Annotated in this window: 47 protein-coding genes and 1 pseudogene (1 of these 48 only partly in view); 25 read left to right on the top strand and 23 right to left on the bottom strand. The window is 67.4% G+C overall.

Annotation, left to right across the window (positions count from 1 at the left end; genetic code table 11):
- Positions 1-233, bottom strand: partial view of an ergothioneine biosynthesis protein EgtB gene (egtB, locus tag N5D45_RS09340; protein ID WP_010487520.1) — the 5' end (the start) only. 1,039 nt of this gene lie to the left of the window's left edge; 233 of the gene's 1,272 nt are visible here — the first part of the coding sequence; its start codon is at positions 231-233; its stop codon lies beyond the left edge, outside the window.
- A 150-nt stretch (positions 234-383) separates the two neighbouring features.
- On the opposite strand from egtB, the gene N5D45_RS09335 reads away from it, so the two are divergent.
- Positions 384-1,664, top strand: a complete 1,281-nt coding sequence (locus N5D45_RS09335) for a GGDEF domain-containing protein (protein ID WP_164194370.1) — start codon at positions 384-386, stop codon at positions 1,662-1,664.
- Positions 1,665-1,667: 3 nt separating this feature from the next.
- On the opposite strand, the gene N5D45_RS09330 is transcribed toward N5D45_RS09335, so the two are convergent.
- Positions 1,668-2,060, bottom strand: a complete 393-nt coding sequence (locus tag N5D45_RS09330) for a YchJ family protein (RefSeq protein ID WP_164194373.1) — start codon at positions 2,058-2,060, stop codon at positions 1,668-1,670.
- A 102-nt stretch (positions 2,061-2,162) separates the two neighbouring features.
- On the opposite strand from N5D45_RS09330, the gene N5D45_RS09325 reads away from it, so the two are divergent.
- Positions 2,163-2,942 (top strand): sulfite exporter TauE/SafE family protein, encoded by a 780-nt coding sequence (locus N5D45_RS09325; protein WP_029380158.1) that lies wholly within the window; start codon positions 2,163-2,165, stop codon positions 2,940-2,942.
- A 105-nt stretch (positions 2,943-3,047) separates the two neighbouring features.
- Here the strand turns inward: N5D45_RS09325 and N5D45_RS09320 are convergent, their stop codons facing one another.
- The 4 genes from N5D45_RS09320 to folE form a co-directional block, all read right to left on the bottom strand.
- Positions 3,048-6,428, bottom strand: coding sequence for an SbcC/MukB-like Walker B domain-containing protein (locus N5D45_RS09320; RefSeq protein WP_010487513.1), 3,381 nt, complete (start codon positions 6,426-6,428; stop codon positions 3,048-3,050).
- Positions 6,429-6,444: 16 nt separating this feature from the next.
- The gene (locus N5D45_RS09315) at positions 6,445-7,146 is read right to left on the bottom strand and encodes a DUF4194 domain-containing protein (protein WP_005421303.1); all 702 of its coding nucleotides are present in this window, start codon (positions 7,144-7,146) and stop codon (positions 6,445-6,447) included.
- Positions 7,133-8,602 carry a DUF3375 domain-containing protein gene (locus N5D45_RS09310; protein ID WP_010487509.1) on the bottom strand — a complete coding sequence of 490 codons (1,470 nt, stop codon included), beginning with the start codon at positions 8,600-8,602 and terminating at the stop codon, positions 7,133-7,135. The genes N5D45_RS09315 and N5D45_RS09310 overlap by 14 nt, the downstream gene beginning before the upstream one ends.
- A gap of 112 nt (positions 8,603-8,714) precedes the next feature.
- Positions 8,715-9,326, bottom strand: a complete 612-nt coding sequence (gene folE / locus N5D45_RS09305; RefSeq protein WP_004141296.1) for a GTP cyclohydrolase I FolE — start codon at positions 9,324-9,326, stop codon at positions 8,715-8,717.
- Between the two features lie 689 nt (positions 9,327-10,015).
- Here folE and N5D45_RS09300 point away from each other — a divergent pair.
- The 6 genes from N5D45_RS09300 to N5D45_RS09275 all read left to right on the top strand — a co-directional run bounded on the left by N5D45_RS09300 (position 10,016) and on the right by N5D45_RS09275 (position 15,652).
- Positions 10,016-10,471 (top strand): MarR family transcriptional regulator, encoded by a 456-nt coding sequence (locus N5D45_RS09300; protein ID WP_008265191.1) that lies wholly within the window; start codon positions 10,016-10,018, stop codon positions 10,469-10,471.
- 108 nt (positions 10,472-10,579) lie between these two features.
- Positions 10,580-10,789, top strand: a complete 210-nt coding sequence (locus N5D45_RS09295; protein WP_010487502.1) for a DUF1656 domain-containing protein — start codon at positions 10,580-10,582, stop codon at positions 10,787-10,789.
- Entirely contained in the window at positions 10,786-11,703 is a 918-nt protein-coding gene (locus N5D45_RS09290; protein ID WP_191850364.1) for an HlyD family secretion protein, read from the top strand. Before N5D45_RS09295 ends, N5D45_RS09290 begins: the two co-directional genes overlap by 4 nt.
- Positions 11,700-13,160, top strand: coding sequence for an efflux transporter outer membrane subunit (locus tag N5D45_RS09285; protein ID WP_010487499.1), 1,461 nt, complete (start codon positions 11,700-11,702; stop codon positions 13,158-13,160). The genes N5D45_RS09290 and N5D45_RS09285 overlap by 4 nt, the downstream gene beginning before the upstream one ends.
- A gap of 3 nt (positions 13,161-13,163) precedes the next feature.
- Positions 13,164-15,203: an FUSC family protein gene (locus N5D45_RS09280; protein ID WP_164192796.1), complete on the top strand. Its 2,040-nt coding sequence runs from the start codon at positions 13,164-13,166 to the stop codon at positions 15,201-15,203.
- Between the two features lie 50 nt (positions 15,204-15,253).
- Positions 15,254-15,652 (top strand): hypothetical protein, encoded by a 399-nt coding sequence (locus N5D45_RS09275; protein ID WP_126560700.1) that lies wholly within the window; start codon positions 15,254-15,256, stop codon positions 15,650-15,652.
- 384 nt (positions 15,653-16,036) lie between these two features.
- Here N5D45_RS09275 and recD read toward each other — a convergent pair whose 3' ends face one another.
- Genes recD through recC form a run of 3 tightly spaced genes read right to left on the bottom strand, consistent with a single transcriptional unit; the run spans position 16,037 to position 24,938 of the window.
- Positions 16,037-17,917, bottom strand: a complete 1,881-nt coding sequence (gene recD / locus N5D45_RS09270) for an exodeoxyribonuclease V subunit alpha (RefSeq protein WP_279938802.1) — start codon at positions 17,915-17,917, stop codon at positions 16,037-16,039.
- Complete coding sequence (gene recB, locus N5D45_RS09265; RefSeq protein WP_164192807.1) at positions 17,914-21,594, bottom strand: exodeoxyribonuclease V subunit beta; 3,681 nt, start codon at positions 21,592-21,594, stop codon at positions 17,914-17,916. Before recB ends, recD begins: the two co-directional genes overlap by 4 nt.
- Positions 21,591-24,938 (bottom strand): exodeoxyribonuclease V subunit gamma, encoded by a 3,348-nt coding sequence (recC, locus tag N5D45_RS09260; RefSeq protein WP_043397652.1) that lies wholly within the window; start codon positions 24,936-24,938, stop codon positions 21,591-21,593. The genes recB and recC overlap by 4 nt, the downstream gene beginning before the upstream one ends.
- 189 nt (positions 24,939-25,127) lie before the next feature.
- Here recC and N5D45_RS09255 point away from each other — a divergent pair, with 189 nt between their 5' ends.
- The 6 genes and pseudogenes from N5D45_RS09255 to N5D45_RS09230 all read left to right on the top strand — a co-directional run bounded on the left by N5D45_RS09255 (position 25,128) and on the right by N5D45_RS09230 (position 29,224).
- Positions 25,128-25,916 carry an ATP-binding cassette domain-containing protein gene (locus N5D45_RS09255; RefSeq protein WP_164192810.1) on the top strand — a complete coding sequence of 263 codons (789 nt, stop codon included), beginning with the start codon at positions 25,128-25,130 and terminating at the stop codon, positions 25,914-25,916.
- Positions 25,916-26,665: an MlaE family lipid ABC transporter permease subunit gene (locus tag N5D45_RS09250; protein ID WP_005414955.1), complete on the top strand. Its 750-nt coding sequence runs from the start codon at positions 25,916-25,918 to the stop codon at positions 26,663-26,665. Before N5D45_RS09255 ends, N5D45_RS09250 begins: the two co-directional genes overlap by 1 nt.
- 59 nt (positions 26,666-26,724) lie before the next feature.
- Positions 26,725-27,189: pseudogene (mlaD, locus tag N5D45_RS09245) on the top strand (outer membrane lipid asymmetry maintenance protein MlaD); the annotation flags it as partial.
- A gap of 56 nt (positions 27,190-27,245) precedes the next feature.
- Complete coding sequence (locus N5D45_RS09240) at positions 27,246-27,908, top strand: ABC transporter substrate-binding protein (protein WP_010487479.1); 663 nt, start codon at positions 27,246-27,248, stop codon at positions 27,906-27,908.
- Positions 27,898-28,209 (top strand): STAS domain-containing protein, encoded by a 312-nt coding sequence (locus tag N5D45_RS09235; protein WP_010487477.1) that lies wholly within the window; start codon positions 27,898-27,900, stop codon positions 28,207-28,209. Before N5D45_RS09240 ends, N5D45_RS09235 begins: the two co-directional genes overlap by 11 nt.
- Position 28,210: 1 nt before the next feature.
- Complete coding sequence (locus N5D45_RS09230; protein WP_010487475.1) at positions 28,211-29,224, top strand: VacJ family lipoprotein; 1,014 nt, start codon at positions 28,211-28,213, stop codon at positions 29,222-29,224.
- An 85-nt stretch (positions 29,225-29,309) separates the two neighbouring features.
- Here N5D45_RS09230 and N5D45_RS09225 read toward each other — a convergent pair whose 3' ends face one another.
- The 3 genes from N5D45_RS09225 to rmuC form a co-directional block, all read right to left on the bottom strand.
- The gene (locus N5D45_RS09225) at positions 29,310-29,855 is read right to left on the bottom strand and encodes a glutathione peroxidase (RefSeq protein WP_010487473.1); all 546 of its coding nucleotides are present in this window, start codon (positions 29,853-29,855) and stop codon (positions 29,310-29,312) included.
- A 126-nt stretch (positions 29,856-29,981) separates the two neighbouring features.
- Entirely contained in the window at positions 29,982-30,380 is a 399-nt protein-coding gene (locus N5D45_RS09220; RefSeq protein ID WP_143993790.1) for a hypothetical protein, read from the bottom strand.
- Between the two features lie 71 nt (positions 30,381-30,451).
- On the bottom strand, positions 30,452-32,008 hold the full coding sequence (rmuC, locus tag N5D45_RS09215) for a DNA recombination protein RmuC (RefSeq protein ID WP_029380156.1): 1,557 nt from the start codon (positions 32,006-32,008) through the stop codon (positions 30,452-30,454).
- Between the two features lie 45 nt (positions 32,009-32,053).
- Here rmuC and N5D45_RS09210 point away from each other — a divergent pair, with 45 nt between their 5' ends.
- A complete protein-coding gene (locus N5D45_RS09210; protein WP_279938801.1) occupies positions 32,054-32,659 on the top strand; it encodes a glutathione S-transferase N-terminal domain-containing protein in 606 nt (201 codons plus the stop codon).
- Positions 32,660-32,820: 161 nt separating this feature from the next.
- On the opposite strand, the gene N5D45_RS09205 is transcribed toward N5D45_RS09210, so the two are convergent.
- A complete protein-coding gene (locus N5D45_RS09205; RefSeq protein ID WP_010487464.1) occupies positions 32,821-33,828 on the bottom strand; it encodes a zinc-binding alcohol dehydrogenase family protein in 1,008 nt (335 codons plus the stop codon).
- Positions 33,829-33,919: 91 nt separating this feature from the next.
- On the opposite strand from N5D45_RS09205, the gene N5D45_RS09200 reads away from it, so the two are divergent.
- From N5D45_RS09200 to N5D45_RS09190, 3 genes are read left to right on the top strand one after another with little or no spacing between them, the layout of a single operon-like run.
- The gene (locus tag N5D45_RS09200; protein WP_057503110.1) at positions 33,920-34,891 is read left to right on the top strand and encodes a LysR family transcriptional regulator; all 972 of its coding nucleotides are present in this window, start codon (positions 33,920-33,922) and stop codon (positions 34,889-34,891) included.
- Between the two features lie 14 nt (positions 34,892-34,905).
- Positions 34,906-35,535, top strand: a complete 630-nt coding sequence (gene leuE / locus N5D45_RS09195) for a leucine efflux protein LeuE (protein ID WP_109814692.1) — start codon at positions 34,906-34,908, stop codon at positions 35,533-35,535.
- Complete coding sequence (locus N5D45_RS09190) at positions 35,532-35,966, top strand: hypothetical protein (RefSeq protein ID WP_164192813.1); 435 nt, start codon at positions 35,532-35,534, stop codon at positions 35,964-35,966. The genes leuE and N5D45_RS09190 overlap by 4 nt, the downstream gene beginning before the upstream one ends.
- A 23-nt stretch (positions 35,967-35,989) precedes the next feature.
- On the opposite strand, the gene N5D45_RS09185 is transcribed toward N5D45_RS09190, so the two are convergent.
- Positions 35,990-36,892 carry a LysR family transcriptional regulator gene (locus N5D45_RS09185; RefSeq protein ID WP_057503111.1) on the bottom strand — a complete coding sequence of 301 codons (903 nt, stop codon included), beginning with the start codon at positions 36,890-36,892 and terminating at the stop codon, positions 35,990-35,992.
- Between the two features lie 121 nt (positions 36,893-37,013).
- On the opposite strand from N5D45_RS09185, the gene N5D45_RS09180 reads away from it, so the two are divergent.
- Positions 37,014-38,009, top strand: a complete 996-nt coding sequence (locus tag N5D45_RS09180) for an aldo/keto reductase (RefSeq protein WP_010487455.1) — start codon at positions 37,014-37,016, stop codon at positions 38,007-38,009.
- 175 nt (positions 38,010-38,184) lie between these two features.
- Complete coding sequence (locus tag N5D45_RS09175; RefSeq protein ID WP_010487453.1) at positions 38,185-39,612, top strand: amino acid permease; 1,428 nt, start codon at positions 38,185-38,187, stop codon at positions 39,610-39,612.
- Positions 39,613-39,705: 93 nt separating this feature from the next.
- Here the strand turns inward: N5D45_RS09175 and N5D45_RS09170 are convergent, their stop codons facing one another.
- Entirely contained in the window at positions 39,706-40,947 is a 1,242-nt protein-coding gene (locus tag N5D45_RS09170) for a dipeptidase (protein WP_197656848.1), read from the bottom strand.
- Between the two features lie 138 nt (positions 40,948-41,085).
- Positions 41,086-42,255, bottom strand: coding sequence for a class I SAM-dependent rRNA methyltransferase (locus tag N5D45_RS09165; protein WP_043397689.1), 1,170 nt, complete (start codon positions 42,253-42,255; stop codon positions 41,086-41,088).
- A 373-nt stretch (positions 42,256-42,628) separates the two neighbouring features.
- Between N5D45_RS09165 and N5D45_RS09160 the strand changes: the two genes are divergently transcribed.
- On the top strand, positions 42,629-43,591 hold the full coding sequence (locus tag N5D45_RS09160; RefSeq protein ID WP_010487446.1) for a TerC family protein: 963 nt from the start codon (positions 42,629-42,631) through the stop codon (positions 43,589-43,591).
- A gap of 106 nt (positions 43,592-43,697) precedes the next feature.
- On the top strand, positions 43,698-44,468 hold the full coding sequence (locus N5D45_RS09155; protein WP_279938798.1) for a rhomboid family intramembrane serine protease: 771 nt from the start codon (positions 43,698-43,700) through the stop codon (positions 44,466-44,468).
- A 154-nt stretch (positions 44,469-44,622) separates the two neighbouring features.
- Here N5D45_RS09155 and N5D45_RS09150 read toward each other — a convergent pair whose 3' ends face one another.
- Positions 44,623-45,729, bottom strand: a complete 1,107-nt coding sequence (locus tag N5D45_RS09150; protein ID WP_057503114.1) for a glycerophosphodiester phosphodiesterase — start codon at positions 45,727-45,729, stop codon at positions 44,623-44,625.
- 194 nt (positions 45,730-45,923) lie between these two features.
- On the opposite strand from N5D45_RS09150, the gene N5D45_RS09145 reads away from it, so the two are divergent.
- On the top strand, positions 45,924-47,018 hold the full coding sequence (locus tag N5D45_RS09145; protein WP_279938796.1) for a beta family protein: 1,095 nt from the start codon (positions 45,924-45,926) through the stop codon (positions 47,016-47,018).
- On the opposite strand, the gene N5D45_RS09140 is transcribed toward N5D45_RS09145, so the two are convergent.
- The 6 genes from N5D45_RS09140 to rpmH form a co-directional block, all read right to left on the bottom strand.
- Entirely contained in the window at positions 46,966-47,553 is a 588-nt protein-coding gene (locus tag N5D45_RS09140) for a sce7726 family protein (RefSeq protein ID WP_080264262.1), read from the bottom strand. The genes N5D45_RS09145 and N5D45_RS09140 overlap by 53 nt on opposite strands.
- A 106-nt stretch (positions 47,554-47,659) precedes the next feature.
- Positions 47,660-49,009 (bottom strand): tRNA uridine-5-carboxymethylaminomethyl(34) synthesis GTPase MnmE, encoded by a 1,350-nt coding sequence (mnmE, locus tag N5D45_RS09135; protein ID WP_049480380.1) that lies wholly within the window; start codon positions 49,007-49,009, stop codon positions 47,660-47,662.
- A 3-nt stretch (positions 49,010-49,012) separates the two neighbouring features.
- Positions 49,013-51,685 (bottom strand): polysaccharide deacetylase family protein, encoded by a 2,673-nt coding sequence (locus tag N5D45_RS09130; protein ID WP_279938794.1) that lies wholly within the window; start codon positions 51,683-51,685, stop codon positions 49,013-49,015.
- Positions 51,686-51,800: 115 nt separating this feature from the next.
- Positions 51,801-53,516 carry a membrane protein insertase YidC gene (gene yidC / locus N5D45_RS09125; protein ID WP_043397705.1) on the bottom strand — a complete coding sequence of 572 codons (1,716 nt, stop codon included), beginning with the start codon at positions 53,514-53,516 and terminating at the stop codon, positions 51,801-51,803.
- Complete coding sequence (gene rnpA, locus N5D45_RS09120) at positions 53,516-54,010, bottom strand: ribonuclease P protein component (protein WP_021203275.1); 495 nt, start codon at positions 54,008-54,010, stop codon at positions 53,516-53,518. The genes yidC and rnpA overlap by 1 nt, the downstream gene beginning before the upstream one ends.
- Before the next feature lie 5 nt (positions 54,011-54,015).
- The gene (rpmH, locus tag N5D45_RS09115; RefSeq protein WP_005411729.1) at positions 54,016-54,156 is read right to left on the bottom strand and encodes a 50S ribosomal protein L34; all 141 of its coding nucleotides are present in this window, start codon (positions 54,154-54,156) and stop codon (positions 54,016-54,018) included.
- Between the two features lie 255 nt (positions 54,157-54,411).
- Here rpmH and dnaA point away from each other — a divergent pair, with 255 nt between their 5' ends.
- Positions 54,412-55,743, top strand: a complete 1,332-nt coding sequence (gene dnaA / locus N5D45_RS09110; RefSeq protein ID WP_049453872.1) for a chromosomal replication initiator protein DnaA — start codon at positions 54,412-54,414, stop codon at positions 55,741-55,743.
- Between the two features lie 275 nt (positions 55,744-56,018).
- Complete coding sequence (gene dnaN / locus N5D45_RS09105) at positions 56,019-57,119, top strand: DNA polymerase III subunit beta (RefSeq protein WP_005411731.1); 1,101 nt, start codon at positions 56,019-56,021, stop codon at positions 57,117-57,119.
- The last annotated feature ends 360 nt before the right edge of the window (positions 57,120-57,479 follow it).

The raw sequence follows: 57,479 nt of genomic DNA, 5'->3' as shown, positions 1-57,479 counted from the left end.
CAGGCCGGGTCATGCGCCGGTGCAGCAGTGAAACCCGCCAGCACGAAGCGTTCGAAGAACCAGGTGGTGTGGGCCAGGTGCCATTTGCTCGGGCTGGCATCGGCCATGCTCTGCAGCATGGCGTCCTCGGCGCTGAGCGGCGCGGCCAGTTGCATGCTGCGCGCACGCACCCGTGCGAACTGGTGGGCGAGATCGTGCTGCGGGGCAGCGACGGCGGCGGGTACGCTGTCCATGTGGGCAGCATCGGCGCTGGACGGTGAGTGCAATGTCATGGTTCAGCGTCACTTCGTTCACATGGATGAGCCTGCCGCATTCAAGAAGCCACCCCGAACGCCGCTAACGGCAATGCTGCGGCCGCGTCGTCACCGCGCTGGAATTCCTGCTTGCCCCTGCATCCGCTCCGCCAGCCTGCGCACTACCTGTTCGTGCTGCCCGCCCTGCTGGTTGCCGTAGTGGTATGGACCGCATTGGATACCGCAGACGTGGCCAGCCCGGCGCAGCGCATCCTGCCCTGGCTGCTGGCCTGCCTCGGTGCCGGCCTGGCCCTGCTTTACCACCAGGTACGTCCGCTCTGCCTGCTGCTGGTGGTGGCGGTCATGTTCGCGCTGCTGCACCAGGACGTGGGCGGCTACCTGTGCAGCGGCCATGTCGGCGCGCTGACACCCCTGCGCTTCCATGCCATCTCGGCGTGGCTGCCATTGCTGTTTGCCGGCCTGTCGTTGTGGCCGGAGCGCGGGCGTCGTCGCCACGACCTGCTGTTGCGCTCCGTCGCCAGCGGTACGGCGCTGCTGATCTTCCTGCTGCTGGCCACGCAGCAGCCGCGCGGCATGCACGATCTGCTGTCGAACCGTCACTGGGCGTGGATCCCGGCCGAGTGGAACGCGCTGGCGCAGCTGCCGGCGCTGCTGTTCCTGCTGGCTACCGCGGCGCTGGGCTGGCAGGCATGGCGGCATCCGAGGCCGCTGCATACAGCAATGCTGCTGGCCCTGCTGTGCCTGTGGTGGATGCTGCCGAGGGTGTTCCTGCAGCCGGTGCTGCTGCCGGCGCTGAGCAGCGCCGCCCTGCTGCTGATGCTGGGTGCGATGCTGCAGGAGTCCTTCCACATGGCCTTCCGCGATGAGCTGACCGGCCTGCCCGGGCGCCGCGCGTTCAACGAGACCCTGCAGCGGGCACGCGGCACCTACAGCATCGCGATGGTGGACGTGGACCACTTCAAATCGTTCAACGATACCCACGGTCACGACACCGGCGACGACGTGCTGCGCCTGGTGGCCTCGCGGCTGGCGCGGGTCGGTGATGGTGGACGTGCGTTCCGCTATGGCGGCGAGGAGTTCGCGGTGGTGTTCCTGGACCGCCCGGCAATGGCCTGTGTCGATGCCGTGGAAGCCTTGCGGCAGAGCATCGAGGACACCCGCATGCAGCTGCGTGACCGCAGCACCCGCAGCCGCGACGATGACGCCGGGCGCCAGCAGCGCGGGCGCGGCGGCAGCGGACAGGTAGTGCAGGTAACGGTAAGCATCGGTCTGGCCGACACCCGCGTCGGTCTGCGGCCGGCGGCGGTGGTCAAGGCTGCCGACCAGGCGCTGTACGTCGCCAAGGACGGAGGCCGCAACCAGGTGCGCGCGTATGCCGGGCAGGGCGCGCTGGCAGTACGCGGTGGCTGAGGCTCAGAGCGCGTCGAGGTAATACCAGCGGTCTTCGATGCGCAGGAAGCGGCTGTGCTCGGTCATCTTCACCGCGCTGCCGCCGCCCACCCGGTAGCGCGCGGTGAACCGGACCTCAGCGCTGCCGGCGCCGGTGACGGTGTGCTCGTGCACGGTCAGGCCCAGCCAATACGTACGCTGGCCGGGCGCATCATCCAGCGACAACTCGGCCGGACGCGTGTCCGGGTGCCAGCTCTGGCGCAGGTAGTCGGCCAGGCCCCGCACATAGGCGCTGTAGCGCGAACGCATCAGGCGCTCGGCATCCGGCGCGGCTTCACCGGCGTGGAAGCGGCCGCAGCAGGCAGCATAGTCGGCGGGCAGGCCGCAGGGACAGGGATCGGCAGGTTTTCGGCTCATATCAGCATTGTCGCCGGGTTGCGCGGATTGATCCACGCACGGCACAGGTCGCCGGGTACAGGACAGGCGTATGCTGTCGCGCCCCCACCTTGATTGATCGCCGTGCTGGAACTGGTTCCCCCCGAGTTGTGGTGGCTGGTGGTGATCGCCTTCATCGCCGGTCTTGTGGATGCCGCCGTGGGTGGCGGTGGCCTGGTGCAGCTGCCTGGACTGTTCACGGTGCTGCCGCAGCAGACGCCAGCGATGCTGTTTGGTACCAACAAGTTCAGTTCGATGTTCGGTACCGGTGCGGCGGCCTGGCGCTATGCGCGCAATGTGCGCTTCCCGTGGAAGCCGGTACTGTTCGCGGCCGGTACGGCCTTCATCTTCTCCTTCGCCGGGGCCACGGCGGTAAGCCTGCTGCCCAAGGACGCGGTGCGCCCACTGGTGCTGGTGCTGCTGATCGCGATGCTGGCCTACACACTGTGGAAGAAGGACTTCGGCGCGCTGCACCGCCCGCAGGAGATCGGTCGCCGCGAGCTGGCGATCGCGCTGGCGATCGGTGCGGCGATCGGCTTCTACGACGGCTTCTTCGGGCCGGGCACCGGCAGCTTCCTGATCTTCCTGTTCGTACGCTTCTTCGGGCTGGATTTCCTGCGCGCGTCAGCGGCGTCGAAGGTGGTTAACCTGGCGACGAATGTGGCGGCGATCTCGTTCTTCGTGCCGACCGGCAACATCCTGTGGCTGTTCGCGCTGCCGATGGCAGCGGCCAACATCATCGGTTCGGTGGTGGGCACGCGACTGGCGCTGAAGGGCGGCACGCCGTTCATCCGCAAGCTGTTCGTGGGGCTGGTGGTGGTGCTGATCGCGCGGATGGCGTGGGATACGTTCCGCGGTTCGTGAGGGACGTTATGAAATGGCAGGTGCCAACCTTGGTTGGCACATTGTTTCAGGTCGCGAAGAGCAGCCGAGCATGGCTCGGCCCTACAGGTGGATTGCCCGAGGCGCTCAGGCCTCGGCTTCTTCCGGTTCGTTGGCCTGCTGGCGGCTGCGCTCGGGCAGCTTCAGGCGCTTGCCTTCTTCGTCGTACTCGATCAGCAGCACGCCGGAGTCGTGGCGGCCGCTGATCTCGACGAAGCAGGCGCCGCCGATGAACGGTTCCAGCGTCATCACCGACTTCAGCGGGGTGGCGACCACCATCTGGAAGCCGAAGTTGTCGAAGATGTTCATCGCCAGCGCGGTGAACTCGTTATCGGCCTTGTCGAAGGCTTCGTCGAGCACCACTGCGGCGTAGCTGGGCAGCTGGCTGTCGGCACCACCGAGCTGGTAGCGCAGCGCGGCCGCCAGGCAGGTCGTGGCCAGCTTCTGGCGCTGGCCACCGGACTTGCCGGCGCCGCTGCGGTAGATCTCGACCTGCTGGCGCGTTTCCGCATCCAGCTCGACGCCGATGAACTCCACGTGCATGCGCACGTCCAGCACCAGCTCGCGCCAACGCTTGTCCTCGCCTTCCTGCGAGCCCAGGCGGTTGACCAGCTGGCGCAGCACGGTGAACTGCGATTCGGCCAGCTCGCGCTGCTCGGTCTGCTGCTGCGACAGCACTTCGCGCAGCTGCAGGTGGAACTCGCCGACTTCCGGCAGGCGTCGGTCGTTCAGTTCGATGGTCAGCAGCGTGCCTCGGTTGAACGGCACCTGTTCCAGGCTGGCGTTCACTTCGTCCAGGCGCTGGCCGATCGACTTGCGGGCCTCGGCGCTGTGCCGCTGCAGGGCCAGCAGGTTGTTCTTGCTCTGGTTCTGCAGCAGGTCGAAGAAGCGCTCTTCGTGCTGCGGCAGGCCATCGCGTTCCAGGCGTTCGAGGCGCGCGAGGAAGTCCTCGGCCGAGGCCACCGAGACGGTGAAGTCGCCCGATTCCTCCGGCCACTGCTGGATGAAGCGACGGAAGCAGCCGATCAGCTGGTTCTCGATGCGGTTGAGGTCCTGCTGCGAGGAAGACAGCTGCTCGTTCAGCGCGTTGCTGACCTGGCGCATGTGCGCTTCCAGCGTTTCCAGGCTGAGCGGGCCCTGCTCCTGAAGGCGCTCGGCGAGGCCGGCTTCCTGCTCCTGGGCCAGGCTCGGCAGCACCAGCGCACGGCTCTGCTGGCGTGCGCGGTCAAGGCGATCGCGCTCCTTGACCAGCTGGCCGCGCTCGACACGCACGTCTTCATAGGTGCGGCGCGACTGTTCGATGTCCGCGCGCACCGCATCGATCTGCTTGGCCAGCTTGGCGAGGTCGGCATTGCCTTCGCGCAGGTCGCGCAGCGTCGCTTCGATATCGCTGAGGCGCTGCTGCGGGGCGGCGATATCGATCTCGTTCCAGCTGATGCTGACCAGCTCGTGGCAGGCCAGGCGGCGTTCGTTGTCGCGATCACGCTGGCCACGCAGGCGCGCGATGTCGGTCTCGCAGCCGGCGATGCGCTTGGCCAGTTCCTGTGCTTCACGCTCGAAGGCGCCGACCTTGTCGTGGTTGTTGAAGCCGAGAATCCAGCGACGGCGGTCACCCACCGCACTGCGGTCGTCCTTCTCGAAGCGGTCGCCCGGATGCTTGACCTGGCCTTCGCGGGTGATGCCGCGATCGACGTTGCGCAGCTGCTTGGCATCGACGCACTCGTAGTCGAAGCGCTTGCCAAGCTCACGGCGCAGCCAGCTTTCGAACACGTGCTCGCGCAGTTCCAGCTTGTGCAGCAGCGACTTCGCCGACGGCTCGCGCGCGAACGCATCATCGTTGCGGCGCACGCGGTAGTAGGTGAAGCGCATGCCCAGGTGGGTGCGGTTCACCCACTCGGCGACGTCGTTGTAATGCTTGTCATCGACCAGCAGCGACAGCGCGAAACCGCCCAGCACGCGCTCGATGGCACCCTGCCAGCCCTGCTCTTCGGAGCGGACCTGGATCAGTTCGCCAACGAACGGCAGCGCTGCTTCGGCGATGCCCGTTTCCTCGGCCAGGCGCGCGCGCAGCTTCTGCATCGGCGCAGGGATGTTGGACGGCGTGCGCTGCATCGCTTCGAGTTCCGCACGGACTTCGCCGAAGCGGCGCTCGTCATCGCGCTTGCCACCCAGGCGATCGCTGATCGCGTCGTCCAGCGCCGAAGAGGCACGCTGGCGGTCCTGCAGCTCGTTCTGCGCGCGCTCGACCAGCTCGGCGAAGCCGTGGGCGTCGTCCGGCAGTTCCGCCTGCAGCTGCTGCGCCGCCTGGCGTGCCTGCTCGCGCTTGGCCTGGCGGCGGTCGCGCTCAGCTTCGGCACGACCCTGCTCGCGTTCCAGTTCCTCGATGCGCTCACCGCCCTGCTGGCGGCGCTGCAGCTCCAGTTCGGCCAGGCGCTCGGTGTGGTTGTCCAGTGCGGCACGGCGCTGGGCTTCTTCGCCAAGCAGGCCGCGGTCACGCACGTCCATCTCGCGCAGGCGCGCCTCGATCAGCGCCTGGCGCCGGCTTTCGCGGAAGCTGTCAACACCGAGCTTCAGCGCTTCGTCGTCGCCACGCCGGCGATGCATTTCCTTCAGGTCGTTGTAGTAGGCGCGCGCCGGCAACAGGGTTTCCACCTGGCGGCGGGCAGTGACCACCGCCTGGTGCGCGCCATCAAGCTCGGCGAAGTCGCTGACCAGGCGCTCGGCGGCGTCGAAGGTCTTCGGCGTGTCGAGCATGAAGTCGCGCAGGAAGACATTGAGGTCGCCCAGGTTCTTCGCCGACTGCGTCTTGTGCAGCAGGCGCAGCGCCATCTCGTTGTCGATGCCGAGCAGGTCGCGGAAGCGCTCGGCGTAACCGGAGAAGGTGTCGAAGTGGTGCAGGTCGGACAGCTTCTGCTTGAGCTTGCGCAGGTCCAGGTCGAAACCACCAAGATCCTTGGCGATGTCGAACGGGCGCTCGGCGATCATGTAGTGCTTGCGCACATCGCCGGCCGAGGTGCCGTTGCCGGAGATCCACAGCAGGCGCACCAGGCTGACCACGCGGCCATCGCCGGCGCGGTATTCCAGCACCAGCGCGGTCCAGGTGGCGCCCTTGCGCAGGTACTGGGTGGCGATTTCGCCGGTGCCGCTGTCCTGCTGGTCGGCCCACGCGCCACGCACGTAGGACACCAGGTTGCGGTCGCGGCCACTGCGTTCGGCTTCACGCGCGGCTGCGTTGAAGTCGACGATGGCCGGCGGCGTCAGCAGCGCGGACATGGCATCGAGCAGGGTCGACTTGCCCGAGCCGGAACGGCCGACGAACAGGAAGCCGCGCTCGGCGATCGGCACTTCGGTCAGGCCGTTGAAGGTACCCCAGTTGTGCACCTGCAGGCGGCGCATGCGGAACTGCTGCAGGCGCGGGTCCGGCAGGCCTTCGTTGAACAGGGCGGGAGTGTGCTTGGAGATAGCCATGCGATGGTCGGGTCTCTCAGGCCTCGGCGGCCGGGGTTTCGCGCAGCTGGCGGTAGACCGCCGAGAGCTGGGACACGTCTTCGGCGGAGAACAGCAGCTTCAGCGCCGGCGAGACTTCGTGGCGGTCTTCCTGGCCGCTGAGGCGGGTCAGGATGTGGTTGTCCTTCATCTTCTGCACCGCCGAAGCGACACGGCGGTTGAAGCCGGCGCGGTCGGTGGACAGGTTCTTCTCGTAGATGGCCAGCGCTTCGGCCATCTCGGCGTCGGCGACCACCGCGCGGTTGCCGCGCGCATCGGCCTCGGCCAGCTGTTGGCGAAGGTACAGCAGCAGCACCGAGTCGATGAAGGTCAGCGGCGAGGTGCGCAGCAGCACCGGCGCATCAACGTCTTCGGTATCGGCCTGGCGGGTGAACGCCACGCCGCTGTCACGATCGAGCACCAGTTCCAGGAACAGGTCCGCCAGCGACGAGCGGATGGCCGCCTCGCTGCGGATCAGCGCTGGCCACAGTTTGGCGTGGCGCAGCTGGTCGATGCTGGGGCCGATCAGCAGCTGGCACAGCGCGCGGCGCGCATCCAGCGGCAGGCGCCCGGTATCGCCGAGGTAATACACGTCGTTGCCACGGCGGGGCTGCGCCACGGCCGCCACCGGCTCGGCCTCGTAGGCGTCTTCCGCCACGTCGGCCTGCGGTGCGTCGATGGGATCTTCATGCCAGCTCATGGCGTCTCTCCTGAGTGAACCAAACCAGCGGGATGCGGGCGCGACGGATCTGGCCGTCGCCACCACGCCATTGCGCAAGCTCCTGCTCGCCGGCAACCACGTTGCCGAAGCGCGTGCCCAGCGACAGGTAGCCGATGACGCTGCCGAGGCCCTGCGGCGCTTCGCGCTGCGACAGGGCCTGGGCGATGCTGAGCCGCGGCTGTGCATCGAGCAGGTCGTGCAGGTCGCGGCGCAGGGTACGGAAATCGATTTCGGACGAGGCGACCAGATCACCGACGCTTTCCAGGCTGATGGCCGCGGCGTCGTTGTACTCGACATTGCCATCGACCTGGGCACTGCGCGGATCGTGCAGCCTCCACTGCGACCACGAGCGCAGGCGGCTGGTGGTCAACTGCAGGTCACGGCCGATGCCACGCTGTGCGGGGAATTCGTCGCGCAGGGCCAGCGCTTCGGACTGCGCCTGCTTCAGCAGCTGGTTGAGGCGACGCTGTTCCAGGTAGCCACGGCTCTGCACGAAGCCGCGCAGGCTGCGCGCGAAGTTCTGCAGCACGTCGTGCACCTGGCCACCGCGTTCGAGCATGGTGCTGGTGAAGCTGCGCAGGAAGTTGCGTTCGTTGCGGTCCAGGCGGCGCGCAAAGCCACGCGCCAGCACCGCTTCCAGCGCGGCATCGAGCTGGGCGCTCTGCTCGGCGTCGTTGAGCAGGCGCCAGAACGCCTGGAAACTGCGCCCGGCGTCACTTTCGCCGATGACATCCACGCCTTCGAACAGCTGCGACAACACGTCGCCGCGCTCGCCCTCGTCGTCGATGATGCGTTCGCGGAAATCGCGATTGAGCTGCTCGAAGTCATCGCGCACACGGCGGAAGTCCTCGGTCAGCTCGTCGGCCAGACCGATGATCTGGCGGGTGCGTTCCAGCGCGCGCTTGCCGTCCAGCGCAACCACGCGGCCAGTGCCGACCCGGGCGATTTCGGCATCGATGCGGTCGCGCTCGTCGTGCAGCGCGGACAGGCGCGCATCAGGATCGGCTTCGGTCTGCGCAGCCAGCGCCGAGAGCTGCTCAATGACCAGCGCCAGGCGGCTTTCGGTGGCGGCCACGCGGGCCTGCTCGAGGCCGTCGGCGAAGCGGATCGCCTGCAGTGCGGCGGTGGACAGCTCGTACTGCTCCTGGTCGGCGCCTTCGGGCAAACGGCGTTCCAGCCAGCCCTGGGCCAGCCAGTGCGCGATGTAGGCCTGCGCGGTACGCGGCAGCTCGCGCGAGAGTTCATCGCCGGCCAGCTGGTCCAGCGCGCGCTGCAGGCGCTCGTTGAGCACCGATGAAGGCAACGTGCGCTCGCCGTCCATCAGCAGGCCCTGCAACAGGCCGATGATTTCCGGGGCGTGGTCGGCGGCAAGCAGCTTCCACTGGGGCTGTTCGCGCAGGTGGCGGTAACGGGCAATACGTTCGCGATGCTTCATGCAGCGAAAGAAGTCTGTAGGGCTGACAGGGACGAGCCGCCATGCACGGCTGCCGCGGGGGCAGCCGTGGGCATGCCGGCCGCCAGGGGCCGGCGCGGTGCGGGCAAGCGGCTCAGCGCTTGCCGCCCACTTCGATGAAGCGCAGGAACTCGGCGCGGGTGCGCGCGTCGTCGCGGAAGCTGCCCAGCATCTTGGAGGTGACCATGCTGACGCCGCGCTTGTGGATGCCGCGCGTGGTCATGCACTCGTGGGCGCCTTCAACGACCACGCCGACACCGATCGGCTGCAGCACATCCTGGATGCACTGGGCGATCTGCGCGGTCATCTTTTCCTGCACCTGGAAGCGCCGGGCGTAGGCTTCGACGACGCGGGCCAGCTTGCTGATGCCCACCACCTTGCCGGCCGGCAGGTAGCCGACGTGCACGCGGCCGATGATCGGCGCCATGTGGTGCTCGCAGTGGCTTTCGTACTCGATGTCCCGCAGGACGATGAGTTCGTCGTAGCCGGCCACTTCCTCGAAGGTCCGCTCCATGTAGGCGCGCGGGTCGTCGCGGTAACCGCTGAACCAGTCGCCGTAGGCTTCGGCGACACGGCGGGGGGTATCCAGCAGGCCTTCACGGGACGGGTCCTCACCGGCCCAGCGCAGCAGGGTGCGCACCGCATCCTCGGCCTGGTCCTGGGTCACGTCGCCCTGCGGGGCGGCCTTTTCGTTGTTCTTGCTCATTGCGTACAGCGTCCCGAACGGGGGGCGAGCATCGTACCCGACCGGGGGGTGGGTCGTCCTGTTGGGACGGTTCATCGGGGGTCGTTGCTGGCGCGTCGTTGCTATCGGATTGGAGGAGGAGAGGGGGCTGCGCAGGACACGCCGTGAACCCGTCCCTGGGGGCTCGATGGCGCCATCCATGGCGCCAACGGTCCCGCGCAACCCCCTCTCCCCCTCCCTGACGTTTTCCTGAGGGCGCGGCCGGACCGCCCGAAAGCGGGGTCAAAAGCTTGGGTTCATGGCTTCGGAAGCGCCGCGCGACTGCGCGACTGCTGTGGTGGGTGCGAACCGTTGGTCCGCACAGCTTTGGCTTCTGCCCCTGCCTTTAAAGAGCCAACCCACCGCGCTCGCGGGGGATGGGAAGGCAGCGGGGGCCGGGCGGGGCAGGACCGTCCGCGGCATGGATGCCGCGGCCGAGCCCCCAAGGGTGAGGGCGCTTTGCTTGCGAGGCATGCCTCGCAAGCGCCCGAACGCACAGCCGCCAGCGGCTGGGCCGGACCCCGGAGGGGGGTTCACGGCGTGTCCTGCACCGTCCGGCGCCCGCTGCCCCACCCGACACCACACAGGCGCAACGCTTTCCTCACTACACCCCACCCATTCAGAAAAACCTATTGATAGGAATGAAATTAGTAGTATCCTATCTATCTCTTATGGACCGACCCCTCGACGAGCGCACCGTGCTGCAGATGCAGCTCAGCTCCGGCCTGCTGTACGCAGGGCGGCAGTGGCAGCGCTTGGCCGACAGTCGGCTCGGCAGCTACGGCATCTCCACCGCCTGCACCATGCCCCTGCTGATGATCGGACGCTCCGGCGGTGGCATCCGCCAGGTGGCACTGGCCCAGCAGCTGGGCATGGAAGGGCCCTCCCTGGTGCGCCTGCTGGACAAGCTGTGCGCCAGCGACCTGGTCCGCCGCGAAAGCGATGCCAGCGACCGCCGCGCCAACCTGCTGTGGCTGACCGACGCCGGGCAGGCGCTGGTCAGCGAGCTGGAAGACCAGCTGATCGGCCTGCGCCAGGACGTGTTCGGCGAGCTTTCCATGGATGAACTGCACGCCGTGCTGAAGGCCTGGCGCCTGCTGGCCGAGGCCGCCGACCGCATCACGTAAGAGCGCTGCCCCCGAACACCGCCGCTGCCGTGCATACGCCAGCGGCTTTTGCCCGTTGCCGTTGTTCTGTTGTCCCTCCCCTCCCCCACCTCGCCCCCGCCCCTTCCGATGCCCGGTGAATTCAGTCTCCATGGAGTGTTCGTCCCGACCCTGCTCGGGTTGATGTTGTTGGCCTACTTGGTCAACAGCGGCCTGCACGCGCTGCTGCAGCGTGCCGGCGCCTATCGCCATGTATGGCACCCGGCGCTGTTCAACCTGGCGCTGTACGGGATCGTGCTTGGCCTGCTGTTCCACCTCCTGCGTTGGATGCAATCGTGAACAAGATCGTGAAGAAGACCCTGCCCATACTGCTGACCAGCGCAGCCGTGATCGTCGCCCTGCTGGTGCTGCGCCAGCTGTGGGTCTATTACATGGATGAGCCGTGGACCCGCGACGCCCATGTCGGTGCCGACGTGGTGCAGGTGGCACCGGACGTGTCCGGGCTGGTGGAAACGGTGAACGTGGCCGACAACCAGGCGGTGAAGAAGGGCGACGTGCTGTTCGTGATCGACCGCGCGCGCTACCGCATCGCGCTGGAACAGGCCAAGGCCAGCCTGTCCGAGCGCCAGGCCTCGGTGGCGCAGCTGCGCCGCGAAATCGGCCGTGACCGCAGCCTGCAGGATCTGGTCGCCGCCGAGGACGCCGAAGTGCGCCGCGCCAAGCTGCAGGCTGCACAGGCTGCGCTGGGCACCGCACAGGCGGCGGTCGACCTGGCCGAGCTCAACCTGGGCCGCACCGAGGTGCGCGCACCGGCCGATGGCCGGGTCAACGACCGCACCATGCGCGTGGGCGACTACGTGGTGGCCGGCAAGCCGGTGCTGGCGCTGCTGGACACCGGCTCGTTCCGCATCGACGGCTACTTCGAGGAAACCCGCCTGCGCGGCGTGGCCCCGGGGCAGCGCGTGGACATCCGCCTGATGGGCGAATCGGCGCCGCTGCGCGGCCATGTCGAGAGCATCGCCGCCGGCATCGAGGATCGCTACCGCAGCAACGGCAGCACCCTGCTGCCGAACGTGACCCCGGCCTTCGACTGGGTGCGGCTGGCGCAGCGCATTCCGGTGCGCATCGCCATCGACGAAGTGCCAAAGGGCGTTGAGCTGATTGCCGGCCGTACCGCCACGGTGACCGTACAGACCAACAGCACCAAGCATGCAGACAAGGTCGGCACCGCGCCGACACAGGCGGGCCTGTGAACGCCACCCTGCCCCGTCTCGGCCTGATCGTCGCGCTGGCCAGCCTGGCCGCGTGCAGGACCGTCGGCCCGGACTACGCGCTGCCGGAAGGCTCGGCGTTCAAGCGCCCGGAGGCCAATGCGGCCTTCATCGATACGCAGAACCCGCAGGTGGCCGCCAACCAGGCGCTGCCCGACCGCTGGTGGTCGTTGTACAACGACCCGGTGCTGGACGGGCTGATCACCCAGGCGCTGCGTGACAACGTGGAACTGAAGGCCGCCGATGCGCACCTGCGCCGCGCCGCCGCCGTGTACGAACAGGCGCTGGACGCCGGCGGCTTCGAGTACGAGGCCGAGGCCGGCGTCAGCCGCGCGCAGCTGTCGGCCGAATCGTTCCTGCAGGAGCACGAGCTGCCGGTGATCAACCTGGCCGATGGCAAGTTCGCGGTCAGCTACCAGTTCGACCTGTTCGGCAAGCTCAAGCGCGGCGCCGAAGCGGCGCGTGCCGACGAGCAGTCGGTGGCGGCGGCACGCGATCTGGCCCAGGTCAGTGTGGTCGCCCAGGTGGCCGACAGCTACCTGGAAATCTGCCATGCCAACCACGAACTGCACGTGGCCGAGCATTCGCTGCAGCTGCAACAGCGCAGCCGCACCGTTACCGAGCGCCTGATCGCGGCTGGCCGTGGCACGCCGCCGGAGCTGGCCCGCGCCAATGCCCAGGTGGCGCTGCTGGAAGCTGCACTGCCGCCGCTGCATGCGCAGCGCTCGGCGGCCGCCTATTCGCTGGCCGCCCTGCTCGGGCAGACCCCGGGCCAGCTGCCGGCTGGCGTGATCGACTGTGCACACGCCCCCGGCCTGGCGCAGCCGCTGCCGGTCGGTGATGGCCGCGCGCTGCTGCAGCGCCGCCCGGACGTGCGCCAGGCCGAACGCAAGTTGGCCTCGGCCACCGCGCGCATTGGCGTGGCCACCGCCGAGCTGTATCCGGACATCCGCCTGGGTGCCTCGGTGGGTGCCGCCGGCCTGCTGGAAGACTTCGGCACGCCGATGACCCAGCAATGGTCGATCGGCCCGCTGATCTCGTGGACGTTGCCGTCGTCGGGCACGCACGCGCGCATCCACGCCGCCGAAGCCGGTGCCGACGCGGCGCTGGCCGAGTTCGACCACACGGTCCTGCAGGCGCTGCGCGAGACCCAGACCGCGCTGGACCGCTATGCGCAGGACCTGCGCCGGCTGCAGTCGCTGCGCATCGCGCAGGAGCAGGCCGCACTGGCTGCCGAGCAGAACCGCCGGCTGTACCAGGGTGGCCGCACGCCGTACCTGTCCAGCCTGGATGCCGACCGCAGCCTGGCCACCAGCGATGCCACCCTGGCCGCCGCCGAAGCGCAGGTCTCACGCGACCAGATCCATCTGTTCCTGGTGCTGGGCGGCGGCTGGCAAGCCAGCACCGCTGCGGCCGGCACCCCGACCGCAGCGAAGTAAGCCATGAACGCGCTGACCGACCGCCAGGCCTGGCTGTTCTCGATCAAGACCTACCTGGCCGCGGTGGCCGCGCTGTACATCGCCATGGCCGGCAACCTGTCGCGCCCGTACTGGGCGATGGGCACGGTGTACATCGTCAGCCAGCCGCTGCTGGGCCCGACCCGTGCCAAGGGCGTGTACCGCATCGTCGGCACCCTGGTGGCCGGCCTGGCCACCCTGCTGGTGCTGCCGGCACTGGTGGAAACGCCGCTGGTCCTGAGCGCGGCGATGTCGATCTGGCTGGCCGGCTGCCTGTTCATGGCCCTGCTCAACCGCGGGCCGCGCGGCTACGCGTTCCTGTTGGCCGGCTACACCACCGCCTTCATCGGCTTCCCCGCAGTGACCTCGCCGGAAACCATCTTCGACACGGTGGTGGCGCGCAGCGAGGAGATCATCCTCGGCACGGTGGTGGCGGTGCTGTTCGCCTCGCTGCTGTTCCCGGCCTCGGTGCGCCCGATGCTGCGCGCCCGCATCGGCAACTGGATGGAGGACGCCGCGCAGTGGTGCCGGCAGATCCTGGAACGTGGCCGTGCACACGCGCCGCGCAACCGGTTGGCCGCCGATCTGGTGCAGTTCGAGGCGCTGATCGAATTCCTGCGCCGCGATGATCCACGCCATGCAGGGTCGGCGGTATCGATGGAGCGCCTGCGCGAGCGCATGCTGCTGCTGTTGCCGGTGCTGTCCTCGATCGCCGACCGCCTGAGTGCGCTGCGCAGCGATGGCCAGGCGTTGCCGGAAGGCCTGCCGGAGCTGATCGACGACATCCACGACTGGCTCGACGGGCCGACCAATGCCAGCGAGTACGCCCGCCTGCGCGCGCGCATCAGTGCGCTGAAGCCGCAGGTGGACCGCGACCTGCAGCACCTGCAGCTCGCCAGCCTGCTGCTGCGCCTGGAAGAACTGGTGGACCTGTGGCAGGACTGCCGCACCCTGCAGCACGCCATCGACCACGGCACCGCGCCGCTGGACCGCGCGCACTACCGCATCCGCACCGAACGCGTGGCCGCCGACAAGCACGTCGACTACGGCATGGCGCTGTTCTCCGCGCTCAGTGCCGGCGTGGCACTGATGAGCTACTGCGTGTTGTGGATCGCGCTGGGTTGGGAAGGCGGCGGCAACGGCGCGATGATGGCCGCGGTGACCGCCGCGTTCTTCGCCGCACAGGACGATCCGGCACCGAGCATGGTGTCGTTCCTGGTGTGGGCGATGGTCGCCTCGGTGGTGGCCGGCGTGTACCTGTTCGGCGTGTTCCCGGCCGTGCACGACTTTGGCCTGCTGGCACTGGTGCTGGCGGTGGCGTTCCTGCCGCTGGGGCTGATGCTGCACCACCCCAAGAGCGCGTTGTTCGCGCTGCCGCTGACAGTGAACCTGGCCGCGCTGCTGAGCCTGCAGAACACCTACAGCGCCAACATCCAGACCTTCCTCAACTCGTCCATCGCAATGTTCATCGGCATTGGCTTTGCGGTGGTGATGACCCGCCTGTTCCGTTCGGTGGGTGCCGAATGGACCGCGCGCCGGCTGGTGCGGCAGGGCTGGACCACGCTGGCCGAAGCCGCCGAAGGGCGTGGCCAGCAGGACCGCCAGCGCTTCGCCGCGCGCATGCTCGACCTGCTGGGCCTGCTCGCACCGCGCCTGGCGGCGACGCCCGAGGGCAGTGACATCGCTTCGGTGGACATGCTCAATGAGGCGCGCATCGGCCTGAACATCCTGCAGCTGCGCCGCGCGCGGCTGGAGCTGCCCGAGCGCAGCCGCGAAGCGGTCGAGCACATCCTGGAAGAGATCGCCGTGCATTACCGCCGTCAGATCGCCGCGCGCAAACCCATTGTGGCGGCCGAGGCGCTGCGTGAGCGGCTGGATACCTCGCTGGGCCGGGTCGGCAGCGTGGGCGCCTGCAAGGCCCGCGACGAGGCGCTGATGGGCCTGATCGGGCTGCGCTTTGCGTTGTTCCCGGAGGCGAAAGCGTTGGCGCCGGGGCTGGCAATGGACACGGCGACGCAGACGTAGCGCGCTACCCTGTGTGCCCGCAGACCCCGGCACTGCAACAGGACGGTTCAATGAGTTACGACATGATGGTGTTCGAGGCCAGCGCCGCCCCACGTGAGGCGGCGGCTTTCATCGCCTGGTTCGAAAAGCAGACGCAGTGGAACGAGCGCCACGAGTATGACGACCCGGCCGTCAGCAGCCCGGCGCTGCAGGCGTGGTTCACGGAGATGGCGCAGGACTTCCCGCCGTTGAACGGCCCATTGAGCAACGACGATGACGATCGTGCCGAAGTGACCGAGTACAGCATCGGTCAGCAGGTGATCTATGGCGCATTCACCTATTCGGTGGCCGAGCACGCGCATGGTCGCGTGCAGGACCTGGCCGAGAAGCACGGCGTGGGGTTCTTCGATGTGAGCGCCGATGAAGCGGCGATCGTGTTCCCCGATGGCCTGGTGCTGATCGCGGAATGACGGGGGCGGCAGGGCTGCGCCCTGCACCTGCCGAATCAACGTCAACGTCAAAAGCGGGTATTCCTTGGGATGGCGGGGTGGGTCCGGTTGAGGGGGACGCCGTAAACCCATCCATGGGGGCTTGGTCGCGGCATCCATGCCGCTCACACCCCCTCAACCGGACCCACCCCGCCTTCGACAGTTTCCTGCGAGCTGTCGGCACGGCGTTCTGCTCTGGTGGGTGTCGACCTTGGTCGACACGGTAGATCCACGGCATGCGTGGATGAACGTCGGAATGATCGAAGTACGCTGTTGTAGAGTCGAGTCATGCTCGACTGCTTCTGCCTGGCGATCAGGTGAAGGGGTCAGAGCCCGTTCCCGAAGGGAACGGGATCCGACCCCCGTTCAGAACAACCTGCCCTGCACCGTAGGCTGTTCGATGCGCGCCGGTGCTTCGGCCACCGCTTCCACGCCCAGCCGCCAGGCCAGGCCACCCAGTCGACTGGCGTGGCGTTTCAATGCGGCCTGCAGCACCTCTGCGCTGCCTGCTACGTGCAGGCGCTGGCGGGCACGGGTCAGGCCGGTGTAGACCAGTTCGCGCGACAGCACGCGGCTATCCTGGCGTGGCAGCTGCAACCACACTTCGTCGAACTCCGAGCCCTGTGCCTTGTGTACGGTCATCGCGAACGCGCTTTCGTGCGCGGGCAGTGCGGCCGGGTGGAAGGCGCGTGGCTGCTCGACGGTATCGCCGGGGAACCAGGCCACCATCGCGCCGCTGCCATCGCGCAGGCAGATGCCGATATCGCCGTTGAACAGGCGGTGCCGGTAGCTGTTCTCGGTGACCAGCAGCAGGCGGCCCTGGAAGTAGCCCGGGGTGTTGCCGGCCAGCAGCTGTTCGATGCGGCTGTTGAGCCCGCGCGCGCCCTGCGGGCCTTCGCGCAATGCGGTCAGCACGCGCAGGCGCCCGGCCTGCTGCAGGGCACTTACCGGATCAGCGGCCTCGGCCAGCGCGCGCCAGTGGCCGAGCAGATGCTCGCGTTGGCCACGCAATGGGTCGGCTTCGCCTTCATGGAAATGCACGCCAGCCAGTGAACCGCCACGCAGCAGCTGCAATGCGGTGCTGCTGTCGCCTTCGCGCACGGCATGCGCCAGCGGCGCCAGGTCCAGCGCATCACTCTGACGGTAACCGCGCTGCAGCTGCACGCGGCGGCCAGCAAAGGCGCGTGGTGCCGCCGGCGGCTGCAAGGTGGCCGGCGCCAGCAGTCCATGCAGTGCCTGCGCGTCGTCGGCGCGGGTGCCGATGCCATCGCCGCTGGCGCGCAGGATCGCGCTGAGTACGTCGCCGGCTTCCACCGACGGCAGCTGGTCCGGGTCGCCGAGCAGGATCAGCCGGGTGCCACTGGCGATCGCATCGACCAGCTTGGCCATCATCGGCAGATCGATCATCGACGCTTCGTCGACCACCACCACATCCACCGGCAGTGGATTATCAGCGTGGTGGCGGAAGCGCAGTGAATCGGGAATCACGCCGAGCAGGCGATGCAGGGTGGTGCCGGTACTGGGCAATGCCGTGCACAACGTCGCATCCACTCCTTGTTCCTGCAGCCGTTGCACGGCTACGCGAAGGCTCTCGGCCATGCGCTCGGCAGCGCGACCGGTCGGCGCGGCCAACGCCACCTCGGGCAGCGGCTGGCCGGCATGCCGGGCCTGCGCCGCCAGCAGCAGCAACAGGCGCGCGATGGTGGTGGTCTTGCCGGTGCCGGGGCCGCCGGTGACCAGTGCCAGCGGATGGCGCAGGGTCACGCCGGCTGCGCGTGCCTGGTGATCTTCACTGTTCAATGCCTGCGGGAACAGCTGCGCGAACAGCGGCGCCAACGCCGCCATGTCCGGCGCCGGCAGCGGATGCCGGCCGATGCGCTGCAGCCCGGCCGCCAACTGACGCTCGTACTCGCGATAGCGGCGCAGGTAGAGCAGGCCGTTCTCCAGCACCAGTGGCGCATCCTCGGCGATGGCGTCGGACTGCTCGGGTGTCGCCACCCACGGCGACGCACGCAACTGTGCCATCCAGTCGTGCGCGGCAGGCCACTCGGGCACGCCTTCCAGCAACCGCTGCGGTTGTGCCGGATCGAACGCGGCGTGGCCCTGCGATACCGCCAGCGAGGCCAGCGCCGCCGCCAGCGCCACACTCTCGGGCGTGTCGTCGCGCAGCCGCTGCAGGCTGGTCGCCAACGCGTGATCAAGGGTGCGCAGCTGGCCCTTCTGGTGCAGTTCCTTCAGCAGGCTCATGCGCTGGCTCCACGTGCACGTGCGGCCAGTTCGGCCTGGGCCTGCTCGCCACCGGCGAACAACGCATCCAGGGCATCCACCAACGCCAGCGGGAAACGGTCCACATGCACGCCATTGCCGGTGCCATCCAGGCCGCGGCAGAACAGGTAGCGGATGCCGCCCATGTCACGTTCGTAGTCGTAGGCCGCGCCCAGGCGGAAGCGCAACCAGCGATGCAGGGCCACGGTGTAGATCAGCGCCTGCAGGTCGTACTCGCTGTGCCGCATGGCAATGGCCAGCAGGTCCGGGCTGTAGCCGGGCAGGCGGTTGGACTTGTAGTCGAGCACGTACCAGCGCCCGTCGCGCACGTAGGTCAGGTCGATCATGCCGGTCATCAGCCCTTCCAGGCGGCGACGCTGGCCGAAGCCTCGACGACCACTGGAAACGCCGTGCGCATGAAGGACCTGCAGCAGCGCCGGCACCGTGGTCGGTTCGATGGCGAAATGGAAGTCGATTTCTGCGCGGCGCTCGCCTTCACCCAGGCTGTGCAGCGCACCGCCTTCAGGTAGCGGCACGGTCAGCGTGTGGCCAACCAGCGGCACCAGCACGGCCACGCCGTCGTCCAGATCGACATCGGCATAGCCTTCGTCGTGCAGCGCCTTGCGCAGCACCTCGGCCTGCCCCTCAGGGGCTTCCAGGCCCGGCTGCCAGTCAGCCCAGGCAGCAAAGTCGACGTTCTCCATCGCCTCATGCAGCACGTTGCCGAAGCGACTGCCCATGAAGCGCGGATCGAGCGGGGCGTTGTCCTCGGCGGCCGCGGTGGGTTCAGGCAGCGCCGGTTCCAATGGCAGTTCCGGGCCGGCCGGTTCGTCGGCGGCCGGTGCCGGCAGCTCGGTGGCGGCCGCTTCGATATCGCTGCCAACGCCTGCATCTGCGTGGGCCAGCTGGGTAAAGCTGTACACCCACCAGTCGTGCGGCACGCGCCGGGTCAGTGCACGCACGGCTGGAAGCTCACCTTCCACTTCGGCCGCCAGCTGCGGCAGCGTGGCCGGCGCCTCGCTGTCATCGATGTGCACATCGGCGAGCGCGCGCAGCGCCTGCAGGTCACCCAGCAGCGGCGCCAGCCGCGTCTTGCCGAGCCCGGCCAGATCACCCACGGCGATCCACAGCGCATGCTCGGCGCGGGTCAGTCCCACATACAGCAGGCGCGCATCCTCGGCGCGCTGCTCGCGTTCGCGCTGCGCGGTGGCCGCTTCCCAGGCCTCGTCCTTGTCCAGCTTCCAGTGCAGCTGGCGCTGGCCGCCCACATGCACCGTGCAGTGCGAGGCCGTGTTCGGTGCGCCGCCGTCGATGCCGACGAAGGGCAGAAACACCAGCGGATACTCCAGGCCCTTGCTCTTGTGCAGGGTGATGATCTGCACGCGGCGCGCGTCCGATTCCAGGCGCAGCAGCTGCTGCTCGTCATCCTGGTCGGCGCTGGCCATCTGCCCCTGCAACCAGTCCAGCAGCCCGTGCATGCCCAGCGCCTGCGCGGAGGCTTCCTGCAGCAGTTCACCCAGCTGCAGGTAATTGGTGAGGCGGCGCTCGCCATCGATCAGCGCCAGCAGACGCTCGCCCTGCGCGGCACAGACATCGGCGATCACCGCGAACGGCCCGCCGCGCTGCCAGCGCTCTCGCCAGTGCAGCAGCTGCGCCTGGAACCCGCGTTGCAGGTCGCCCTCGCGTTCCATCGCCGCAATCGCACTTGCGCGCTGGCCGAGCAGTACCGTGGCCAGCGCTGCGCGCAGGCGGCCCTCGTCGGCCGGTTGCAGCAGTGCCAGCAGCAGCGCACGCAGATCACGCGCTTCAGGCGTGGAAAACAGGCTCTGCTTGCCGGCTGCCACTGCCGGAATGCCGACCGCGGCCAGTGCGCGCTGCACCAGGGTGGCCTCGCGATGCGAGCGCACCAGCACCGCGATGTCACCGGGCTGCACCGGGCGCCCACGCAACACGGCATTGCCCGCACGCGCCTCGACCAGGATCTGGTGAATCGCGGCCACGCAGGCCTGGGTCGCCGCATCGCGCGAGGCATCGGCGCTCATCGCCTTGTCACCGCCACTGCGCAGCACGCGCAGGGTGAGCGCCGCGGCGGCATGGCCGTCGCGCTGGTAGTCCGCATCGCTGCGCACGCCACCGGGCCGCACCGGCTCGAACTGGATGTCGCGTTCGAGGAAGGCGTCTTCGCCGGCGTTGTCGTACAGCGCCTGCAGCGCGCGCAGCACAGCGGGTCGCGAGCGGAAGTTCTGGTCCAGCACCGGCGCCTGCTGCGCCACCTGCTTGGCCTTCAGGTAAGTGTGGATATCACCGCCGCGGAAACCGTAGATCGCCTGCTTGGGGTCGCCGATCAGGAACAACGCCGGTGCCAGGCCCAGCTCGCGCACCTCCGGCGAATCGCCGAACACGGTGTGGAAGATGCCCCACTGGCGATCGTCGGTATCCTGGAACTCATCAACCAGCGCGATGCGGTACTGCGCGCGCAGCTGCCTGACCAGCGTCAGTCGCTGCGGGCCTTCCAGGGCGAGCGCTACGCCATCGATCAGATCGTCGTAGGTCTGCACCCGGCGGATGCGCTTCAGTGCCTGCAGCCGCTGCGTGGCGTCGGCGCGAAGCGCGTGCAGGAAATTCAATGCGGTGGCACGCAACCAGGCATCGCGTTCGGCCAGCAGCACGACATAGCGCGCCAGCGGTGCCTGCAATGGCGACGACGGCGTGCGCTCGGCGAATTTCTTGTTGGTCTTGGCGGCCAACGCCTCCGGCAGCAGCGCCGGCAGGCGTTCGCTGATCAGCAGCTCGCGCGGGTCGGCGCGCTCGGCCCAGGCCAGCAGCTGCCGGCCCAGCGGATGCAGCCAGCCCAGCTTGTAGGACACGCCGTTGAGCCACTTGTTGTCGACCGCATCGCAGAGGTCGATGAAGAACTGCTCGCCGTGTTCGCGTACGCGTGCAGACAGCTCTTCCGCCGCGCCCTGCAGGGCCATATGCGGATCGGGCAACGCCACCGGCTGCGGCAACGGATGCAGTGGCGGCGCGGCCAGCAGCGCGCGCAGATCGGCGGCCAGCGCGTCCGGGTTGGACCACAGCCAGGTCAGCGGCTCCAGCGTGGCCGGGTCATTGGCATGCACGCGCCATAGATCCGCTGCCAGTTCCTCCAGCAGCTCGCGGTCACTGGCCAGCAGTTCCGGCGGGTCGAAGGTATGGCCGCTTTCCAGCGCATGCTCGCGCAGCACGCGGGTGCAGAAGCCGTGGATGGTGAAGATGGACGCCAGATCGATCTCGTCTGCGGCCACCTGCAGGCGGCGTTTCAATGCGGCGGCGCTTTCGCTGCCCTCGTGCAGATGACGCTGCAGCACCGCGCGGGTGAGGCGCACGTCCGGCGCTTCGCCCTCGTCCCGTTCCAGATCGACCAGGCGTGCGGCCAGCGCCAGGCGCTCGCGTATGCGCTTGCGTAGTTCCTGGGTGGCGGCGTCGGTGAAGGTCACTGCCAGGATCTGGCCGATGCGCAGGCCCTGCTCCACCACCAGGCGGGTGAACAGCGTGGCCAGGGTGAAGGTCTTACCGGTGCCGGCGCTGGCTTCGATGAGGCGGATGCCGTCCAGCGGCAGGGCCAGGTAGGGATCACGGCTGAGGGATTCGATGCCGTCTTCGGCGATGGCGGCGCTCATGCGTTGCCCTCCTGGCGTGCTTCGGCACCGAGAGTGCGGCCTTCGCGCACCGCGCTGAAGACCACCTGGCTGTTGCGCAGCAGGTCGGCATAACTGGCATCGGTGGCGAACGGGTCTGCGCCGCGCAGCAGCAGCTGCCAGGCGTCGCTGCTGGATTCACCCCAGGTGCGGTCGCTGCCGTGCCATTGCTTCCAGCCTTCGCTGCGCTGTTTTTCTGTCGGCGCGTTGTACAGCACCCAGCCGGTATACGGGGCAAAGCGCAGCGGCTCGCGCAGGCCACGCTGGCGCAGCTGCAGCAGCGCACGCAGCGCCGCGCGCGCCGCCGGAACGCTCAATGCCGGCAGCACATGCGGGCCGGGGCCGGCATCGCCGCCATCGTGGAACTGCACGAGGGGCAGCGCGTCGCCAGCGGCGTTGGCCAGCAGCCAGTCCAGGCCCTGGCGGATCACTGCATTGCCATTGAGCGTGCCGGCACGCAGGCGCACCAGCCCTTCGGGATGCCGATCGGCCACGCGGCCATGCAGGCGCACGCCATCGATGTCCACTTCGTAGCGGCGGCTTTCCAGTGGATCGCCCTGCATCCAGCCCAGCAGCGCACTGGCATACGGGCGTGTCTTCAACTGCTCCACCTCGAACTGGCGCTGGCCCAATGGACCTGACGGCAGCAGGCCACGCGCGCGCAGCCGCGGGTACAAGGGCTCGGTGTCGCCGCTGAGCGTGGCGCGTACCACCGCCGCCTGCACGCTGCGCTTTTCCGGCCCGCGCGACGACAGCACCAGCGGTTCCAGGTCATCGACCTCCTCGACATCGTCGGCCAGGCGCAGGCCCAGCGACTGTGCGAGGAACTGCCCGGCCGGGTCGCACAGGAAGCGGCGCAGGGTATCGAGCGCGACCTCCTCTTCCACCGCATCGTCGAGCGGCGGCGGCAACGGTGCATCGAACCATGGCTGCAGGCCACCGCGCTGGCCGGTCAGGCGACCGGCGGCCGGATGCCACTGGCGGCGATAGCTGAAGCGGCGTGGATCGCCATCACCGAACGCGGCTGGCGAGAACGGCTGCAAGGCGTGACGCACGGTGAAGTCGCGGACCGCCGCAGGCGGATCGAGGTGATACGCGGCGGCGGCATCGATCAGTTCGCTGACCAGTACCGACGGCTCACGCACGCTGCCATCGCGCGGATCGGCGCCGAGATAGCTGAGATAGAACACCTCCTGCGCGGCCGCGAACAGCTGCAGGAACAGGAAGCGGTCATCCTCGCGGGTGGAGCGGTCGCCCGGACGGCGGCGCGGCGTATCCAGCTCGGCGGTGAGCTGGTTGAGACCGGCGGCAGGGTCACGGCGGGGGAAATCGCCATCATTGAGACCGAGCACGCAGATCACCCGGAACGGCAGCAGCCGCATCGGCACCATGCGGCCGAAACTGATGCCACCGGTCAGCAGCGGTGCGCGCGTATCGGCCTCCCCCAGTACGCCGGCGAAGTGCGAACGCACCACCTCCGGCGGCACGCCGTCTTCGAAACCGGCCTTGGCGGCATCGTCGGCGAACTGGTTGAGCAGCTTGCGCAGGCGCTCCAGCGCGCGCTGGCTGTTGGGCGAGCTGGGCGCGGTGGGCAGCAGTGCATCCAGCAGCGACAGCAGGCGCTGCCGCCACTGCGCCGGGGTCAGCAGCTCGCCGAGGCGACGCTGATAGATCGCCAGCACGCGCAACAGGCGCAGCAGCCGGTCCAGCGCGTCCAGCGCGCCGCCTTCCAGTTCGATCCACGGCGCCACACCGGCCAGGTCAGCCTCACTGCCGGTGGCATGGCCGAGTACCAGGCGATCCAGCGCGAACTGCCAGGTGTAGGCGTCGTCGGCCGGTGCCTGGTGCTGGTTGCGGTGCTTCGCATCCAGGCCCCAGCGTGCACCGGCCTGCTGCAGCCAGCCATGCAGGCGATCGAAGTCCACCGCTTCCAGCCCGGCCGCTTCGGCCAGCGGCGCGCTGGCCAGCAGGTCCAGCACTTCGTTCAAGCCAAAGCGCGAGACCGGCAGGCCCAGCAGATGCACGAACACATCGGCCAGCGGCTCGCCCGCCAGTGGACTGCTGTCGGCCAGCGCATACGGAATGTGCTCCTCCTCGCCGCCGCGACCGCCGAACACTGCTTCCAGGTACGGCACATAGGGATCGATGTCCGGCGCCAGCACCGCGATCTCGCGCGCCTGCAGCGGCGGGTCGAAGCGCGGATCCTGCAGCAGGCTGCGCAGCTGGTCGTGCAGCACCTGCAGCTCGCGCAGCCGGGTATGGCAGGCGTGCACCTGCAGGCTGGGGTCGTCACTGCGCAGGCCTTCGCGCAGCTCGCCCGAGGGCAGTGCGCGGCGGTGGAACAGATCGCGCTGCAGGCGATGCAGCAGGCTGTCGGACAGGCCGCCTTCGTCCAGGGTCGGCCGGGTGTCCTCCTCCGGATCGGAATAGGCGGCGATCTCGCCGGCCGGATGCACCACCTCGTAACTGCCGAGCACCGCCATGAAGTCGCGGCCGGCCGCACCCCAGGCTTCCAGCAGGCGGTTCTCGCCGGCCGCTTCACCGAAGGGATCGGGCGCGCCGCTGCGCAGGCGCTCGGCCAGCGTCTGCAGGTCGCCCCAGTAAGACTGAACCGGGGTGGGCATGTAGAAGTGCAGCTCGCCCACCCGGGCCTGGGTGGCCATCACCCGCAGCACGTCGGGCGAGATGTTGAGCGTCGCAAACGCAGACATGCGCGGCGGCAGGCCTTGCGGCAGCGGCTGGCCGGCGCCTTCGAAGCGGTCCAGGTACTCCTGGATGCGGCGGGCGCGATAGTCGTGGCCCCGGGTGATGGTGCGCCACAGGATTGCCTGCGGATCGGCCGGATCGGCCCCGGCCGCCCAGCGCAACAGCCAGTCACGCCGCCAGGCCTGGTACTTCTCGAACACCGAGGCCAGCTCGCCGGCCAGCGCCCACGGCTTCAGAGCATCATCGCCGGCAAGATAGGACTGCAGCGCGCGCATCGGTGGCTGCGCCAGCAGCAACGGATCGCGTAGCGCCTGGTACAGCTTCCAGTGCAGGCCGGCGGCGTCCAGATCGTCCTGCTCACCGCTGACATTGGCCTTCAGCGCGCGCGCCACGAACTCACCCGGGGTCAGGAATTCGAGGTTGGCAGCCACACCGAACTCGGCCGCCAGTGTCGCCTGCAGCCAACGCCGCATCGCCACCTGCGGGATCAGCACCACTTCCGGCGCCAGCAGCGGCTGGCCCGGTACCGGCGCACGCACGTTGCGCGCCAGCAGCGCGGCCAGCACGTCCAGGGAGTTGGAATGGTAGAGGCGGAAATCGCTGCCTGGGTCACTCATCATGCACAGTGTGCAGGACGGCAGGCAGTATTCAATGGTCAGCCCATCGCCGGTACGGATTGTTCCGGGCTGCCGGGTGATTGTCCCGGCCTGCGCGAGGCCTTGCCGTGCAACAATACTGGACCGTCCAGTCTGCTTATGTTCAGCCGACGGGCCCGATCCTTCGATGTCTAAAAAACGTTAATGGTGCCCATGTCGGCTTCCACCTCCAGTCTGGTGCAGTTATCCAACGTCCGCATCGACCGGAGCGGACGCACGATCCTGCGCGACGTGTCGCTGCAGGTGCCCGAGGGCAGCATCACCGCGGTGCTCGGTCCGTCCGGCAGCGGCAAGTCGACCCTGCTGGCGGCGCTGACCGGCGAACTGCGCCCGGTCGCCGGCGAGGTCACCCTGTTCGGCAAGCCGATCCCGCATGACAGCGGCGCGCTGCTGGAAATGCGCAAGAGCGTGGGCGTGCTGCTGCAGGGCAACGGCCTGCTGACCGACCTCACCGTGGCCGAGAACGTCGCCCTGCCGCTGCGTACGCACACCCGCCTGCCGACCGCCGTGCTGCGCCGGCTGGTGCAGATGAAGCTGCATGCGGTGGGTCTGCTGGCCGCCGCCGATGCCTGGCCGCGCGAGCTGTCCGGTGGCATGGCGCGCCGTGTGGCGCTGGCCCGTGCACTGGCGCTGGACCCGCCGCTGATGATCTACGACGAGCCGCTGACCGGGCTGGACCCGATCGCCTCGGGGGTGATCATGAGCCTGATCCAGCGCCTCAACCACAGCCTGGGCCTGACCAGCATCATCGTCAGCCACCACGTGCACGAGACCCTGCCGATCTGCGACCAGGTGATCGCGATCGCCAATGGCGGCATCGTGTTCCAGGGCACGCCCGAGGCACTGCAGTCCAGCCAGGACCCGCTGCTGCGGCAGTTCCTGCACGGCCAGCCGGATGGCCCGATTCCGTTCGATGCCGCGCCACGCGCGAGGGTTGCCTGATGCCGTTCGTCCAAGCCACCCGCTCGCTTGGCCGCGCCGGCCTGTTCTCTCTGACCGTGCTGCGCGGTTCGCTGCCCACGCGTGATTTCCTGGCCGAGCTGACCCGCGAGATCTACAAGATCGGCGCGCGCTCGCTGCCGATCATCGCCGTCGGCGGTGCCTTCGTCGGCCTGGTGCTGACCCTGCAGGGCTACCGCACGCTGACCACCTTCGGTGCGGCCGACGCGCTGTCGACCCTGCTCGGCCTTTCGCTGTACCGCGAGCTGGCACCGGTGCTGACCGCGTTGCTGTTCATCGGCCGCGCCGGCAGTTCGATCGCCGCCGAACTGGGCCTGATGCGTGCCACCGACCAGATCAAGGCGCTGGAGCTGATGGCGATCGATCCGGTAGCCAAGGCGGTGGCGCCGCGCTTCTGGGCGGCGGTGCTGACTGTGCCGTTGCTGACCGGCATCTTCTGTTCGCTGGCGATCAGCGCCAGCTACTTCGAAGCCGTGCACGTGCTGGGCCTGGACAACGGCGTGTTCTGGTCGGCGCTGCGCAACAGCGTGGACTTCTGGGACGACTTCGGCGTGGCAATGCTGAAGTCGGCGATCTTTGGCGGCACTGCCGCGCTGGTCGCTGCCTACGTTGGTTTCCATGCCGAGCCGACCATTGAAGGCACGTCGGTGGCGACCACCCGTGCGGTGGTCAACGCCTCGCTGCTGGTACTGATGTTCAACTTCGTGCTGTCGGCAATGTTGTTCACCTAACCCCTCCACCGGCGGTGCGCAGGCGCGCGCGGCCACCACGACTCGATCAGGTAATCCACATGGCCATCCGCGGTCCCAGACTCGAATTCTCCGTCGGCGCTTTCCTGCTGCTGGCCCTGGCCTCGCTGATGGTGCTGGCCGTGGCCTCGACCAACCAGCGCTGGAGCTGGGGCAGTGAAGGCTATGACCTGAAGGCGCGCTTCTCCCAGGTCGGCCAGCTGCGCAAGCAGGCGCCGGTGAAGATCGGCGGCGTCACCGTCGGCCAGGTCGCGTCGATCGACCTGGACCCGGTGAAGTTCGAGTCCATCGTGACCCTGCGCATGGACAGCAAGGTCAAGGACCTGCCGGCAGACACCTCGGCCGGCATCTTCACCAGTGGTTTGCTCGGCGAGAGCTATATCGGTCTGCAGCCGGGCGGTGATCCGGACGTGCTGAAGGCCGGCGACGAGATCGTCTTCACCCAGCCGGCAGTGGACCTGATCCAGCTGGTCGGCAAGTACATGTTCAGTGGCGGCGCCGGTGGCGGCGCTGCTCAGAAGCCCAACGATGGCGCGCAGGCGCCTGCAACGGAACCGCAACCATGAAGATGAAACTGATCCCGGCCCTGCTCGCCTCGGCGCTGCTGGCGGCCACCCCGTTCCTGGCCCAGGCCCAGGCCGCCGCGCCTGCCGCTGCCGCAACGCAGAGCCAGGCCGGCAAGGTGGTGATCGATGCCAGCAGCCGCATCCTGTCCACGCTGCAGCAGCGCAAGAGCGAGTTCACCAGCAACCCGGCCAGCCTGCGCAGCTACATTGACAGCGAGCTGACCCGCACCTTCGACCGCGACTACGCCGCGCGCCTGGTGCTGGGCCCGCACGCCCGCGGCGCCTCCGACGCCGACATCAAGCTGTTTGCCGATGCCATGGCCGACAGCCTGATGCAGCGCTACGGCTCGACCCTGCTCAACATCCAGGGCAAGCCGAGCTTCCGCCTGAAGGGTGAAAGCCCGCTGCCGGGCAATCGTGGCGTGCGCGTGAGCACCGAACTGGTGCGTGCCGGCAACGAGCCGACCCCGGTCGAGTACTGGATGCGCAACGTGAATGGCCAGTGGAAGATCTTCGACGTCAACATCGAAGGCATTTCCTACGTGCAGACCTTCCGCAACCAGTTCGATACCCCGCTGCGCCAGAAGGGCATCAAGCAGGTGGCCAACGAACTGCACAGCGGCAGCATGCAGGCCGGGCCCGCGGGCAATGGCAAGTAACGCACTGGCGCTGCTGGAAGGCGACACCCTGCGCCTGCGCGGGGTGCTCGACCGTGCCGCGGTGATCGCGCTGTGGCCGCAGCTGCAGGCCCTGCCGGCGAAGCTGTCACGGCTGGAGCTGGGTGAGGTCGAACGCGTGGACAGCGCCGGCCTGGCGCTGCTGGCCGAACTTGCCTCACGCGCGCGCAAGAGCGGTCACCCGCTGGCAGTCTCCGGCGCGCCGGCCGGCTACAACGAGCTGAGCGCAGCCTACCGGCTGTCGCCCGACCTGGATTTCAACGCTACTTCTGCTGCGAGCTGACATGAACGTCGTACGCACTTTCCCCCTGATCGTCCTGGCCACCGCCCTGACCGCCTGCGCCGGCAAGCCCGCACGCAGCGATGCACCGGCAGCCAGCACCGTGGTCCCGGCCAGCACCATCGCCGAGGCCTCCGCCCCCACCGCCGATGCCGCTACGGTCGATGCCGCGCCGGCCGCAGCCGTGGTTGCCGCACCTGCACCGGCCACGCCACCATCCGCACCGGCCCGCAGCGCCGACACCGATGCGGCCAGGGCCGCAGCGGCGACCGCCCCCGGTGGTGATGACGACTTCGATGCCCTCTATGGTGGTGCCGGCAACACCGGCAGCGCGGCGGCCTACGATCCGTGGGAACCGTTCAACCGCAAGGTGCACACCTTCAACAACGCGGTTGACCGCGGCATCGCGCGCCCGCTGGCCACGGCCTACACCCACGTGGTGCCACGCTTCGCCCGCACCGGCGTCAGCAACTTCTTCAGCAACCTGCGCGCACCGGTGACCATCACCAACCAGCTGCTGCAGGGCCGCGGCGCCGATGCGTGGGACAGCCTCGGCCGCTTCCTGATGAACAGCACGCTGGGTATCGGCGGCCTGTTCGATCCGGCCAGCAAGGCGATGGTACCGCGTCGCAATGAGGACTTCGGCCAGACCCTGGGTGCCTGGGGCTGGCGTCGTTCGCGCTACGTGGAACTGCCGTTCTTCGGCCCGCGTACCGTGCGTGATGTGTTTGGCCTGGCCGGTGACATTCCGCTGTCGCCGATCCGCCGTATCGAAGAGGACAAGATCCGCATCGGCCTGCAGGGCCTGCAGCTGGTCGATACCCGCGCGCAGCTGCTGGCGATCGACAACCTGCGTGACACCGCCGTGGACGAGTACTCGCTGGTACGCGATGCGTGGATGCAGCGCCGCAACTACCAGATCGAGAACGATCTGCGCAGCAAGCGCGACCGTGGCCACGACGATGCCAATTCGCCGATCCCGGTCGATGCCATGCCGATGCCGAACTGGAGCAACTGATCGCTGCAGCCCGTGCATTAAAAAACCCCGCCTCGGCGGGGTTTTTCTTTTCCGGTAGGTGCCAACCCTGGTTGGCACGCTTTCCTCAGGCCGCCAGCGCGGCCTCGATGGCTTCGCGCAGGCGTGCGTCATCGGCAGCCACGTCCGGGGCGAAGCGCGCGATGACCTTGCCGTCGCGGCCAACCAGGAACTTCTCGAAGTTCCACAGCACCGCCGGTGCTGCGTGGATCGGAATCTCCTTGCTCGCCAGGCGCTCACGCAGCGGGCCTTCGCCGATCGACTGCGGCTGGGCGGCGGTCAGCTGCTGGTACAGCGGGTGGGTGTCATCACCGGCCACGCTGATCTTGGAGAACATCGGGAAACTGACGTCGTAGGTGAGCTGGCAGAACTGCTGGATCTCCGCCTCGCTGCCCGGCTCCTGGCCGAGGAAGTTGTTGGCGGGGAAGCCCAGCACTTCCAGGCCCTGCGCGTGCTTTTCCGCATACAGCGCCTGCAGGCCTTCGTACTGCGGAGTGAGGCCGCACTTGGAGGCGACGTTGACCAGCAGCAGCACCTTGCCCTGGTAGTCGGCAAGCGAGGACGGCTGGCCGTCGATGGTGGTGAGGGAAATGTCCTGGATCGGGGTGCTCACGCGGGGGCTCCGGCAACAGCGGGGAATGGCCCACCAGCATAGCGCCGCGCGCGCGGTTGTAGAGCCGAGCCCACGCTCGGCTGATGCCAGAGCAGCCGAGCGTGGGCTCGGCTCTACAGGCAGGATTCAATCCACGCAGATCATGCCCTGCGCCTTGCCCTCATCAATGCGCTGGCGGCATCCGAAGTTCTGGCGCACATCGCGCTGGCAGGTCCCGGTGGCGACGCTGCCGACAGTCACCTCGCTGCCGGCCAGGCACTGGCCCATGCAGTCGCTCTTGCGGCTGCAGGCCTTGCCGGCGTCGGCGTAAGGAATCACGCACTGTTCGCGCTGCAGCCGGCCCAGCCGCTGCAGGGTGCCGCCAGCGGCCTGGCAGTCGACGTCGCGCGCTTCGCGGTACGCCTCGGCCGCTTCGGGGCTGGTGGCTGCGGCGGATGCCGCCGCCGTATCGGCAGCCGGTGGTGTGCTGCTGCAGGCGGCAAGCAGCGCGGTCAGGACTAGGCTGGTGAAGCGGCGCAGGCGCATGACGATACCTGATCGAAGCGGACAGGCCGCCAGCATACGCATCGGCGATGCAGGCGGCGTGTCAGCGTGGCTCAGGCCTCGTCGCCGTCGCCTTCACTGCCCTCGTCCTCGGCGGCCGCATCACCCTCGGCCAGATCGCCGAGCAACGACTGTGCCTGTTCGGACGCCAGCGACTCCACGCCACGCAGGCGCCGTTCGATGGTGCGGGTCTTGCGGCTGGCCTCGCCGATGCTGCGACCCACCGTGGTGATCTGCTTCTCGGCCTTTTCGAGGATGCCGGCGAACTTGCCGAACTCGCTCTTCACCGCACCCAGCAGGCTCCACACCTCGCTGGAACGCTGCTCGATGGCCAGCGTGCGGAAGCCCATCTGCAGGCTGTTGAGCAGCGCGGTGACCGTGGTCGGGCCGGCCACCACCACGCGGTGCTCGCGCTGCAGCAGGTCGACCAGGCCCGGGCGCCGGATCACTTCGGCATACAGGCCCTCGGTGGGCAGGAACATCACCGCGAAGTCGGTGGTGTGCGGCGGCGCGATGTACTTGTCGCAGATCGACTTGGCCTGCACGCGCACCGCGCGTTCAAGCTGGATGCCCTGCAGGCGCACACCCTCGGCGTCTCCCTGTTCCTGCGCGTCCAGCAGGCGCTCGTAGTCCTCGCGCGGGAACTTGGAGTCGATCGGCAGCCACACCGGCGTGTCGTCGCTGCTGCGGCCCGGCAGGCGCACGGCGATATCGACCATCTCGCCACTATCCGGGCGCACCTTCACCGCACGCGCGTACTGCTCCTGGGTGAGCGTCTGCTCGAGGATGTTCTCCAGCTGTACTTCACCCCAGCTGCCACGGTTCTTGACGTTGGTCAGCACGCGCTTGAGGTCGCCGACGCCGGTGGCCAGCTGCTGCATTTCGCCGAGGCCACGCTGCACCTGTTCCAGGCGCTCGGAGACCAGCTTGAAGGAATTGCCCAGCCGCGTTTCCAGCGTGGACTGCAGCTTCTCGTCCACGGTGTGGCGCATCTGCTCCAGCTTCTGCGCGTTGTCGTTCTGCAGCGCGCGCAGCTGTTCTTCCAGCGTCGTGCGCATCTCGGCGATGCGCTGCTCGTTGCGCTGGGTCAGTTCCTGCAGGCGCAGGCCAAGGCTTTCGGTCAGGCGCTGCTGCGACTGCGCGCCCTCCTCGCGGCCCTTGCGTGCATCGTCCACCAGGGTCTGGCGCAGCGCGCCGAGCTGGGTATCGGTACGCCCGGTGAGCTCCTGCAGCTGCTGGCCAAACGCATGGATGCGCGCTTCCTGCTGCTGGCCGAAGGTCTCCAGCTGGCCCCGCAGTTCCTGCAGCCGCTGTCCCATCAACGCCGCGCCCCTCTGCTGGCTCTCGGCCGCTTCGGCGCGCGCCTTGCGGGCATCTTCGCCCAGCGCTTCGCGCAGCAGGTCCAGGCGCTGGTCGGTGCGGGTGGACAGATCGGTCAGCGCGCGGGCGAAGCCATCGAGCTGTTCGCGCAGTTCGCTGCGCCCGGCGCGCGCCTCCTCCCGCACCGCCTGCTCCAGGCGGTCGTGCGGCGGGCGGCGCAGCAGGGCGACCAGCTGCAGGATGAGCACGGCCAATAGAAGACCGCCAATGAGCAGATATTCGGTTTGCATGGGGCAAGTGTAGGCTGGCCGAGTCTCAGCTGCTGCGTCAGGACCATGCTCGCTCTGTACGGAAAGCCCACCTCCATCAATGTGCGCAAGGTGCTGTGGCTGTGCGCCGGTCTGGACTTGCCCCTGCACCACGAACCGGCCCCCCCGCCGGACCTGCTGGCCGCGCTGAACCCCAACCGGCAGGTGCCGGTGCTGCGCGATGGCGACTTCGTGCTGTGGGAATCCAACAGCATCTGCCGCTACCTGGCCGCACGCGCCGGTCGCGAGGATCTGCTGCCACCTGCAGCGAAGGACCGGGCCCGGGTGGAGCAGTGGATGGACTGGCAGGCCAGCGACCTCAACAGCGCCTGGCGCCACGTGTTCATGGCGCGCGTACGCCAGCATCGGGACTACCCGGACGATGCCCGCGCCGAGGCCAGCCTGGCGCAGTGGAACCGGCTGATGGGTGTGCTTGAAGCCCAGCTGGCCGCCACCGATGCCTACGTGGCAGGCAGCACCTTCACCCTTGCAGATATCGTGCTGGGGCTGTCGACCCAACGCTGGCGCAGCACGCCGGGCAGCAAGCCCGCGCTGCCCCACCTCGTCGCATGGTTCGAGCGCCTGCGAGAGCAGCCCGGTTTCGCCGAACACGTCGACAACGGCGTGGCGTGAGCCGTGGTTCCCGCAGCTGTTGGTAGGTGTCGCCCCTGGTCGACACGGCTGATCCACGCCATGCGTGGATGAAGCTCCGTAGAGCCGAGCCTATGCTCGGCTGACGCCCACGCGCGAACGGCAGCCGAGCGTGGGCCCGGCTCTACAGACAGCGTCTGCTCCTACCAGCCTTCCAGCACGATCTTGCCCTTGGCGCGATGGCTCTCCAGCAGCGCATGGGCACGGCGCAGGTTGGCTGCGTCGATGCGTCCGAAATGCTCGCCCAGGGTGGTCTGCAGCACGCCCGTGTCGATCAGCTCGGCCACCCGGTTCAACAGATCGTGCTGGCGCTGCATGTCGGCGGTGCGGTACAGCGGCCGGGTGAACATCGATTCCCAGTGCAGTGACAGCGCCTTGCGCTTGAGCGCCATCACATCCACCTGGCCCGGGTCATCGATCAGGCCGAGCTGGCCCTGCGGCGCCAGCAGCTCCACGATCTGCGCGTAGTGCTGGTCGGAGTGGGTCAGGCTGGCCACGTGCTGCACCTCGCTGATGCCGAGCCGTGCCAGGCCCTCGGCCAGCGGCAGGCTGTGGTCGATCACGTGGTGCGCGCCCATCGCGTAGACCCAGTCCTGGGTATCCGGACGCGAAGCGGTGCCGATCACGGTCAGCTTGGTCAGCTTCCGCGCCAGCTGCACCAGGATCGAACCGACACCACCGGCAGCACCGATCACCAGCAGGGCCTGGCCCTCGCCACCGCCCTCGGGAATACGCAGACGGTCGAACAGCAGCTCCCAGGCGGTGATCGCGGTCAGCGGCAACGCTGCGGCGGCCGCATCGTCGAGACTGGCCGGCTTGCGGCCGACGCTGCGCTCGTCCACCAGCTGGTATTCGGCATTGCTGCCCGGCCGGTCGATCACGCCCGCGTAGTAGACCGCATCGCCAGGCTGGAACAGGGTCACCTCGCTGCCCACCGCATCGACGATGCCGACCGCATCCCAGCCCAGCACGCGCGGGCCGTCGGTGGCCACGCCGCGGCGGACCTTGGTGTCGACCGGGTTCACCGCCACGGCACGCACCGCCACCCGCAGGTCGCGCGGGCCGGGCTGCGGCAGTTCCAGTTCGATGTCGATCAGGGCCCGGGCGTCGTCGATCGGCAGGCCGGCGTGGGTGTAGGCAATGGCGCGCATGGCAGCGGTCCAGTGGGGAAGGAGTGGACAGGTTGCGCCGCGCATGGCCGCTCAGAAAGGCGCAGAATCAGGCAGCACTTTCACTCCGGCAATGAAGATGATCCGCTTCGATGACCTGCAGTTGTTCGTCCGCACGGCCGCGCTGGGCAGCTTCTCGCAGGCCGCCCGCGAGGCTGATCTGCTACCCGGCCAGGTCGCTGCTGCCGTGGCGCGGCTGGAACGCGAGCTGGACCTGCGCCTGTTCGTGCGCACCACCCGCAGCCTGCGCCTGACCGGCGAGGGCGCGCTGTACCTGCCGTACGCGCAGGAGGTGCTGGCCACCCTGCGCGAGGGCCAGGCGCGCGTGCAGGGCGAGGACACCGAGCTGCACGGCACCCTGCAGCTGTCGGCGCCCTCGGACCTCGGCCGCAACCTGCTGCTGCCCTGGCTGAGCGCCTTCCGAGCCGCGCACCCGCGGCTGCGCCTGCACCTGCGCCTGTCCGACGAAGTGGCTGATGTGTTCCGCGACCCGGTCGACGTGGCCATCCGCATCGGCCACTTCGACGACGCCAACTACGTCGCCCTGCCCCTGCTGGAAGGCAACCGGCGCGTACTCGCGGCCTCGCCCGGCTACCTGCAGCGGCGCGGTACGCCCACCCGCCTGGACGAGCTGCGTGAGCACGATTGCCTGGTCTACCAGCTCAGTGGCCGCGCCTACGATCGCTGGTCGTTCGAGGTCGACGGGCGCCGCAGCGTGATTCCGGTGCGCGGTCCGCTGGTCTGCGACGACGCCGATGTAGTGCGACGCTGGGCGGTGGCCGGCGAAGGCATCACCTACAAGTCCTGGCTGGACCTGCGCGAGGACGTGCTGGCCGGGCGCCTGCAGCTGCTGCTGGACGGTGTTGGCAGCAGCATCCCGCTGCAGCTGGTATGCCCGCACCGCAAGCAGTTCTCGCCAGCGGTACGGCAACTGCATGCGCAGCTGCGCCAGCACCTGCAACCGCTGCTGTCTGGCATGCCCGATGGCCTCGCCAGCCCCCTGTCGCCAAGTGCAGCACTGGCCGACAATGGCGGCCCCCCGTAAGAGAGAACGCCGCCATGCCGTGGATGGGCATCCAGGACCTGTGGACGTTTCTGGTCGCTGTGCTGGTGTTTCTCGCCCTGCCCGGCCCCGGCACCTTCACCCTGCTGACCGCCACCGGCCGGGGCGGCGTGCGTGGCGGCTACATCGCGCTGGCCGGCCTGCTGGTCGGCGACCAGATCCTGATGTGGCTGGCGCTGGCCGGTGTGGCCGCACTGCTGAAGGCCAACCCACTGGTGTTCCACGCCGTGCAGTACCTGGGTGCGGCCTACCTGGTGTGGGTGGGCATCAGCCTGCTGCGCACGCCGAAACACGAGGGTGGTGACGCCGGCCCGATCCGCATGCAGCCGGGCCGCTACTTCCAGCAGGCGATCCTGGTCAGCCTGCTCAACCCGAAGGCGATCCTGTTCTACATGGCCTTCCTGCCGTTGTTCATCGATCCGAAGGCACACCAGGGCATCGCCACCTTCGCGGCACTGGCCGGCATCATCCTGGTGGTCAGCATCGGCTACTGCTCGATGCTGATCGGTGTGGGCAACCTGGCCCGTCGCCGGTTGATCCAGCACCCGCGGATCAGCGATGCGCTGCGCCGCGTGGCCGGCCTGTTCCTGGTGGGGTTCGGCATCCGGTTGGGGCTGAACGGATGATCCGGCGGCTGCTGGTGCTGGTGTTCATCGGGCTTCTGGCCGACACCGCAGCGGCCAGCGTGCAGGACCATCGCTGCCTCACCGGGGGCCGCAACGACGGCATCCACCTGCTGTGGCGCTGGCTGGACGATGGCAGCGCCGACGTGCAGTACGTCGGGCAGCGAGGCCGCCTGCAACTGCAACAGGTGTCGCAGGAAACGACGGTGCTGGCCGAAGACCGCCCGTACCAGTTCGACAGCGTCTGGGAAGAACGCATCGGTGGCCGCCTCAATGGGCGCTACTACCTGAGCACCCAGGGCGCGCACGTCTACGGTTTCAGCTACGAGCGCGCCCGCGACGGGCGACGTATCGAGTTCAACGAGGACGTCGAGGCGTGGCACGAGGATGGCTGCCATTGGCCGGGAGGCGTAGCGGCGCGCGTGGTCGATTGAAGCATGCCAACCAAGGTTGGCATCTACCGGTCGTGCATCTCCGCGCGCAGGTGATCGATGAACACCCGCAGCTTGGGCGCCATCTGCTCACGCGCGGGGTAGTACAGGTGGAAGCCGGGGAACGGCGGCTGCCAGTCCTGCAGCACGCTCTGCAGTCGCCCAGCGGCGATGTCGTCGGCCATCAGCGAAGCGAAGCCTTGGGCCATGCCCAGCCCCGCCAGCACAGCGTGATGGGCGACGCCGGCATCGTTGAACACCAGCCGCCCGCTCACTTCCACGTCCAGGTCGTGGCCTTCGCGGCTGAACTCCCAGGGCATCAGCCGGCCATTGGCCAGGCGGTGCACGATGCAGGCATGGCGCTGCAGGTCATGCGGGGTCTGCGGCACGCCATGGCGTTCGAAATAGGCCGGCGTGGCCACCACCACCTGGCGCTCAGGTGGCCCGACCGGCACCGCGATCATGCCCTGTGCGAGTGATTCGCCGAGGCGGATGCCGGCGTCGAAGCCCTCGGCCACCAGATCGGTCAGCGCCGGGTCGACGCACAGTTCCACCTGCACCTGCGGGTAGCGCGCAAGGAAATCGGGCAGCCGCGGCAGGACCATGCGATCGGCGACGATGCGCGGCAGGGTCACACGCAGCCGCCCGGCAGGCACCGAGCGCGCGCTGTCCAGTTCGGCAAAGGCCTGGTCGATCTGGTCCAGGCCGCCGCGCACGCGCTGCAGGAAGCGCGCGCCGTGTTCGGTCAGGCTGACCCGCCGTGTGGTCCGCTGCAGCAGGCGCACGCCCATCCGCGCTTCCAGCGCGCGCACGCTCTGTGACAGCGCCGAGGTCGACACGCCCAGGGCATCGGCGGCGCGGGTAAAGCTGGCGTGCTCGGCCACGTGGACGAAGGCGACCACAGCGGTGAGGGGGACGGAGGCATCCATTGTGAAGCCAGTCTTCAAGGTAAGTCCGATGGAACGCAGTTTATCCACATGATGACGTGGAGGATGCTGTGCCCCTCGCCACTGCCCCTCCAGGCGTGGCACCTTCCCCAAGGAGATCCGCATGAAGACCCGTACTCTCGGCCGCGCCGGCCCCACCGTGTCCACCCTTGGCCTGGGCTGCATGGGCATGAGCGCCTACTACGGCGGCCGCGGCAGTGACGATGACGGCATTGCCGTCATCCGGCACGCGCTGGACCGGGGCGTGACCCTGCTCGACACCGCCGATGTGTATGGCCCGCACACCAACGAGGTGCTGGTCGGCCGCGCGATTGCCGGCCGCCGCAACCAGGTGTTCCTGGCCAGCAAGTTCGGTATCGGCCTGGACCCGACCGACCCGAAGGGGCGGCCGGTCAACGGCCACCCGGACTATGTGCAGGCCGCCTGCGAGGCCAGCCTGCGCCGCCTGGGCGTGGACCATATCGACCTGTACTACCAGCACCGCGTCGACCCGACCGTGCCGATCGAGGACACCGTAGGTGCGATGGCACGCCTGGTGGAACAGGGCAAGGTGCGCTGGCTGGGCCTGTCCGAGGCCTCGGCGGCCACCCTCCGCCGTGCCCATGCGGTCCACCCGATCACGGCGGTGCAGAGCGAGTACTCGCTGTGGTCGCGTGATCCGGAGCAGAACGGAGTGCTGGCCACCACGGCGGAACTGGGCATCGGCTTCGTGCCGTATTCGCCGCTGGGCCGTGGCTTCCTGACCGGCGCCATCCGCAGCCCGGACGACTTCGACGCCGACGATTACCGGCGCACCTCGCCCCGCTTCGAAGGCGAAAACTTCCAGCGCAACCTTGCACTGGTGGACACCGTACAGACGCTGGCCGCCGAGCGCGGCATCGCCGCCTCGCAGCTGGCGCTGGCCTGGGTGCTGTCGCGCGGCGAGCACATCGTGCCGATTCCGGGCACGACGCGGCGGGTACGGCTGGACGAGAACCTCGGTGCGCTGCAGGTGGAACTGGATGCGGCCACGCTGGACGCACTGGATGCGGCCTTCCCGCCGCATGCCGCGGCCGGTGAGCGCTATTCGGTCAGCGGCATGGCCAACATCCAGTCGTAGCAGCGGCCGGGACCAATGCACACCGGTGGCTGCCGCCGGATTGTGCCGATTCCGGCAGTCTGGCCGGGGCGCAGCGCGCGCCTCGCCCTGCATGACCCCCGTCAGTGGTAATGCTGCGCTGCGTTCGGTCACACTCGGGAACTTGTCGTTCTTAGTCACCCCTTCCGAGGCCTGCATGTCCCTGTTCCGGCGCAAGTCCCTAGATTCCGTCACCGTCCACGAAGCCGGCAGGCGCCTGATCCCCACGCTCAGCTGGCCGCACCTGATCGCGCTGGGCATCGGCGCCATCGTCGGTACCGGCATCTATACGCTGATCGGCGTGGGTGCCAACCTGGCCGGCCCGGCCGTGCTGATCTCCTTCGCCATCGCCGGTGCGGTCTGCGCCTGTGCGGCGCTGTCCTACGCCGAGCTGTCGACGATGATGCCGGCCGCCGGCAGTGCCTACACCTACAGCTACAGCGCGCTGGGCGAGGTGTTTGCCTGGGTGGTGGGCTGGAGCCTGATCCTGGAGTACTCGCTGGTGGTGAGTACGGTGGCGGTGGGCTGGTCCGGCTACTTCGTCGGCTTCCTCGAATGGGTCCATACCCAGTTCGGCTGGAACGTGCACCTGCCGGCCTGGCTGGCGGCCGGCCCGCATGTGGAAGGCGGCATGATCAATCTGCCGGCGATCATCATCACCTGGCTGGTGGCCGGCATGCTGATGGCCGGCACCAAGGAGAGCGCGACGCTCAACGCCATCCTGGTCGTGTTCAAACTGATCGCGCTGGCCATCTTCGTGGCCGTGGCCCTGCCTGCGTTCGACAGCGCCAACCTGCAGCCGTTCATGCCCTACGGTTTCGCCAAGTCGATGGGCCCTGATGGCGTCGAGCACGGCGTGATGGCGGCAGCGGCCATCATCTTCTTCGCCTTCTACGGCTTCGATGCGATCTCCACCGCCGCCGAGGAAACCAAGAACCCGGGCCGCGACCTGTCGATCGGCATCATCGGTTCGATGATCGGCTGCACCATCGTCTACGTGCTGGTGGCGCTGGCCGCCGTGGGTGCGATGAGCTACGCGGTGTTCGGCCACAGCGCCGAGCCGCTGGCCCTGATCATGCGCCAGCTGGGCCATCCGACCGCGGCGATGGTGATCGGCGTGATCGCGATCATCGCCCTGCCGACCGTGCTGTTGGCCTTCCTGTACGGCCAGAGCCGCATCTTCTTCGTGATGAGCCGCGATGGCCTGCTGCCGCGTCGCCTGTCCAAGGTGAATGCACGTACCGGCACGCCGGTGGCGACCACGCTGTTCACTGCGGTGGTGGTGTCGGCGCTGGCCGGTGTCGCCCGCCTGGACGAGATCGCCGCACTGGCCAACGCCGGTACCCTGGCCGCGTTCACTGCGGTAGGCATCTGCCTGGTGGTGCTGCGCCTGCGCGAGCCCAACCGCGAACGTACGTTCCGTACGCCGCTGGCCTTCGTGGTCGGCCCGCTGGCCGCGCTGGGCTGCATCTACCTGTTCATCAGCCTGCCGCATACCACCCAGCTGTACTTCCTGCTGTGGAACGTGGCCGGCCTGGTGCTGTACTTCCTGTACAGCCGTCGCCACGCGCTGATCGCGAAATAGACGGATCACCGGTAGTACCGGCCGCTGGCCGGCAACCCGCATCCTGTTGATAGGGGCAATGCCGGCCAGCGGCCGGCACTACCGCAGGGCGTTTCAACCGCCCTGCTTTGCGGCGTACTCCTGCGCCTGGCGCATCACCCGCAGCAGGTTGCCGCCCCAGATGCCGGCAATCTGCTTCTCGGTATAGCCCTTGCGCAGCAGCCACGCGGTGATCTTCGGCAGCTGGCTGACATCGGGCAGGTCACTCAGGCCGCCGCCGCCATCCCAGTCCAGGCCAATGCCCACGTGCTCGGGGCCGACCACCTTGAGGATGTGCTCGAAGTGGGCGAAGAAATCGTCCAGGCTGGCATGGCGCACTGGATGCTCGTGGTCCAGCGCCTGCTCGGCCTTCAGCAGGGCAACGCCCTGTTCGATGCCCATGCCTTCCCAGCCACCCAGCTGTTTGCTCAGCGCTTCCTCGGCCTGCTTGCGCTCGGGCGTCTTTGCGGTGTCGATCAGGTAACCGCCATAGGCATTCACCTGGATCACGCCGCCGGCCTTGGCCAGCTTGCGCAGGCGCGCGTCGTCGAGATTGCGCGGGTGGTCGTAGACCGCCTTGGCCGAGCTGTGCGACAGCACGAACGGTACCGGCATCATTGCCAGCAGATCGTCGAACACCGCATCCGATGCATGTGACTGGTCGATTACGATGCCCAGCTTCACCGCCTGCCGCACCAGCTCCTTGCCGGCCGGGCTAAGTCCTTTCCATTCCGCGCCCTTGGGATCGGTGGCCGAATCGGCGAACTCGTTGTTGGCGAAGTGCACGGTACTGAGCAGGCGCAGGCCGGCGCGGTGATAGAACGACAGCAGGCTCGGGTCTTCCACCAGCGGGCTGGCATTTTCCATGCTGATGTAGACCACGCGCTTGCCGGCAGCCTTGATCCGCGCCGCGTCATCGGCGGTCAGCGCCAGTGCGAAGCGCTCGGGATTGGCGGCCAGCATTTCGCGGATCTCCAGCAGCCGCTGCAGGCCGTGGTCACGCTCGGCCAGATGGGCGGCGGCGGTGCGGTCGCCCTGGTCGGTGTAGATCGCCCAGAAACCGCCGTCCAGCGCGCCTTCGACCATGCGCGGGTAGTCCACCTGCGAGAGCGCGTTGCGGTCGTGGCGCTGCTCGATGTCGAAGCCGCTGCGGCCGAAATTGGCCGGCGTATCCAGATGGCTGTCGAGGGTGACCAGGCGCTGCTGCAGGGCCTTGGCGCGGACCAGTTCCTGTGCGCTGAACTCGATGGCATGAGCCGACAGCGGCGCGCACAGCGCCAGGGCAAGCACGACGGACAGGTGGCGCAACGATGGCATGGGCTCTCACCGGCAATGGGAAGAGCCCGACCATAGCGCTGCGGCCGCGCATTAGGTAGCGCCGGGCCACGCCCGGCGGATCTTGAGGCTGTCAGGCAGATCAGCCGAGCATGGGCTCGGCTCTACAGCGTCCCGCGGTCAATCCACCACGCGGCAGAACACAGCCTTCAGGTAGCGCGATTCCTGCACGTGGGCCATGAACGGATGGTCCGGACCCGCACCAGCGACCTTCAGGATCTGGATCGTGCGGCCAGAGAAGTAGGCCGCGCGGCGCAGCATGTCGAGGAACTGGTCCTCGGCCACCAGGCCGGTGCACGAGAACGTGGCGAACAGGCCGCCCGGCTTCACCACGCCCAGCGCCAGCTTGTTCATGTCCAGGTACTTCTTCAGCGCGGTGATGACCTGGTCGCGGTCGCGGGTCATCTTCGCCGGGTCCAGGATCACCACGTCGTACTGCTCGCCGCGGTTGGCGGCATCGCGCAGCCACGGGAAGATGTCGGACTGGACGAACTTCGGGCGCACGTTGTTCAGGCGCGAATTGCCCTTGGCGATCTGGATGACGTCTTCATCGATGTCGATGCCGACCACTTCCGAAGCACCACGCGCCGCCGCGTACACGGCAAAACCGCCGGTGTTGCAGCACAGGTCGAGCACGCTCTTGCCTTCCACCTGCCGGCTCAGCCACTCACGGTTCTCGCGCTGGTCGGCGAAGAAACCGGTCTTGTGCGCACCGGCCGGGTCGGCGCGGAACTTGATGCCGTACTCGGTGATCACCGACGCTTCGGTGGTGGTGTTGCCGTGGAAGTCGAAGCTTTCCTGCTTCTGCACGTGCTCGTCGGCGAAGCTGTGGAAGCGGCAACCCGGGAACTGTTCGCGCAGGGCGTCATAGATCCACTCGCGGTGGCGGAACATGCCGGCGGCGAAGAACTCGACCACCACCAGGTCGCCGTAGCGGTCGACCACCAGGCCGGACAGGCCGTCGCCTTCGCTGTGCACCACACGCCAGGCATCGGAGACCGCATCGAGCTTGAGCACCTCACGGCGCAGCGACACCGCCTGGGCGATCTTGCGCGAGAACCAGCCGGCATCCACCGGCACGTTCTGATCGGTTTCGAGGATGCGCACGGCGATGCGCGAGTGCCCGTTGTAGAACCCGCGGCCAATGAACTCACCATCGATGCCGACGACGTCGACGATGGAACCGGGCTTGGGCCGGACGGTCGGCTTCTCGACCAGTTTCTGGAAGATCCACGGGTGGCTGGAACGCCACGCATTCTTGAGGCGGACAATCGGAAGGGGGGTATTCATCCACCTATTGTAAACCGGGCACCGGGGTCAGATTCCCGCAGCGGCTCTGACCCGGGCCGGCATCCCAACCAAGGTGGGCGTCTACCAGAGCGGGGGCGCGGAGCCCGGTTGGGGATCCGACCCCAGTGCAGGGGCATTTGACGGCGGCCCGGCCAGGCCGCAGAATCGGCGTCAGAAGGGGAGTAGCTCCCAGACGTTGTCGCCGTCATTTCGAGCCCGCAGGCTCCGGTGCAACGGCAGTTCCAGCCGACTGGGACTGCGAGCGAGACCTTCGCCGTACTGGCGAAGCTCTGTCCCTGGATCCCCCTCCCGATCCTCCGTTGCAGATCCTCGCCGTCCGGCCTGGCATTCATCTTTCCAACGGACATTCCCAATGCAGACGATCGGTAACGTGTGGTTGTGGGGCGGCTTCGCAGCGGTGGTGGTCATCGCACTGCTGGTCGACCTCGTGTTGATGCGCCATGGTGGACCGCACAAGGTCACCTTCAAGGAGGCCCTGTGGTGGTCCATCGGCTGGGTCGCGCTGGCCCTGCTGTTCAATGCGGGCCTCTGGTACTACCTGAATGAGACTGCCGGCCAGGTGGTGGCCAACAAGGTCGGCCTCGAGTTCCTGACCGGCTACCTGGTCGAGAAGGCGCTGGCGGTCGACAACATCTTTGTCTTCCTGATGATCATGAGCTACTTCGCGGTGCCGGAGGAACAGCGCCAGAAGGTGCTGATCATCGGCATCCTGGGTGCGATCGTGCTGCGTACGATCATGATCTTCGCCGGCAGCGTGCTGATCAGTCAGTTCCATTGGCTGCTCTACGTGTTCGGTGCCTTCCTGCTGTTCACCGGCTGGAAGATGTGGTTCGCCGCCGGCCAGGAGCCGGACCTGGAGACCAACCCGGCCCTGCGCTGGATGCGCAAGCACCTGCGCCTGCTGCCGGACTACGCGGGCAACGCGCTGAGCGTGAAGCGCGATGGCGTGCGCTGGTTCACCCCGCTGTTCGCGGTGCTGATCCTGATCGCGGTCACCGACGTGATCTTCGCGGTGGACAGCATCCCGGCGATCTTCGCGATCACCACCGACCCGTTCATCGTGCTCACCTCCAACGTGTTCGCGGTGCTGGGCCTGCGTGCGATGTTCTTCCTGCTGGCCGGCATGGCCGACCGCTTCCACCTGCTGCCGTATGGCCTGGCACTGGTGCTGGGCTTCATCGGCATCAAGATGATGATCATCGACCTGTTCAAGATCCCGACCCCGGTGTCGCTGGGCGTGGTGGCGGTGATCATCGCCGCCACCGTGGTACTGAGCCTGAAGTACCCGCCGAAGGAAGGCGAAGGCCAGGCCTGAGCCTGACCCGCTGGATGGCGCGGCCGGTGGGATTGTCCCGCCGGCCGTTTCCACTCTCCCGCCGCGGTGGCCTTGGTTTCGCGCCAACCACCGCCATTGCTGAGGTATGAACAACAACGCGCCCCTGCCCGCTGGCGACGTGCCGGCCCCCCGCAATGACCGCTCGCGCATCCTGCGGGCGTTCAATGCCAGCCTGGCTGCCGTGCTGGTGCTGGTGGCCGTGTTCGCGCTGCAGGGCACGTTCGACTGGCGACCGTGGGCGGTCGCGCCGCTGGAAGCCAAGGGCCTGCTTGGCCTGATCGGCGGCCCGATGCTGCATGCCTCGGTCGAGCACATCGTCGCCAACAGCATTGCGATCCTGATCCTCGGCACGCTGGCCGGCAGCGTCTACCCGAAAGCCACCGTTCGCGCGCTGCCCCTGCTCTGGCTGGGCTCGGGCATCGGCGCGTGGATGCTTGGCAATCCGGGCAGCGTGCACCTGGGCGCCAGTGGCGTGACCCATGGCCTGATGTTCCTGCTGGCCAGCCTGGGCCTGCTGCGCCGCGATCGCGCGGCGATTGCCACCGGCCTGATCGGCATGCTGTTCTACGGCGGCATGCTGATGACCATCCTGCCGCACGCCGACGGCGTGTCCTGGCAGTCGCACATGGGCGGCGCCTTCGCCGGCATCATCGCCGCGCTGCTGTTCCGCAACGCCGACCCGCTGCCGCCGCGCCCGCGCTACAGCTGGGAAGACGAGGAAGAAGACAGCGAACCGCTGCCCGACGACGAGCTGGAGCCGCCGTCACCGCAGCGCGTGCCGGTGCTGTGGCAGCCGCGCGAAGGCCAGGACTACGTGGTGATCCCGTTCCGCCGGCCGGACGAGCCGCGCAGCTAGGTGACGGTAGTGCCGGCCGCTGGCCGGCAACCTCATGACCCAGTAGTGGCCGACCTTGGTCGGCGCGGTTGTTGTGTGCCAAACAAGGTTGGCATCTACCAGAGCACACCGGCACCCCGGGTAGCGCCGGCCCATGTCCGGCGGCGTTGATCGCTCAGTTCCCTGCCGCGCCCGTGCCATCCACCGCCTGCCTGCCCAGTGCCGGGTCGTCGGTGAAGAAGGCATCGATGCCGGTGGCCAGGTAGGCACGCATTTCGGCGATCGATCCCTCTGCATTGCGCGCGTTGTCCGCACCCTTGCGCAGGTTGCTGGCCTGGAAGTGGTTCTCCGGGCGGAAGGTGTACGGAATCACCATCAGGCCCACCGCATGCGCATCGCGCACCAGCGTGGTCGGCGTGCCCAGTGCGCCCTTGTCATCCAGCGGAATGATCGAGCGCAGCTCCGGGCCGATGCTGTCGGCGTAGCTGGCGATATCCTTCAATCCGGCCGGCGTCATCATCTGCGCGTAGGTCAGCGTGCCACCGGCCTTGGCGATGTCGGCCGGCTGGGTGTCGCCCTTCCACAGCAGCTGCAGCAGGCGGATGTTGCTGCCACGCGGGATCTTGCCGCGCAGGTAACGCAGGTTGGCGGTCTCGAACGACTGGATGGTGACCGGGCCGACGTTGGTATAGGCGTTGCCGCGCAGCGCGGCCAGCAGCTTGTCTTCCATCGGCAGGCCGATCGACTGGAAGTAGGTCGGGTGCTTGATCTCCGGCACCAGGCCGATGCCGCGGTTGGCGCGGCCGGCCTGCTGGACCAGGAAGGCCAGGATCTCGTCCAGGCTGGCGATGCGGAACTGGCCGTCGTAGGCGGTGCTGCGCAGCTCCGGCAGGCGCTCGCGCGCGTACAGGGTCTTCAGCTCGGCCAGGGTGAAGTCTTCGGTGAACCAGCCGTCGACCTTCTGCCCGTCGATGACCTTGCTGGTGCGGCGGCTGGCGAACTCCGGATGCGAGGCGACGTCGGTGGTGCCACCGATCTCGTTCTCGTGGCGGGCCACCATCACCCCGTCCTTGGTCATCACCAGGTCCGGTTCGATGTAGTCGGCGCCATCGGCGATCGCCTGGGCGTAGGCCGCCAGGGTGTGCTCCGGCAACAGCGCGCTTGCGCCGCGATGGCCGTAGACCGACACCTTGTGCGCGGCCGGGGTGGAGGATTCAGCACTCATGGCCACCGATGGTGCCACGGCCAGCGACAACAGCAACGCACAACCCCACGACTTCACTGCGACTTCCCCAAGCGGTATGTGATGGGCGTCAGTATGCGGCGGCAATGTGACAGGTGGGGGACCTGGGATCGGATCCCCGCAGGGGCTCCGACCTGAGCGCTCCCCCCATTCTTCAAACAATTCTGATTGAAGCGCTGCACGGCCCGCGACTAGCCTCGGATGACCAACAGCGAAGTTGTCAGGGGCAGATCATGAAACAACCGATGTACATGCCGATTCTCAAATGGCGACAGGGAGAGTACCTCGCGGTGGGTCGTACCAGCGAAGGAGTCAAGGATGGGATCTATCCCCTGTTCGAGATCCCGATCGAGCAGTGGGACTTCGAGAACGATGCACCGGCCAAGTCACTCGATGACCACCTGAAGAACGTAGGCAGGCGCCTGAGCAGTAACTGGAAGGCGCGGCGCTGCCTGTTCGATTCGCCCTATCTTGCCGGTGACGACACCATGGCTGACGGCCAGCACCATCTGGAGCGGATTTTCGACCTCACTCGCACCGCAGGATGCCAGGCCATTCCCGTGACCGGCATTGACCGGCATGTCGACTACCAGCAGGCGGTGGCACGCATTGTCGCCCGCGATGATCGTGGCTGCGGATTACGGCTGGTGCCGGATGATCTTGAAGGAGGGCGCCTGGCCCGGATCTCACGGTTGCTGAAACTGTTGGGCGTGGTATCAGGTCAGGTGGACCTGATCCTCGACAGCTCGACCGATGTCGCCGACTCGCCCACGCTGCAGGCATCGACCTGGCAGGCATGGATTGCGGCCGTTCCGGATCTGGCCGACTGGAGATCGATCACCCTCGTGGGGGGTAGTTTCCCTGCCAGCCTGAGCCCCTCTTCAAGCTATCGCCCACATGGCGATGTGAACCGCCGGGAATGGCGCGCGTACACGCGGCTAGCCCGCATGCACTCTGAACGAATGCCGTGGTTTGGTGACTATGGCTGCGCTTCTCCACAGACGGAATTGATGGATCCTCGCCTGTTCGACCCCAACGCCAAGATCAAGTACACGATCGATGATCAGTGGCGGATCGTTGTAGGTACCCAGATCAAGCGCAACGGCCGCGACCAGTACCGTGATCTGTGCCGGCACCTGGTCTCCGATCTGCCGGTGGTCTTCATGGGGCGCGGCTACAGCTGGGGCGATGCGTACATCGAAGACTGCGCAAACAGTGTCACCAGTACCGGGGGAAGCTCGACCTGGCCAACGGTGGCGACCAACCACCATATGACTAAGGTTGTTCGCGACCTCGCCAGTCTGACCGGCGCTTCAACTGTTCCCTGACCAGCGCACGGATTTCCGCAAGACTGTAGAGCTCCGACAGACGTTCACATAGCGCTGCGCGGTTGCCGCGCAGCGCTGATTTTTCAGGCGTCCGCCTGCCGATCAGAGCAGAAATTTCATCGCGCCAGAGCAGTGCTGCGACGGCCGTCGCGCTCACTGATGGATTGAGTTTTGCAGGCCGCACTAGTTCCAGCCTCACTGCGTTGCGCGCTCCACGTGATGCCAGCCTGACCCCCCACCAAGCAGGCAACGTATCCAGGGCATGGTCCAAATGGCGCTTGCCCACCACGATCGTCGCCTTGTCGAGGACATCGGAGTAGAACTGCTGCTGCAATGGAAGTCTCCGCAGGGTGTCGACATCACTCTTGATCTCGTAGCCGTGCAGATGGCCATTGATGACACAGACATCGACCCGGCAGGCGCCGCGCGCAAGCCCCATTTCCTCCACCACAAGCGTGTTCGGATTTGCGACATGCTCAGCAATGACCTTGCCCAGCAGAGCTGATCGCACGTCACTGTCGGTTATCGGGTTCATGGCGGGAATGATATCAAGGAGGTGTCGCGTACAGGATTGAAACCCCCAGCCGTCAGTCATGAGTAAGCGAGGCGGTCAGAGCCCCTTCGGGAATCTGACCTCGGCCCTACTTCCCGATGCAGAAACTGGAGAAGATCCTTCCAAGCAGGTCATCGGCACTCATCTGCCCGGTGATCTCGCCCAGCGCGTCATGCGCCAGCCGTAGTTCCTCAGCAGCCAGTTCCAGGTGCTCATGCGCCAGCTCGCCATCGGCGCGCTGCACGTGTTCCTGCGCACGCTCGATTGCATCCACATGCCGCGTGCGCGCCGAGAACTCGCCATCCACCTGCTCCCCTGCCCCGGCCGATGCGATCGAACGCAGGCGCGCGTGCAGATCCTCCAGGCCGGCACCGGTCGCAGCGGAGACGAACACGCGGTCCGGATCGTCCAGCGCCGGCAGCACATCGAGCAGATCCGATTTGTTGTGGATGTAGACCTTGTGCGGCACCGCTGCCACGGCCTCGCCCAGCGCGGCTTCACCCGCCGCCGGATCGCGCGCATCCAGCACGATCAGGGCCAGGTCGGTGCGCTCGATCTCCACATGGGCGCGGCGCATGCCTTCGCGTTCGATGGCGTCACCGCCGTCGCGCAGGCCGGCGGTGTCGACCAGGGTCAGCTCCAGGCCATCCAGGCGGATGGTCTCGCGCAGGGTGTCGCGGGTGGTGCCGGCGATGTCGGTAACGATGGCGCGCTCGCTGCCGGCCAGCGCATTGAGCAGTGAACTCTTGCCGGCATTCGGCGGACCGATCAGCACGGCATGCAGGCCATCGCGCAGGCGACGGCCACGTTCGGCGTCGCGGCGCAGCAGGGCCAGGTCGCTGCGCGCCTGTTCCAGGCCACGCCGCACCTGCGCGCCACCGAGGGTATCCAGCGGTTCGTCGGCGAAGTCGATGGCCGCTTCCACATGGATGCGCAGCAACACCAGCTGTTCGACCACGGCGTCGATGCGGCGCGAGAACACGCCGTCCAGCGAGCGACGTGCCGCGCGCGCCGCGCGGTTGTCGCCGGCCGCGATCAGGTCGGCGATGGCTTCGGCCTGGGCCAGGTCGAGCTTGCCGTTGAGGAACGCGCGTTCGCTGAACTCGCCCGGCCGCGCCTGGCGCGCACCGAGCGCGATGCAGCGCGCGACCAGTTGCTGCAGCAGGACCGGACTGCCGTGGCCCTGCAGTTCCACCACCTCTTCGCCGGTGAAGCTGTTCGGTGCCGGGAACCACAGCACGATGCCGTCGTCGATGACCTCGCCATCGGCGTCGCGCAGGCGTGCGTAGTGCGCATGGCGCGGGCGCAGTGCAGGCGCACCCAACGCGTTGGCGATGGCCGCTGCGCGCGGACCGGACAGGCGCAGCAGGCCGACACCGCCCGCGCCGGGGGCACTGGCGATGGCCACGATGGTATCGGCGCGGATTGCATCATTCATGGCTCAGAGTTTCTCCAGCTGCGCCCGTGCCTGCGCGGCACCACTGCCCTGCGGCTGCAGCGCCAGGTAGGTGGTGTAGGCCTGCTTCGCCTTCGCCTTGTCGCCTGCGTTGAAGTAGGCATCGCCCAGGTTGAGATAGGCCACCGCACGCGAGGGGTCGATCTTCAGGGTGTTCTCCAGCCAGCGCGCCGCTTCGGCATAGCGCTGCTGGCGGTAGTAGACGAAGCCGAGGTTGTTGGCGGCCTGGGCGAAGTCCGGACGCAGCTTCAGTGCCTCGGTGAACTGGGCTACCGCTTCGTCGTACTGCTTCTCGCGGTACAGCTGCAGGCCGCGGTCATTGGCCTGCTGCGCGCGCTGGCGGTCGGAGGCCGGGCCGGCGGTGGGCACCACCAGCTTGGCCTTGCCGCCCTGCAGGTCGGCCACCGTCACCGGCGCCTGGCTGCCCTTGGCTTCGCTGGCGGCTTCAACCTTGTTGTTCAGTGCGATTGCATCGGCGGTCAGCTGGCGCGTATCGGCGTTGAGGAATTCCTGGCTGTCGGGCACCTGGAACACGAACTCGCCGCCCTGCGAACCCGGCAGGCTGCCGAAGGCCGGGGTCTGGTGCGAAACGGCTGAGACGGCCGGCGCCACGTAGGCGGCCAGTTCGGTACCGGTGATCAGGCCATCGCCGTTGAGATCGCCCTTGCCAGCCAGCGCCTGCAGCAGCACCCAGGTGAACACCGAGTGGCCGTTCGGGCCGGCATCGGCCACCTGCTGGTCGGCGCCGCCGGCGGTCAGCATCTGCCGTGCGCTGCGACGTGCGTTCCCGCGCAGGAACGACGACGAAGAAGGGCCACCACGGGTCAGGCCCAGGCCGCTGTAGCAGGCATCCATCACGAACATCACGTGCTTGGCCTGCATGCTCTCGGCAATGTTCTGGATGTCGGTCATTGCGATGGCGTCGGTGGCGAACTCCTTCGGGTCCGAATCGACCGGAATGATGTAGCCCAGGTCACGCCCGGAGGCGAGCTGGCGGGTGGCGCCGTGGCCGGCAAAGAACACGAACACGCGGTCGTTCTTTCCGGTGCGGTCATCGGCCAGGCGGTCGTGGAAGGCGGCCAGGATGTTGTTGCGCGTGGCCTGCTCGTTCTTCAGCACGATCACCTGCGAAGACGGGAAGCCGAACTGCCCGGTCAGGGTATCGGCCACCGCCTGCGCATCGTGGCTGGCGTATTCCAGCTTTGGCCACTTGGCGTAGTTGTCGATGCCGACCACGATCGCCCACGACTTCTCGTAGCCGGTGGTGACGGTGGCGGCGCTGGTGTCACCCTTGCGCGCGCGGGCGACGGTGAAGTCGCGGCCATTCCACCCGGCGAACTGGTAGCCATCAGCGATCAGCCGGTCGAGGATCTGCGGCAACGCCTTCACCGCACGGTCGTGGATGTCATGGAACAGGATGATGCCGCGCTGTTCCTTGTTCACCTGGTCGAGCACGCGCTGCACGATCGATTCCGGCACCGGGTCGGCCCAGTCCATCGAATCGATGTTCCACATGATCGACTTCAACCCGGCTTCGTTGAGCAGCTGCAGGCCTTCGGCATTACGCGCGCCATAGGGGAAGCGGAACAGCGGCGCGCGCTTGCTGTCGACATCCTTCAGCAGCGTGTCGGTGTCCAGCACCTGCTGGCGCAGCGCATCGCCGGTGGTACGCGACAGCTGCGCATGGGTCAGGCTGTGGTTGCCGACGGCGTAGCCCTCTTCCATCAGGTTGCGGCTGATCTTCGCCATCGGCCCGAGGCTGACCTTGCCGTCGGTCTCGACCTTGCCGAGGTTGCGGCCGACCTCGAAGAACACGGCCGGTACGTCGTAGCGCTTGAGGATGGCCACCACTTCATCGGTATAGGCTTTGTGCGGGCCATCGTCGAAGGTCAGCACAACCGTCTTCGGCGGCAGGTCGCGGCCGAAGATCTCGCGTTCGCTGTCCTTCATCGACATCGGGTACGGCTCGATCACGCCGTAGTCGCGCAGGATCGCTTCGCGGCTGTAGTGCTTGTGCAGGTGGGCGATGTAGTCGTCCCACTTCTCGCGCTTCAGTTCGATGGCACGGGTGCGCTCGAAGCGGCTGAAGATGCGGGTCAGTTCCTGGTTGTAGTTGCGCTCGATCTCGTCCAGCGCCTCCAGGTCTTCGCCGATGCGCTGGTGCAGCTTCACTGCCGGCAGCGACGAATCGGTGCCGACGCGCTCATGCAGATCGCGCAGCACTTCTCGGAAGGCCAAGCGGTCGGCGTCGAACAGCTCCGGCGCCGATTCGATGTAGTCCAGCACGGTGCCGAGGGTGGCGAAGCGCTGCGGGCTGCTACCACGCAGCAGCGTGTCGAACTGCGCGGCGATGGCGCTGCGCTGTTCCAGGCCGTCGTGGAACAGCTGCTGGCCGATGCGGGTGGAGGTGCTGCGATCGGCCGCCGACTGCTGTTCCTCATCGGCCAGCAGCACGACGATCCGGCGATAGCCATCGAGCTGCTTCTGCAGCGCGGCCAGCAACGGCGCCGCGGCCGGATCGGCGGCGGCCGCGGCCTGCGCGCTGGGCTGGGTGACGGTGGTCGCCGGCGCCTTCGCATCCTTGTCGCCACAACCGGCAACGACCAGGGTCAACAACAGCGAGGGCAGGAACAGGCGGAACGACGACGCACGCGGCATGGCGGACTCGATGGATGCGGGATCGGTGTGCCGGCGATTCTAACGCCGGATGCGAAAAGCCCGCCTTGCGGCGGGCTTCTGCTGGGGTCAGCCGGCCAGCGGCCGGCTCTACCGATTACTTCTTTTTGACCGGGGCCGGCGCGGTGGTGGCCGGGACCGGCTCGCCGCCATGGCGCTTGGTCATCCACCACTGCTGCAGCAGGCCCAGGCCGCCGTTGACCACCCAGTACAGGACCAGGCCGGACGGCATGAAGGCCATCATGACGCCGAACACCAGCGGCATGAACTGCATCATCTTCTGCTGCATCGGGTCCATGCCCGGTGCCGGGGTCAGCTTCTGGGTGAACCACATCACCGCCACGTTGATCACCGGCAGGATGAAGTACGGGTCGCGTGCGGTCAGGTCCTGGATCCAGCCGAACCAGGGCGCCTGGCGCAGTTCGACCGATTCCACCAGCACCCAGTACAGGGCGAAGAAGATCGGCATCTGGATGAGGATCGGCAGGCAGCCGCCCATCGGATTGATCTTTTCCTTCTTGTACAGCTCCATCATCGCGGTCTGGAACTTCTGGCGATCATCGCCATAGCGTTCCTTCAGCTGCGCGATGCGCGGCTGGAAGCGACGCATCTTCGCACCGCTCTTGTACTGGGTCGCCGACAGCGGGTACAGCACCAGCTTCAGCAGCACCACCAGGCCGACGATCGCCCAGCCCCAGTTGCCCACCAGCTTGTGCACCTGGTTCAACACCCAGAACAGGCCCTGGCCGATCACCGCCATCATCGAGAAGCGGCTGTAGTCGACCACGCGGTCCAGGCCCGGCACATCTTCCTTGGCGATCAGGTTGACCAGCTTCGGGCCGACCCACAGGCGGGCTTCGGTGCTCGTGGACTGGCCCGGTGCCACGGTGAAGGCCGGGCCACGCGCTTCGATCAGGTCACGACCGGCCACCTGCGACAGCACGTAGTGTGCGGTCTGGTCCTTCTGCGGGATCCAGGCAGTGAAGAAGTGGTGCTGCAGCATCGCCAGCCAGCCGCCGGTGATGTTCTGGTTCAGCGTGCCGTCTTCCAGGTAGTCCTTGAACGCACGACGCTGGTACTTCTTGTCGTTGTCGTACCAGGTGGCACCGTTGAAGCTGAAGGAATCCGGGTTGGTCATGCTCCGCGACAGGATGGTCGGGGTGCGGTCCAGGGTGCGGTAGACGTAGCCGTTCCAGGGAGCGGCACCAGTGTTGCTGACTTCGTCCTTGAAGCGCACGGCGTACTCGTTGCGCGAGACGGTCAGGGTGCGCTTGATGGTCACGCCGTTGTCGGCGGTCCACACAAACGGGATCTGCAGCTCGTTCTGGCCCTTGGCCAGCACGAAGTCCTTGGTGTCACCCACCAGCTTGAAGCCGTCAGCGCCGGGGACCGGGGTGTTCTTGTCTTCGCTGGCCCAGCCACTGATCGCGCTGTACGGATGCGCGGGGTCTTCGGTCAGCAGGCGGACCGGCGGGCTGCCTTCGTCCTTGGTCTGCGGGAACTGCAGCAGCTCGGCGTCGAGCACGCGGCCGCCATCGAGCACCAGGCGCAGGACGTCGGTGGTGACGGTCACGCGCTGGCTGGCCGGGGTGGCGCTGGCCTGCGCCTGCACGGCGGCCTGGCCGGGCGCGCCCGGAACCTGGGCGCTGGGGATGGCGCCCGGGGTTGCGCCCGGAACGCTCTGTGCAGCGGCCGGGGCCGACGTGGTCGTCGGTGCCGGGGTCGGAGCAGCCTTTTCACGGCTCCACTCCATCCACAGCAGCACGGCCACCATCAGCCAGGCAAAAATGAGGAATACGCGGGTCTGGTTCATCAGCGGACAGGCTCGGCGGGGCCGGGACGCGATGCCGGCTCGGTCAAAGAAGGAGTTGCGATGCCATCAGGCGGCGGCATTGTGCCGTCCACGCCCGGCGTGGGCAATGCACGCAGGCGACGCAGCAGGCGCAGGAAGGCCTGGCGGATCTCGTCGTTGCTGGCGGAACGCGCAGCACTACGAGCCACGACGACGAAGTCGCCTGGCTGGATGTCGGTACGTGTCTGACGCAGGATGTCGCGCAGGACGCGCTTGATCCGGTTACGCCCGACGGCGTTCGGATCAACCTTGCGGGAAACCGCCAGACCCAGCCTGGCCGGCCGGTCAGCCGGCAGCCAGTGCAGGGTCATCAGCGGATCGGACACACGGCGGGCGCCGTTGAAGACCGTTGAGTATTCGGCACGCGTGCGGACCCGCGCAGAGCGAGGGAATCGCTTGCGCGGGTCTGCAGTATTCACTGTCGAAGGGATTGCGTCTGCCGCGATGTGCGGCATGGCAATCAGGCGCTCAGGACTTTGCGGCCCTTGGCGCGGCGACGCGACAGGATCTTGCGGCCGTCAGCGGTCTTCATACGGGCACGGAAGCCGTGGTCGCGCTTACGCTTGAGGTTGCTGGGCTGGTAGGTGCGCTTCGTGGCCATTGGGGGCCTCTCGTATGAATGGGACGGAAAGAACCGGAAATTCTAGAGAGGTACCCCGCCCCAAGTCAACCCCTGGCAGCTACGCGAATTCACTGGGCTGTGCAATAGCTGTGGATGTTTTTGTGAATAAGTAGGGGACAAGCATTCCGAAGGCGGGCGCTCGGTGGTAGTCTGAGCCATCCATTTCCCCCCTTTCCGGCCTGTGTTTGGGCGCCTTGTCGCGTCCATGCCCCGGCCACCGGACGATTATTGCTGATGGATGCTTGGTCCCGTAGTCTCGAGCGCCTCGAAGCGGAGTTCCCGCCGGAAGACGTTCATACCTGGTTGAAGCCGCTGCAGGCCGATCTGCGCGTGGACAGCCTGGTGCTGTATGCACCGAATGCCTTCATCGTCGACCAGGTCCGCGAGCTGTATCTGGCCCGGATCCGCGAACTGCTGGCGCATTTCGCCGGCTTCAGCGACGTTTTTCTTGAAATCGGCTCGCGCCCGCGCCCTGTGGAGGCGCAGAACGCGCCGGTTTCCGCGTCATCGGCGCATGTGTCCAGCGAACCGCAGGTGCCGTTTGCCGGCAACCTGGACAATCACTACACGTTCGCCAACTTCGTGGAAGGCCGCAGCAACCAGCTGGGCCTGGCCGCCGCCTTCCAGGCAGCGCAGAAGCCGGGCGACCGCGCGCACAATCCGCTGCTGCTGTACGGAGGCACCGGCCTGGGCAAGACCCACCTGATGTTCGCTGCCGGCAACGCCATGCGCCAGGCCAATCCGGGCGCGAAGGTGCTGTACCTGCGTTCTGAACAGTTCTTCAGCGCGATGATCCGGGCCCTGCAGGAAAAGACCATGGATCAGTTCAAGCGCCAGTTCCAGCAGGTCGACGCGCTGCTGATCGATGACATCCAATTCTTCGCCGGCAAGGACCGCACCCAGGAAGAGTTCTTCCACACCTTCAACGCGTTGTTCGATGGCAAGCAGCAGATCATCCTGACCTGTGACCGCTATCCGCGCGAAGTCGAGGGCCTGGAAGCGCGCCTGAAGTCGCGGCTTGCCTGGGGCCTGTCGGTCGCGATCGAACCGCCGGACTTCGAGACCCGCGCCGCGATCGTGCTGGCCAAGGCACGCGAACGCGGTGCCGAGATTCCCGATGATGTTGCGTTCCTGATCGCCAAGAAGATGCGCTCCAACGTGCGCGACCTCGAGGGTGCGCTGAATACCCTGACCGCCCGCGCCAATTTCACCGGCCGCGCGATCACCACCGAATTCGCCCAGGAAACCCTGCGCGACCTGCTGCGCGCCCAGCAGCAGGCGATCAGCATTCCCAACATCCAGAAAACCGTGGCCGACTACTACGGGCTGCAGATCAAGGATCTGCTGTCGAAGCGTCGGACCCGTTCGCTGGCACGTCCGCGCCAGGTCGCCATGGCCCTGACCAAGGAACTGACCGAGCACAGCCTGCCCGAGATCGGCGACGCCTTTGCCGGTCGCGATCACACCACGGTGCTGCATGCCTGCCGCCAGATCCGGACCCTGATGGAAACCGACGGCAAGCTCCGCGAGGACTGGGACAAGCTGATCCGGAAGCTGAGCGAATGATGCACGGATGCCGATGAGGCGTCATCGCACAAAACGGTGCAGAATCCGGTAGCAAGCGCGGGACACGTTGTGGATAAAAATGGCGTTTGAAATCGCTCCGAATTTATCCACAACTTTCCCCACCCCTTTGGGGTCGGTAATACAGAGGGTTTCGAGGTCTGAAATTCTTTTATTTACAAAGACTTAGCGTTGTTTTCCAGCGATTCTGTCTCTACCAGCACCACCAAGCTTTTGATTTATTCCACATTTTTTAAAGCATAGGGGCACGGAACCACATGCGTTTCACACTGCAGCGCGAAGCCTTTCTCAAGCCGTTGGCACAGGTCGTCAACGTGGTCGAACGCCGCCAGACCCTTCCGGTTCTGGCCAATTTCCTGGTCCAGGTGCAGAACGGCCAGCTGTCGCTGACCGGTACCGACCTGGAAGTGGAGATGGTGTCGCGGATCGCGGTTGAAGACGCCCAGGACGGCGAAACCACCATTCCCGCCCGCAAGCTGTTCGAGATCATCCGCGCCCTGCCCGACGGCAGCCGGATTACCGTCTCGCAGACCGGTGACAAGATCACCGTGCAGGCCGGTCGCAGCCGCTTCACCCTGGCCACCCTGCCGTCCAATGACTTCCCGTCGGTGGACGAAGTGGAAGCCACCGAGCGCGTGGCCATCGGCGAAGCGACCCTGAAGGAGCTGATCGAGCGCACCGCGTTCGCGATGGCCCAGCAGGACGTGCGCTACTACCTCAACGGTCTGCTGTTCGACCTGCGTGGCGATGCACTGCGCACCGTTGCCACCGACGGCCACCGTCTGGCCCTTTGCGAAACCGACCTGGCCAAGCCCAGCGGTTCGAAGCGCCAGATCATCGTGCCGCGCAAGGGCGTGACCGAGCTGCAGCGCCTGCTGGAAAGCGGCGATCGCGAGATCGAGCTGGAAGTCGGCCGCAGCCACGTCCGCGTCAAGCGCGACGATGTCACCTTCACTTCGAAGCTGATCGATGGCCGTTTCCCGGACTACGAAGCGGTGATCCCGATCGGTGCCGACCGTGAAGTGAAGGTGGATCGTGAAGCACTGCGTGCCTCGCTGCAGCGCGCCGCGATCCTGTCCAACGAGAAGTACCGCGGCATTCGCGTGGAAGTCTCGCCGGGCAACCTGAAGATCAGCGCGCACAACCCGGAACAGGAAGAAGCTCAGGAAGAGATCGAGGCCGACACCACGGTCAGCGATCTGGCCATCGGCTTCAACGTGAACTACCTGTTGGATGCCCTCTCCGCCCTGCGCGACGAGGAAGTGATCATCCAGCTACGCGACTCCAACTCCTCGGCGCTGGTGCGTGAATCCAGCAGCGAGAAGTCGCGCCACGTGGTGATGCCGCTGCGTCTCTGACGGAAACGCTGTTTCACGTGGAACCCAGAAGCGCCCGGGACCTCCCGGGCGTTTTTTTATGTTCCACGTGGAGCATTGTCGAAACGGATCGTAGAAATCCTGGACGTGCCCTGCTCATCCCCACACCAACTCGATCTCGCTTGCTCGAAGCAACTCGGAATCCAGGACGTTGGGAATTCGTCTTGCAGTGCTCGTCGGGCTCCATGCGATCTGGGTTCTGGCAGCGAGCGCTTCGCATGTCCCACTTCGTTGTCCTGATCTTCAATGGTGGAAGCAGCAGATCATCTTCCCCGGGAGGAGGTCCTTCGCTTCTGCAAACGGCACTGTCCACTGGCCGGCTCGGGGGCACACTTGGGCAAT

It is taken from the genome of Stenotrophomonas sp. GD03819 (genome assembly GCF_029841665.1).
Lineage (GTDB): Bacteria > Pseudomonadota > Gammaproteobacteria > Xanthomonadales > Xanthomonadaceae > Stenotrophomonas > Stenotrophomonas geniculata.
This window is presented reverse-complemented; position numbering and strand designations above follow the sequence as displayed.

Bases quoted from the DNA above. Each gene is read 5' to 3' on its own strand.
- N5D45_RS09165 (WP_043397689.1), bottom strand. From the start codon at position 42,255: ATGAATACCCCCCTTCCGATTGTCCGCCTCAAGAATGCGTGGCGTTCC.
- N5D45_RS09280 (WP_164192796.1), top strand. From the start codon at position 13,164: ATGAACGCGCTGACCGACCGCCAGGCCTGGCTGTTCTCGATCAAGACC.
- rpmH (WP_005411729.1), bottom strand. From the start codon at position 54,156: ATGGCCACGAAGCGCACCTACCAGCCCAGCAACCTCAAGCGTAAGCGC.
- N5D45_RS09315 (WP_005421303.1), bottom strand. From the start codon at position 7,146: ATGAGCTGGCATGAAGATCCCATCGACGCACCGCAGGCCGACGTGGCG.
- N5D45_RS09210 (WP_279938801.1), top strand. From the start codon at position 32,054: ATGCTCGCTCTGTACGGAAAGCCCACCTCCATCAATGTGCGCAAGGTG.
- yidC (WP_043397705.1), bottom strand. From the start codon at position 53,516: ATGAACCAGACCCGCGTATTCCTCATTTTTGCCTGGCTGATGGTGGCC.
- N5D45_RS09220 (WP_143993790.1), bottom strand. From the start codon at position 30,380: ATGCGCCTGCGCCGCTTCACCAGCCTAGTCCTGACCGCGCTGCTTGCC.
- recB (WP_164192807.1), bottom strand. From the start codon at position 21,594: ATGAGCGCCGCCATCGCCGAAGACGGCATCGAATCCCTCAGCCGTGAT.
- N5D45_RS09320 (WP_010487513.1), bottom strand. From the start codon at position 6,428: ATGGCTATCTCCAAGCACACTCCCGCCCTGTTCAACGAAGGCCTGCCG.
- N5D45_RS09200 (WP_057503110.1), top strand. From the start codon at position 33,920: ATGAAGATGATCCGCTTCGATGACCTGCAGTTGTTCGTCCGCACGGCC.
- N5D45_RS09160 (WP_010487446.1), top strand. From the start codon at position 42,629: ATGCAGACGATCGGTAACGTGTGGTTGTGGGGCGGCTTCGCAGCGGTG.
- N5D45_RS09145 (WP_279938796.1), top strand. From the start codon at position 45,924: ATGAAACAACCGATGTACATGCCGATTCTCAAATGGCGACAGGGAGAG.
- N5D45_RS09170 (WP_197656848.1), bottom strand. From the start codon at position 40,947: ATGCCATCGTTGCGCCACCTGTCCGTCGTGCTTGCCCTGGCGCTGTGC.
- N5D45_RS09155 (WP_279938798.1), top strand. From the start codon at position 43,698: ATGAACAACAACGCGCCCCTGCCCGCTGGCGACGTGCCGGCCCCCCGC.
- N5D45_RS09310 (WP_010487509.1), bottom strand. From the start codon at position 8,602: ATGAAGCATCGCGAACGTATTGCCCGTTACCGCCACCTGCGCGAACAG.
- N5D45_RS09140 (WP_080264262.1), bottom strand. From the start codon at position 47,553: ATGAACCCGATAACCGACAGTGACGTGCGATCAGCTCTGCTGGGCAAG.
- rnpA (WP_021203275.1), bottom strand. From the start codon at position 54,010: ATGCCGCACATCGCGGCAGACGCAATCCCTTCGACAGTGAATACTGCA.
- N5D45_RS09205 (WP_010487464.1), bottom strand. From the start codon at position 33,828: ATGCGCGCCATTGCCTACACCCACGCCGGCCTGCCGATCGACGACGCC.
- N5D45_RS09190 (WP_164192813.1), top strand. From the start codon at position 35,532: ATGATCCGGCGGCTGCTGGTGCTGGTGTTCATCGGGCTTCTGGCCGAC.
- N5D45_RS09185 (WP_057503111.1), bottom strand. From the start codon at position 36,892: ATGGATGCCTCCGTCCCCCTCACCGCTGTGGTCGCCTTCGTCCACGTG.
- N5D45_RS09240 (WP_010487479.1), top strand. From the start codon at position 27,246: ATGAAGATGAAACTGATCCCGGCCCTGCTCGCCTCGGCGCTGCTGGCG.
- N5D45_RS09330 (WP_164194373.1), bottom strand. From the start codon at position 2,060: ATGAGCCGAAAACCTGCCGATCCCTGTCCCTGCGGCCTGCCCGCCGAC.
- N5D45_RS09235 (WP_010487477.1), top strand. From the start codon at position 27,898: ATGGCAAGTAACGCACTGGCGCTGCTGGAAGGCGACACCCTGCGCCTG.
- recD (WP_279938802.1), bottom strand. From the start codon at position 17,917: ATGAGCCTGCTGAAGGAACTGCACCAGAAGGGCCAGCTGCGCACCCTT.
- rmuC (WP_029380156.1), bottom strand. From the start codon at position 32,008: ATGCAAACCGAATATCTGCTCATTGGCGGTCTTCTATTGGCCGTGCTC.
- N5D45_RS09275 (WP_126560700.1), top strand. From the start codon at position 15,254: ATGAGTTACGACATGATGGTGTTCGAGGCCAGCGCCGCCCCACGTGAG.
- mnmE (WP_049480380.1), bottom strand. From the start codon at position 49,009: ATGAATGATGCAATCCGCGCCGATACCATCGTGGCCATCGCCAGTGCC.
- N5D45_RS09180 (WP_010487455.1), top strand. From the start codon at position 37,014: ATGAAGACCCGTACTCTCGGCCGCGCCGGCCCCACCGTGTCCACCCTT.
- N5D45_RS09295 (WP_010487502.1), top strand. From the start codon at position 10,580: ATGCCCGGTGAATTCAGTCTCCATGGAGTGTTCGTCCCGACCCTGCTC.
- N5D45_RS09300 (WP_008265191.1), top strand. From the start codon at position 10,016: ATGGACCGACCCCTCGACGAGCGCACCGTGCTGCAGATGCAGCTCAGC.
- leuE (WP_109814692.1), top strand. From the start codon at position 34,906: ATGCCGTGGATGGGCATCCAGGACCTGTGGACGTTTCTGGTCGCTGTG.
- dnaN (WP_005411731.1), top strand. From the start codon at position 56,019: ATGCGTTTCACACTGCAGCGCGAAGCCTTTCTCAAGCCGTTGGCACAG.
- N5D45_RS09130 (WP_279938794.1), bottom strand. From the start codon at position 51,685: ATGCCGCGTGCGTCGTCGTTCCGCCTGTTCCTGCCCTCGCTGTTGTTG.
- N5D45_RS09250 (WP_005414955.1), top strand. From the start codon at position 25,916: ATGCCGTTCGTCCAAGCCACCCGCTCGCTTGGCCGCGCCGGCCTGTTC.
- N5D45_RS09230 (WP_010487475.1), top strand. From the start codon at position 28,211: ATGAACGTCGTACGCACTTTCCCCCTGATCGTCCTGGCCACCGCCCTG.
- dnaA (WP_049453872.1), top strand. From the start codon at position 54,412: ATGGATGCTTGGTCCCGTAGTCTCGAGCGCCTCGAAGCGGAGTTCCCG.
- recC (WP_043397652.1), bottom strand. From the start codon at position 24,938: ATGATGAGTGACCCAGGCAGCGATTTCCGCCTCTACCATTCCAACTCC.
- folE (WP_004141296.1), bottom strand. From the start codon at position 9,326: ATGAGCAAGAACAACGAAAAGGCCGCCCCGCAGGGCGACGTGACCCAG.
- N5D45_RS09175 (WP_010487453.1), top strand. From the start codon at position 38,185: ATGTCCCTGTTCCGGCGCAAGTCCCTAGATTCCGTCACCGTCCACGAA.
- N5D45_RS09255 (WP_164192810.1), top strand. From the start codon at position 25,128: ATGTCGGCTTCCACCTCCAGTCTGGTGCAGTTATCCAACGTCCGCATC.